Source organism: Methylomonas koyamae, from assembly GCF_006483455.1.
Classification (GTDB): domain Bacteria; phylum Pseudomonadota; class Gammaproteobacteria; order Methylococcales; family Methylomonadaceae; genus Methylomonas; species Methylomonas koyamae_B.
This window is the reverse complement of sequence record NZ_PPPU01000005.1, coordinates 57,672-113,687: the sequence shown is the minus strand read 5'-3', so window position 1 is coordinate 113,687 and position 56,016 is coordinate 57,672. Positions and strand designations below refer to the sequence as shown.

At 56.4% G+C, this 56,016-nt stretch carries 55 protein-coding genes (2 of these 55 running past the window's edge); 22 read left to right on the top strand and 33 right to left on the bottom strand.

The features are described 5' to 3' along the window. The 4 genes from C2U68_RS02245 to C2U68_RS02230 form a co-directional block, all read left to right on the top strand. Positions 1–57, top strand: partial view of an ArsC family reductase gene (locus C2U68_RS02245; RefSeq protein ID WP_140910882.1) — the end only. 282 nt of this gene lie to the left of the window's left edge; only the last 57 of its 339 coding nucleotides appear in the window; its start codon lies beyond the left edge, outside the window; the stop codon is at positions 55–57. After that, positions 57–1,184, top strand: coding sequence for a succinyl-diaminopimelate desuccinylase (dapE, locus tag C2U68_RS02240; protein ID WP_140910881.1), 1,128 nt, complete (start codon positions 57–59; stop codon positions 1,182–1,184). The genes C2U68_RS02245 and dapE overlap by 1 nt, the downstream gene beginning before the upstream one ends. 270 nt (positions 1,185–1,454) lie before the next feature. After that, positions 1,455–3,827 (top strand): CHASE domain-containing protein, encoded by a 2,373-nt coding sequence (locus C2U68_RS02235; RefSeq protein ID WP_140910880.1) that lies wholly within the window; start codon positions 1,455–1,457, stop codon positions 3,825–3,827. A 17-nt stretch (positions 3,828–3,844) separates the two neighbouring features. Then, entirely contained in the window at positions 3,845–4,576 is a 732-nt protein-coding gene (locus tag C2U68_RS02230) for a TIGR00266 family protein (RefSeq protein ID WP_140910879.1), read from the top strand. A 6-nt stretch (positions 4,577–4,582) separates the two neighbouring features. Here the strand turns inward: C2U68_RS02230 and radC are convergent, their stop codons facing one another. Further along, entirely contained in the window at positions 4,583–5,257 is a 675-nt protein-coding gene (radC, locus tag C2U68_RS02225) for a RadC family protein (RefSeq protein ID WP_140910878.1), read from the bottom strand. 81 nt (positions 5,258–5,338) lie between these two features. Here radC and coaBC point away from each other — a divergent pair, with 81 nt between their 5' ends. From coaBC to argB, 4 genes are read left to right on the top strand one after another with little or no spacing between them, the layout of a single operon-like run. Further along, positions 5,339–6,559, top strand: coding sequence for a bifunctional phosphopantothenoylcysteine decarboxylase/phosphopantothenate--cysteine ligase CoaBC (gene coaBC, locus C2U68_RS02220; protein WP_260839181.1), 1,221 nt, complete (start codon positions 5,339–5,341; stop codon positions 6,557–6,559). Then, positions 6,531–6,986: a dUTP diphosphatase gene (gene dut, locus C2U68_RS02215; RefSeq protein WP_140910877.1), complete on the top strand. Its 456-nt coding sequence runs from the start codon at positions 6,531–6,533 to the stop codon at positions 6,984–6,986. The genes coaBC and dut overlap by 29 nt, the downstream gene beginning before the upstream one ends. A 12-nt stretch (positions 6,987–6,998) precedes the next feature. After that, the gene (locus C2U68_RS02210; RefSeq protein ID WP_140910876.1) at positions 6,999–9,503 is read left to right on the top strand and encodes a phosphomannomutase/phosphoglucomutase; all 2,505 of its coding nucleotides are present in this window, start codon (positions 6,999–7,001) and stop codon (positions 9,501–9,503) included. Positions 9,504–9,515: 12 nt separating this feature from the next. Beyond that, positions 9,516–10,409 (top strand): acetylglutamate kinase, encoded by an 894-nt coding sequence (gene argB / locus C2U68_RS02205; RefSeq protein WP_140910875.1) that lies wholly within the window; start codon positions 9,516–9,518, stop codon positions 10,407–10,409. Here argB and C2U68_RS02200 read toward each other — a convergent pair. From C2U68_RS02200 to murJ, 4 genes are all read right to left on the bottom strand, one after another. Beyond that, the gene (locus tag C2U68_RS02200) at positions 10,392–11,399 is read right to left on the bottom strand and encodes a DUF4124 domain-containing protein (protein ID WP_260839180.1); all 1,008 of its coding nucleotides are present in this window, start codon (positions 11,397–11,399) and stop codon (positions 10,392–10,394) included. The genes argB and C2U68_RS02200 overlap by 18 nt on opposite strands. Before the next feature lie 18 nt (positions 11,400–11,417). Beyond that, positions 11,418–11,993, bottom strand: coding sequence for a YggT family protein (locus tag C2U68_RS02195; protein ID WP_140910874.1), 576 nt, complete (start codon positions 11,991–11,993; stop codon positions 11,418–11,420). Continuing rightward, the gene (gene proC, locus C2U68_RS02190; RefSeq protein WP_140910873.1) at positions 11,993–12,820 is read right to left on the bottom strand and encodes a pyrroline-5-carboxylate reductase; all 828 of its coding nucleotides are present in this window, start codon (positions 12,818–12,820) and stop codon (positions 11,993–11,995) included. Before proC ends, C2U68_RS02195 begins: the two co-directional genes overlap by 1 nt. 85 nt (positions 12,821–12,905) lie before the next feature. Further along, positions 12,906–14,453 (bottom strand): murein biosynthesis integral membrane protein MurJ, encoded by a 1,548-nt coding sequence (gene murJ, locus C2U68_RS02185; protein ID WP_140910872.1) that lies wholly within the window; start codon positions 14,451–14,453, stop codon positions 12,906–12,908. Positions 14,454–14,553: 100 nt separating this feature from the next. Here murJ and rpsT point away from each other — a divergent pair, with 100 nt between their 5' ends. After that, a complete protein-coding gene (gene rpsT, locus C2U68_RS02180; protein ID WP_140910871.1) occupies positions 14,554–14,817 on the top strand; it encodes a 30S ribosomal protein S20 in 264 nt (87 codons plus the stop codon). 230 nt (positions 14,818–15,047) lie between these two features. Next, complete coding sequence (locus tag C2U68_RS02175; protein WP_140910870.1) at positions 15,048–16,064, top strand: Gfo/Idh/MocA family protein; 1,017 nt, start codon at positions 15,048–15,050, stop codon at positions 16,062–16,064. Positions 16,065–16,111: 47 nt separating this feature from the next. On the opposite strand, the gene clpB is transcribed toward C2U68_RS02175, so the two are convergent. After that, positions 16,112–18,685, bottom strand: coding sequence for an ATP-dependent chaperone ClpB (gene clpB / locus C2U68_RS02170; protein WP_140910869.1), 2,574 nt, complete (start codon positions 18,683–18,685; stop codon positions 16,112–16,114). Positions 18,686–18,960: 275 nt separating this feature from the next. On the opposite strand from clpB, the gene C2U68_RS02165 reads away from it, so the two are divergent. The 3 genes from C2U68_RS02165 (at position 18,961) to C2U68_RS02155 (ending at position 20,589) form a co-directional block, all read left to right on the top strand. After that, positions 18,961–19,164, top strand: coding sequence for a cold-shock protein (locus C2U68_RS02165; RefSeq protein WP_140910868.1), 204 nt, complete (start codon positions 18,961–18,963; stop codon positions 19,162–19,164). A 137-nt stretch (positions 19,165–19,301) separates the two neighbouring features. Next, positions 19,302–20,225, top strand: a complete 924-nt coding sequence (locus C2U68_RS02160; protein WP_140910867.1) for a hypothetical protein — start codon at positions 19,302–19,304, stop codon at positions 20,223–20,225. A gap of 109 nt (positions 20,226–20,334) precedes the next feature. Further along, positions 20,335–20,589: a hypothetical protein gene (locus C2U68_RS02155; RefSeq protein WP_140910866.1), complete on the top strand. Its 255-nt coding sequence runs from the start codon at positions 20,335–20,337 to the stop codon at positions 20,587–20,589. Here C2U68_RS02155 and C2U68_RS02150 read toward each other — a convergent pair. The 7 genes from C2U68_RS02150 to C2U68_RS02120 are packed head-to-tail and all read right to left on the bottom strand — an operon-like array spanning position 20,586 to position 27,266. Continuing rightward, positions 20,586–21,437 (bottom strand): radical SAM protein, encoded by an 852-nt coding sequence (locus C2U68_RS02150; RefSeq protein ID WP_140910865.1) that lies wholly within the window; start codon positions 21,435–21,437, stop codon positions 20,586–20,588. The two genes, C2U68_RS02155 and C2U68_RS02150, sit on opposite strands and share 4 nt — an antisense overlap. 52 nt (positions 21,438–21,489) lie before the next feature. Further along, on the bottom strand, positions 21,490–22,305 hold the full coding sequence (locus C2U68_RS02145) for a formylmethanofuran dehydrogenase subunit C (RefSeq protein WP_140910864.1): 816 nt from the start codon (positions 22,303–22,305) through the stop codon (positions 21,490–21,492). Next, the gene (gene fhcD / locus C2U68_RS02140; protein ID WP_140910863.1) at positions 22,302–23,198 is read right to left on the bottom strand and encodes a formylmethanofuran--tetrahydromethanopterin N-formyltransferase; all 897 of its coding nucleotides are present in this window, start codon (positions 23,196–23,198) and stop codon (positions 22,302–22,304) included. The genes C2U68_RS02145 and fhcD overlap by 4 nt, the downstream gene beginning before the upstream one ends. Before the next feature lie 49 nt (positions 23,199–23,247). Continuing rightward, positions 23,248–23,913 carry a methyltransferase gene (locus C2U68_RS02135; protein ID WP_140910862.1) on the bottom strand — a complete coding sequence of 222 codons (666 nt, stop codon included), beginning with the start codon at positions 23,911–23,913 and terminating at the stop codon, positions 23,248–23,250. 31 nt (positions 23,914–23,944) lie between these two features. Continuing rightward, positions 23,945–25,609: a formylmethanofuran dehydrogenase subunit A gene (locus tag C2U68_RS02130; RefSeq protein WP_140910861.1), complete on the bottom strand. Its 1,665-nt coding sequence runs from the start codon at positions 25,607–25,609 to the stop codon at positions 23,945–23,947. Positions 25,610–25,618: 9 nt separating this feature from the next. Further along, complete coding sequence (locus C2U68_RS02125) at positions 25,619–26,878, bottom strand: formylmethanofuran dehydrogenase subunit B (RefSeq protein WP_140910860.1); 1,260 nt, start codon at positions 26,876–26,878, stop codon at positions 25,619–25,621. A 10-nt stretch (positions 26,879–26,888) separates the two neighbouring features. Then, the gene (locus C2U68_RS02120) at positions 26,889–27,266 is read right to left on the bottom strand and encodes a 4a-hydroxytetrahydrobiopterin dehydratase (RefSeq protein ID WP_140910859.1); all 378 of its coding nucleotides are present in this window, start codon (positions 27,264–27,266) and stop codon (positions 26,889–26,891) included. A 434-nt stretch (positions 27,267–27,700) separates the two neighbouring features. Between C2U68_RS02120 and C2U68_RS02115 the strand changes: the two genes are divergently transcribed. Further along, the gene (locus tag C2U68_RS02115) at positions 27,701–27,907 is read left to right on the top strand and encodes a hypothetical protein (RefSeq protein ID WP_140910858.1); all 207 of its coding nucleotides are present in this window, start codon (positions 27,701–27,703) and stop codon (positions 27,905–27,907) included. Positions 27,908–28,018: 111 nt separating this feature from the next. On the opposite strand, the gene C2U68_RS02110 is transcribed toward C2U68_RS02115, so the two are convergent. Beyond that, on the bottom strand, positions 28,019–28,210 hold the full coding sequence (locus C2U68_RS02110; RefSeq protein ID WP_186289472.1) for a hypothetical protein: 192 nt from the start codon (positions 28,208–28,210) through the stop codon (positions 28,019–28,021). 426 nt (positions 28,211–28,636) lie between these two features. On the opposite strand from C2U68_RS02110, the gene C2U68_RS02105 reads away from it, so the two are divergent. Continuing rightward, positions 28,637–28,945 (top strand): VOC family protein, encoded by a 309-nt coding sequence (locus C2U68_RS02105; protein ID WP_140910856.1) that lies wholly within the window; start codon positions 28,637–28,639, stop codon positions 28,943–28,945. Here the strand turns inward: C2U68_RS02105 and C2U68_RS02100 are convergent. The 4 genes from C2U68_RS02100 to C2U68_RS02085 form a co-directional block, all read right to left on the bottom strand. Continuing rightward, positions 28,942–29,451: a J domain-containing protein gene (locus tag C2U68_RS02100; RefSeq protein ID WP_140910855.1), complete on the bottom strand. Its 510-nt coding sequence runs from the start codon at positions 29,449–29,451 to the stop codon at positions 28,942–28,944. The two genes, C2U68_RS02105 and C2U68_RS02100, sit on opposite strands and share 4 nt — an antisense overlap. Before the next feature lie 130 nt (positions 29,452–29,581). Further along, positions 29,582–30,265: a Fe2+-dependent dioxygenase gene (locus C2U68_RS02095; protein WP_140910854.1), complete on the bottom strand. Its 684-nt coding sequence runs from the start codon at positions 30,263–30,265 to the stop codon at positions 29,582–29,584. A gap of 3 nt (positions 30,266–30,268) precedes the next feature. Then, on the bottom strand, positions 30,269–30,979 hold the full coding sequence (locus C2U68_RS02090; RefSeq protein WP_140910853.1) for a PepSY-associated TM helix domain-containing protein: 711 nt from the start codon (positions 30,977–30,979) through the stop codon (positions 30,269–30,271). A gap of 65 nt (positions 30,980–31,044) precedes the next feature. After that, on the bottom strand, positions 31,045–33,249 hold the full coding sequence (locus tag C2U68_RS02085) for a TonB-dependent receptor (RefSeq protein WP_140910852.1): 2,205 nt from the start codon (positions 33,247–33,249) through the stop codon (positions 31,045–31,047). A 466-nt stretch (positions 33,250–33,715) separates the two neighbouring features. On the opposite strand from C2U68_RS02085, the gene C2U68_RS02080 reads away from it, so the two are divergent. From C2U68_RS02080 to C2U68_RS21375, 7 genes are all read left to right on the top strand, one after another. Continuing rightward, positions 33,716–33,949: a hypothetical protein gene (locus tag C2U68_RS02080; RefSeq protein ID WP_140910851.1), complete on the top strand. Its 234-nt coding sequence runs from the start codon at positions 33,716–33,718 to the stop codon at positions 33,947–33,949. Further along, positions 33,946–34,194 carry a hypothetical protein gene (locus C2U68_RS02075; protein WP_140910850.1) on the top strand — a complete coding sequence of 83 codons (249 nt, stop codon included), beginning with the start codon at positions 33,946–33,948 and terminating at the stop codon, positions 34,192–34,194. The genes C2U68_RS02080 and C2U68_RS02075 overlap by 4 nt, the downstream gene beginning before the upstream one ends. A gap of 12 nt (positions 34,195–34,206) precedes the next feature. Further along, positions 34,207–34,500: a hypothetical protein gene (locus C2U68_RS02070; RefSeq protein WP_140910849.1), complete on the top strand. Its 294-nt coding sequence runs from the start codon at positions 34,207–34,209 to the stop codon at positions 34,498–34,500. A gap of 291 nt (positions 34,501–34,791) precedes the next feature. Further along, positions 34,792–35,286 (top strand): cupin domain-containing protein, encoded by a 495-nt coding sequence (locus C2U68_RS02065; protein ID WP_140910848.1) that lies wholly within the window; start codon positions 34,792–34,794, stop codon positions 35,284–35,286. Next, the gene (locus C2U68_RS02060; protein ID WP_140910847.1) at positions 35,283–35,855 is read left to right on the top strand and encodes a phosphoglycerate mutase family protein; all 573 of its coding nucleotides are present in this window, start codon (positions 35,283–35,285) and stop codon (positions 35,853–35,855) included. The genes C2U68_RS02065 and C2U68_RS02060 overlap by 4 nt, the downstream gene beginning before the upstream one ends. A 458-nt stretch (positions 35,856–36,313) precedes the next feature. Continuing rightward, positions 36,314–36,874, top strand: coding sequence for a hypothetical protein (locus tag C2U68_RS02055; RefSeq protein WP_140910846.1), 561 nt, complete (start codon positions 36,314–36,316; stop codon positions 36,872–36,874). 31 nt (positions 36,875–36,905) lie between these two features. Beyond that, positions 36,906–38,885, top strand: a complete 1,980-nt coding sequence (locus C2U68_RS21375) for a patatin-like phospholipase family protein (RefSeq protein WP_140910845.1) — start codon at positions 36,906–36,908, stop codon at positions 38,883–38,885. 345 nt (positions 38,886–39,230) lie between these two features. Here the strand turns inward: C2U68_RS21375 and C2U68_RS02045 are convergent, their stop codons facing one another. From C2U68_RS02045 to C2U68_RS01975, 15 genes are all read right to left on the bottom strand, one after another. Continuing rightward, positions 39,231–40,043 carry a heme ABC transporter ATP-binding protein gene (locus tag C2U68_RS02045; protein ID WP_409563841.1) on the bottom strand — a complete coding sequence of 271 codons (813 nt, stop codon included), beginning with the start codon at positions 40,041–40,043 and terminating at the stop codon, positions 39,231–39,233. A gap of 4 nt (positions 40,044–40,047) precedes the next feature. Continuing rightward, positions 40,048–41,142 carry a FecCD family ABC transporter permease gene (locus tag C2U68_RS02040; RefSeq protein ID WP_140910843.1) on the bottom strand — a complete coding sequence of 365 codons (1,095 nt, stop codon included), beginning with the start codon at positions 41,140–41,142 and terminating at the stop codon, positions 40,048–40,050. Continuing rightward, positions 41,139–42,038, bottom strand: a complete 900-nt coding sequence (locus tag C2U68_RS02035) for a hemin ABC transporter substrate-binding protein (protein WP_260839179.1) — start codon at positions 42,036–42,038, stop codon at positions 41,139–41,141. The genes C2U68_RS02040 and C2U68_RS02035 overlap by 4 nt, the downstream gene beginning before the upstream one ends. Before the next feature lie 17 nt (positions 42,039–42,055). Then, a complete protein-coding gene (locus tag C2U68_RS02030) occupies positions 42,056–42,592 on the bottom strand; it encodes a HugZ family protein (protein ID WP_140910841.1) in 537 nt (178 codons plus the stop codon). Between the two features lie 33 nt (positions 42,593–42,625). Then, complete coding sequence (locus C2U68_RS02025; protein WP_140910840.1) at positions 42,626–43,642, bottom strand: ChuX/HutX family heme-like substrate-binding protein; 1,017 nt, start codon at positions 43,640–43,642, stop codon at positions 42,626–42,628. A gap of 91 nt (positions 43,643–43,733) precedes the next feature. Further along, positions 43,734–44,465 carry a VPLPA-CTERM sorting domain-containing protein gene (locus C2U68_RS02020; protein ID WP_140910839.1) on the bottom strand — a complete coding sequence of 244 codons (732 nt, stop codon included), beginning with the start codon at positions 44,463–44,465 and terminating at the stop codon, positions 43,734–43,736. Between the two features lie 140 nt (positions 44,466–44,605). Beyond that, positions 44,606–44,851 (bottom strand): hypothetical protein, encoded by a 246-nt coding sequence (locus C2U68_RS02015; protein WP_140910838.1) that lies wholly within the window; start codon positions 44,849–44,851, stop codon positions 44,606–44,608. A 14-nt stretch (positions 44,852–44,865) separates the two neighbouring features. Further along, entirely contained in the window at positions 44,866–47,310 is a 2,445-nt protein-coding gene (locus C2U68_RS02010; protein WP_140910837.1) for a TonB-dependent hemoglobin/transferrin/lactoferrin family receptor, read from the bottom strand. Positions 47,311–47,704: 394 nt separating this feature from the next. Continuing rightward, positions 47,705–48,130, bottom strand: coding sequence for an ExbD/TolR family protein (locus C2U68_RS02005; RefSeq protein ID WP_140910836.1), 426 nt, complete (start codon positions 48,128–48,130; stop codon positions 47,705–47,707). Beyond that, positions 48,130–48,873 carry a MotA/TolQ/ExbB proton channel family protein gene (locus C2U68_RS02000; RefSeq protein WP_140910835.1) on the bottom strand — a complete coding sequence of 248 codons (744 nt, stop codon included), beginning with the start codon at positions 48,871–48,873 and terminating at the stop codon, positions 48,130–48,132. The genes C2U68_RS02005 and C2U68_RS02000 overlap by 1 nt, the downstream gene beginning before the upstream one ends. A 4-nt stretch (positions 48,874–48,877) precedes the next feature. Next, positions 48,878–49,657 carry an energy transducer TonB gene (locus tag C2U68_RS01995; RefSeq protein ID WP_140910834.1) on the bottom strand — a complete coding sequence of 260 codons (780 nt, stop codon included), beginning with the start codon at positions 49,655–49,657 and terminating at the stop codon, positions 48,878–48,880. 76 nt (positions 49,658–49,733) lie between these two features. Then, positions 49,734–49,910, bottom strand: coding sequence for a hemin uptake protein HemP (gene hemP / locus C2U68_RS01990; protein ID WP_140910833.1), 177 nt, complete (start codon positions 49,908–49,910; stop codon positions 49,734–49,736). A gap of 8 nt (positions 49,911–49,918) precedes the next feature. Continuing rightward, positions 49,919–50,197, bottom strand: coding sequence for a hypothetical protein (locus C2U68_RS01985; protein WP_140910832.1), 279 nt, complete (start codon positions 50,195–50,197; stop codon positions 49,919–49,921). 337 nt (positions 50,198–50,534) lie between these two features. Beyond that, positions 50,535–53,276, bottom strand: coding sequence for an EAL domain-containing protein (locus C2U68_RS01980; RefSeq protein ID WP_140910831.1), 2,742 nt, complete (start codon positions 53,274–53,276; stop codon positions 50,535–50,537). Beyond that, positions 53,273–56,016, bottom strand: partial view of a PAS domain S-box protein gene (locus tag C2U68_RS01975; RefSeq protein ID WP_260839178.1) — the 3' portion only. The gene runs 193 nt beyond the window's last position; the window shows 2,744 of its 2,937 coding nt (coding positions 194–2,937); its start codon lies off the right edge, out of view — the gene reads right to left on this strand; its stop codon occupies positions 53,273–53,275. The genes C2U68_RS01980 and C2U68_RS01975 overlap by 4 nt, the downstream gene beginning before the upstream one ends.

The following is a 56,016-nucleotide window of genomic DNA, read 5'->3' as shown; positions in this document are numbered from 1 at the left end:
GACGACGGCCGACAACTACTGGTCGGTTTCAATCCCGAGCAATATCCCAGCGCATAATGACAGAAACGCTTTCCCTGCTGGAGCAACTGATTCGGCGCGAATCGGTGACTCCCAACGACGCCGGTTGCCAGGATTTGCTGGCCGAACGTCTCAGTAAACTTGGCTTCAACGACGAACGCCTGAATTTTGCCGATACCCAAAACCAGTGGCTGCGTCGCGGCAGCGAGCCGCCATTGTTTGTGTTTTTGGGGCATACCGACGTGGTACCGACCGGGCCGTTGGCGGCCTGGGATTCGCCGCCGTTCGAACCGACTATCCGCGACGGCAAGCTTTACGGTCGTGGTGCGGCCGATATGAAAGGCGGCATTGCCGCATTCGTCACCGCGGTTGAGCGCTTTATCGGCCAATATCCGCAGCACAAGGGTTCGATAGCGATCATGATGACCAGCGACGAGGAAGGCGCTGCCACGCACGGCGTCGTCAAAGTGGTCGAGGCGCTGGAGCAACGCGGCGAAAAGATCGACTGGTGCCTGGTCGGCGAACCTTCCAGCGATAAAGCTATCGGCGACGTGATCCGCGTCGGCCGCCGCGGTTCGCTCTGTGCCAAACTCACCGTATTCGGCATCCAGGGCCATGTGGCATATCCGGAATTGGCGGAAAATCCGATCCATACCTTCGCGCCGGCTTTGAAAGAACTGACCGAAGAAGTCTGGGATCACGGCAACGCGTTTTTTCCACCCACCCGGTTGCAGGTCTCCAACATCAACGCCGGCACCGGCGCCGAGAATATCATTCCGGGCCAAGCCGAAGTGCAGTTTAATCTGCGGTTTTGCACCGAGCTGGACGAAGCGACCATCAAAGCCCGTACCCAGGCTATTCTGGATAAACACGGCTTCAAATACGACTTGCAATGGCGGCTGTCGGGCAATCCGTTTTTGACGGCGCGCGGCGAATTGATCGACGCCACCCACGCGGCGATCGAAACCGTGTGCGGCTTTCAAACTCAGGACGACACCGGCGGCGGTACCTCGGACGGGCGTTTCATCGCACCCACCGGTGCCCAGGTCATCGAGCTGGGGCCGTTAAATGCCAGCATTCATAAAGTCAACGAGCATATCGGCCTGGACGATTTGGAAACGTTGAGCCGGATATACCAGCAGATTTTGGTCAATCTGCTGGTCTAGCCGGGCCTGCGCCGACTGGTCGGCACAACGAAAGAACGTTGTGCCGGACCTAGCCATGCTTCGAAAATCATATACTCTTAAATCCTGAAAATTTGCCGAAAATTCATTGGTGCCAAGCCGATACCGCGGCGTTTGTTTGATCGCAAAACGGGTCGTTGATTTGGTTACCGTCCGTCTGCCATGATGGTCGAAGCGCTGCGTGCGCTGGTGATTCGAGACAAGTCCTAGAAAACCACCCAATAAGCAGCTGATAAGGCGTGGGGGTATGCCATGGTAAGCTCAGTCGGGAAGCTTTCGACGTTGCGTTACCGGCACTATATGCCGGTGCTGTTGGTGCTATCGGTTTCGGCAGCGTTTTTATTTTTTGCGTGGCAAGCTCTCGAACGGCATTATCAACAACGACTTCGCGAATATTTCGAATTCGAAGTCGAGCGCATCACCTCGAATATCAGCGAACGCATGGCATTGCATGCGCTAACACTGCGGAGTGCGGCCGGCGTCTTTGCCGCCAGCAAGGAAGTGAGCCGCGCCGACTGGCGGGCTTTCGTCGAAATGTTGGGCTTGGACCAAAACCATCCCGGCGTGCAAGGCGTCGGTTACGCACAGTGGATTCCGGCGAATGAGTTGCAAAGTCATATTTTGCAGATTCGCAGCCAGGGATTTCCGGATTACGTCGTTGCTCCGGCGACTCCGCGGCCTCATTACAGCAGTATCGTTTACCTGGAGCCGTTCTACGGGCGCAATTTGCGGGCCTTCGGCTTCGACATGTTTTCCGAGCCGGTACGGCGCGAGGCGATGGAACGGGCGCGGGATAGCGGAGACTTGGCTTACTCCGGTAAGGTCACCTTGGTGCAGGATTCCAAAGCCAATCCTCAGGCCGGAATGTTGGCGTTTTTTCCGGTTTACCGTCATGGGAGCATTCCGCAAACGCCGGAACAACGCCGAATTGCCATCCAGGGTTGGGTCTATATACCTTACCGGATGAATGATTTGCTTCGGGCGATACTCGGAAAGCAATTGTCGGCGTTGCGGCTGGAAATTTTCGATTCCGACCGTGCCGACGCGGAAAGTTTGTTGTACGACAGTAGCGATACCCTCGATTTTCAGCAGCAAAGTCTCGGATTTGGCCATTTGCGTCTGGAGCGGCGGCTGGAGCTGGCGGGGAGGCATTGGACTTTGCGCTTCACCGAATTGGCCGGCTTCAGTAAAGCGAGTAAATTGGAACCGCCTTGGGGCGAATTTCTGGCCGCCGCGTTTATCAGTTTTCTGCCGGTATTTTTCTGCGCGGCCTATATCAAGGCCCGCCGCAGCAGTCTGATCGCGTTACATCTCACCGAATCCTTGAAACAAAGCGAACGTCGCTTCCGCAGTCTGTTCGAGAACTCGCCGGTGGCCTATATGGCATTGGACCGGCACGGTTGCCTGCTGGATGCGAATCCGCAATTGTGCGCATTGTTGGATTACCCGGGCGACGAGTTGATAGGGAAAAAATTGCCGGATTTTTTAGTTGACGACGCCGATGCCGGGGCCGATTTCGGCCTGAAACTGCAAATGTTGAACCATTACGGCGTGTTGGAGTGTGAACTGATGCTGCGCAGAAAATCCGGCGGTGCCATCACGGTGATATTGGACGGCCGCCTGCAAAGCCGTAAATCAGGGCCGGCGATCATTCACTGTATTTTGACCAATATTACCGAGCGTAAGCGCGCCGAGGGCAAATTACAGTTGGCGGCACGCGTGTTTGCCGATGCGCACGAAGGGATCACCATCACCGATGCCGACGGGATTATCATCGACGCCAACCCGACCTTTTGTGCGATAACCGGGTATCCGCGCGACGAAGTGATCGGCCGCAACCACAACTTCCTCAAATCCGGCAAACACGATGCCGAATTTTATAAAAACCTGTGGCAAACCCTGCAAACCGAGGGCTGTTGGCAGGGCGAGATATGGAACCGCAAGAAAAACGGGGAATTGTATGTGGAACTGTTGACGATCTCGGCGATGCGCAACCAGAAAGGTGAGGCGGTCAATTACGTCGGTTTGTTCTCCGATATTACCCAGTCGAAGTTGCATCAACAGGCATTGGAGGAGATGGCACATCACGACCCGTTGACACACTTGCCTAACCGAACCTTGTTTACCGACCGTTTTCAGCAGGCCATGGCACGCTGCAAGCGAGACAATTCCTTGCTGGGCGTGGTGTACATGGATTTGGACGGCTTCAAGCAAATTAACGATAATCTGGGCCACGAGGCCGGCGATCAGTTGTTGGTGGAAGTCGCGGCGCGGTTGCGGGCCGGCTTGCGCGAAGAGGATACCGTGTGCCGTTTGGGTGGCGACGAGTTTGCAGTGTTGATGTGCGGCGTCGAATCGAAGCAGCAGTGCATACAGGCGCTGGAGCGGATTCACCAGAACGTTGCCCGCAGCTACCCGATTGCCGGGCAGCAGGTACAAGTAGGGGTTAGTAGCGGCGTGACCATTTATCCTTACGATCCCAGCAATCCGGATTATTTGTTGCGGCATGCCGATGAAGCCATGTATATCGCCAAGCAACAGGGCCGCAATCGTTTCGAGTTTTATCAGGCCGGCTGCAATGGGGAGTCGGTGCAGCCCGATCAGGCGTTTTCCAATCAGAGTTGATTTTTTGCGGAGAGTTTATGAATTGCCACGAAGTTGATTACCGGATTGTCGGCCACGATATTCAGATGGTCGAAATCGAATTGGATCCGAACGAAACCGTTGTTGCCGAAGCCGGCGCGATGACCTATCTGGAACAGGATATCGAATTCGAAACCAAAATGGGCGACGGTTCCGGCGGCGTCATGGATAAGCTGTTCGGTATCGGCAAGCGCTTGTTGACTGGCGAATCGGTTTTTCTGACTCATTTCAGCAACCGCGGCGGCCAAAAACGGCAAGTGGCTTTTGCCGCACCGTTTCCGGGCACCATCATTGCGTTAAATATGGCTGAGTTGGGGCAGGAAGTGATCTGCCAGAAATCGGCATTTTTGGCGGCGGCGTTCGGTACCCAGGTCGACATCGCCTTCAACAAACGATTGGGCAGCGGTTTTTTTGGCGGCGAAGGTTTTATTTTGCAGCGCCTGCGCGGCGACGGGATGGCCTTCATCCACGCCGGCGGTACGGTGGTGCGTAAAGAATTGCGTAACGAAACCCTGCGGTTGGATACCGGTTGTCTGGTCGCTTTCAGCGGCAACATCGATTACAACATCGCCTTGAGCGGCGGCCTGAAAAGCATGCTGTTCGGTGGTGAGGGTTTGTTTCTGGCAACCTTGAAAGGCACGGGATCGGTTTGGATTCAAAGCATGCCGTTTTCGCGGTTGGCGGAACGGGTGTTAAGCCAGTATCGACCGCTAGGTCAGGATAGCCAATAAAGCCGGTTACAGCAGGCCGTGTTCGGCGAACGAGAACGGCGGACCGTCGCCGACGATGAAATGGTCCAACACCCGGATATCGAACAAACCCAGGGCTTGTTTCAGTTTCTCGGTAATCTGCCGGTCGGCCTGGCTGGGTTCGTTGATCCCCGAAGGATGGTTATGAGCGAATATCACCGCCGCAGCATGGTGAAACAACGCCCGCTTGGCGACTTCGCGCGGATAGACGCTGGCGCCGTCTATCGTGCCGCGGAACAATTCCTCCCATTGGATCACCCGATGCTGGTTGTCGAGAAATAGGCAAGCGAAAATTTCGTAACTGTGGCCGCGTAGTTGCGCGCTCAGGTAAGCGCGGGTGATATCCGGGCTGGTCAGCGCGTTGCCGCGTTGCAGAATTTCGGCAAAATGGCGGCGGGCCATTTCCAGCACCGCTTGCAGTTGCGCATACTTGGCGTCGCCCAGGCCGTGGCTCTGGCAAAATCGCTGCTGGTCGGCGCCTAGCAGCGCGCGCAACGAACCGTATTCGCTGAGTAGTTCCCGTGCCATATCCACCGCCGATTTACCGGCCGTGCCGGTACGCAAGAAAATCGCCAGCAATTCGGCATCTGTCAAGGCGCCGGCGCCGCGCTGCAACAGTTTTTCCCGCGGGCGTTCGTCGGCTGGCCAATTTTTAATGCTCATCAACTCGCTCCGGCCGTTAAGAAACGGTTTTAAGCGTAGAAGAATCGGACCGACTTTGCCATAATTCCTTAATTAGCCATTTTGGGGCGTGTTATTAACAAGCGAATTTTACTGGGAGTTTGCGGCGGTATCGCGGCCTATAAAGCGGCGGAATTGCTGCGCCTGCTGCGCAAGCAAGGCTGTGAGGTCAGGGTGGTGATGACCGCCGCCGCCGCCCGGTTCGTGGCTCCGCTGACTTTTCAGGCCCTGAGCGGACATAGCGTGCACAGCGAATTGCTCGATCCGGAGCAGGAACAGGCGATGAGCCATATCCATCTGGCGCGCTGGGCCGATCTGCTCCTGATTGCACCGGCAACTGCGGATACATTGGCCAAAATGGCGCACGGATTGGCCGACGATTTGTTGTCGACTTTGTATCTGGCCGCCGAATGTCCGGTTTACGTGGCGCCGGCCATGAATCAGGCGATGTGGGGCAAGCCGGTTACCCAAGAAAATATCGCTCGTTTGCAACAGCACGGAGTGACGATGATTGGCCCGGCCGCGGGCGAGCAAGCCTGCGGCGAGCAGGGATACGGGCGCATGGTCGAGCCGGCCGAAATCGTCCAAAGCGTATTGATTCAGTCCACTAGCGGTTTACTTGCCGGCCTGAAACTGGTGGTCAGCGCCGGTCCGACCCGCGAGCCGTTGGACCCGGTGCGGTTTATCAGTAACCGTAGTTCCGGCAAGATGGGTTATGCGTTGACCAAAGCCGCTGTCGCCGCCGGCGCCGATGTGACTTTGGTTAGCGGTCCGGTACATCTGCCAGCGCCGGCCGGCGCCAAATTCATTCAGGTCGAGACTGCATTGCAGATGTACCAAGCCGTGCTGAACGCTTGCGCTGATGTAGACCTTTATATCGGTGCGGCGGCAGTGGCTGATTATCGAGCCAAACAGGTCGCCGGGCGCAAACTGAAGAAAGGTGAAGCCGAAGGCAGCGTGATTGAGTTGGAAAAGAATCCGGATATCGTCGCCGCGGTTGCACGACTACTGCCCAGACCTTGGGTCGTCGGTTTTGCCGCCGAAACCGACGACCTTGAGAACTACGCGCTGGGCAAGCTGCACAGTAAAAATCTGGACATGATTGCCGCTAACTGGGTAGGGCGGGCCGAAGGCGGCTTCGATTCCGAGCGCAACGCCTTGCAGGTGTTCTGGCGGGATGGCCGAAAAACGCTGGAGATGGCCGACAAAACCAGTCTGGCGGTGCAGTTGTTGCAATTGATTGCCGAGAAAATGCATGAGAAAAATCCAATTAAAAATCCTTGATTCACGCTTGGGCGAGCAGATCCCGTTGCCGGCTTACGCCACGCCGGGTTCGGCCGGGCTGGATTTGCGCGCCTGTCTGGAACAGGCGTTGACGTTGCAGCCCGGCCAGACTGCATTGATTCCGACCGGTCTGGCGATCCATATCGACGATCCGCATTTGGCGGCAATGCTGCTGCCTCGATCCGGCTTGGGCCACAAACATGGCATCGTGTTGGGTAACCTGGTCGGTTTGATCGATTCGGATTACCAGGGCCAGGTGTTCGTGTCCTGTTGGAATCGCGGCGCTGAGCCGTTCACCGTCGAAGTGGGAGAACGCATCGCCCAAATGGTGTTCGTACCGGTTGCGCAAGTGGAATTCGAATGCGTTGCCGAATTCGATGCCAGCCATCGCGGTAGCGGCGGTTTCGGACATAGCGGTCGGCATTGATCGAGGGCAACCATGGGGCGCATATTCAGCATCGTCGCCGGCATTGCCGTCTTTATGGTCTTATTGGCCGGCGGCGGCGCATATTGGTTCTCGGCGGCCAAAGTTGCAGAGACGCAACAAGCCAGCGTTACAGCCGTAGCGAACGGCATGGCCGTCAGTTTGTCGACCCAAATCGACACCTTGCAACACGTTGTCGATGGCCTGGCACTAGCGCCGGACGTAATTGCCGTGTTCAGCCCCGAGACGCAGGATGCTGCAAACCGCATTAGCGTGGCAGCCAGATTGCAGAGCGTGATCCCGAACGCATTGAAAGTGCGTTTGCTGCCGGCGAATGTCAGCGAACCGGATTTGACTCAAGCACCGAACATGGGGTTTGCCGACTTGGAAATGGTCAGGGCGACGCTCGCCGCCAAACAAAAGCCGTCGGTGCAAGGCGAGGGCGAACACCGGCACCTGGCGATAACCAGCTTGGTCATTAAAGATCAGCAGCCGATCGGCGTGATACTGGTCAGTTTGAAACCTGATGCATTGCAATTGTTAATCGGCAAAACCAGTTTCAGCGGCGGTTTTGTCGAAGTTCGCCAAGACAGTGCCGTATTGGCCACTGCCGGCAATTCCGCTGCAAAACTTGACGATCCCCAGACCCTGCCGTTGCTTAACAGTCGCTGGCAACTGGATTTGTGGACAGGTGAAGCTACCGAGCCTGCCGATGTGGTGCTGTTTCTGTGCATTATCCTGATCCCGGCGTTGTTGGTGAGTCTGGCGTTTTTTATCGGTTACCGAAAGTTGGCCGACTATTTGCGGCACGACCAGAGCAGTATATTGAAGGCTGCCAAGGATATGATGACCGGCAAAAGTGCGGGGCATTACCCGGTGCAACTGGACGAGATGCGTCCGATCGTGTCCACCTTGGCCCAATTCAAACGCATTCTGGAACATGAAAAGCAACCCGAGAAGCCGGTCGAAGTCGACGAGGACTTCGATTTTTTCGAGGAATCGTTCGATATGGATTTTGTCGAGCCCTCAAAGTCTGCCGCGGCTGCGGACCAGTACGCCAGCGTGCCGATAGCGTTGTCCTCGGCGCCGGTTAGTCTGCCCGAGCTGACGCCTGCGGCCGAGGTAAAGCCTGCCAAGCCCGCGGTCAAGAGCGGCGATATTTTTAAAGCTTACGACATTCGCGGCGTAGTCGGTCGCGACCTGACGGCAGAAACGGTGCGGGCGATCGGCTTGGTGCTGGCGAACGAGGCTCGGCAACAGCAGGTCAGGACCATCGTGTTGGGCCGAGACGGCCGTTTGACCAGTCCCGAGTTAGCGGATGCCATGGCTCAAGGTTTGACAGCCGGCGGCTGCGATGTGCTCGACATCGGTTTGGTGCCGACGCCGCTGTTGTACTTTGTCGCTCACCACAGCGAAGGCGCTAGCGGCGTGATGGTGACCGGCAGCCATAATCCGAAAGAATACAACGGCCTCAAACTGGTTTTGAACGGCGAGACCTTATCCGGCGAAAAGTTGCAACAATTGAAACAGCGTCTGGAAGCAGGCGACTACAGCCAGACCGAGCCCGGCTCGATTCAACGCAACAGCCTGTTCGGCAACGAATATATCGGCATGATTACGGAAGATCTGCATCTGGTGCGACCGATGAAGGTCGTCGTCGATTGCGGGAACGGTGCGGCCGGACGGTTGGCGCCGATGTTGCTGAAAACCCTGGGTTGCGAAGTGGTCGAGCTGTTTTGCGAGATCGACGGCAATTTTCCCAATCACCATCCGGACCCCAGCAAGCCGGAAAACCTGAGCGACTTGATGTCTGCCGTCAAACATTACGCGGCCGATATCGGCCTGGCTTTCGACGGCGACGGCGACCGTTTGGGCGTGGTGGATTCGACCGGTAAAATTATCTGGCCGGACCGGCAAATGATGTTGTTTGCCCGCGATGTGCTGACGCATAAGCCTGGATCGGAGATCATTTACGACGTGAAATGCTCCCGGCATTTGCACGATCAGATTGTTAAACGCGGAGGTCGGCCCTTGATGTGGAAAAGCGGCCATTCGCTGATGAAAGCCAAGCTGAAAGAAACTGCGGCGGCCCTGGCCGGAGAAATGAGCGGCCATATATTTTTCAACGATCGGTGGTTCGGTTTCGACGATGCGCTGTATGCCTGCGCCCGGCTGGTCGAGATCCTTTCCAACGATATGCGAAGTAGCGGCGAGTTGTTTGCCGAGCTGCCCGACAGTATCAACACCCCGGAACTGCACGTGCCGGTGGCGGAAGGCGAAGGAGCCGGTTTGATGGAACGCTTGTTCGCTCAAGCCGAGTTCAAGGGCGGGAAAATCGTCAATATCGACGGTATGCGCGTCGAGTTTGCCGATGGCTGGGGCTTGGTCCGCGCCTCGAATACCACGCCGGTGTTGACCGTCCGGTTCGAAGCCGACACCCAGGAAGCGATGCAGCAAATTCAGGCGCAGTTCAGGCAACTGCTGCTGAAAGTGAATCCCGACCTTCATTTGCCATTTTAATTGTTAGAGACCATGAAAGAAAAAACCGCACACCAGATTGCCCACGTCCTGATCGAAGCCCTGCCGTACATTCAAAAATTCAAAGGCCGGACGGTCGTGATCAAATTCGGCGGTAATGCCATGGTCGACGATGCGTTGAAGCACAGCTTCGCGCGTGACATCGTGTTAATGAAGCTGGTGGGTATTAACCCTATCGTCGTACACGGTGGCGGCCCGCAGATCGGGAGCCTGCTGGGGCGGCTTGGCAAGACCTCAGAGTTTGTCGACGGTATGCGCGTGACCGACAGTGAAACCATGGACGTGGTGGAAATGGTTTTAGGTGGCTTGGTCAACAAAGAGATCGTCAATTTGATCAATCTGCAAGGCGGTAAGGCGGTAGGTTTGACCGGAAAGGACGGCAACTTCATTCACGCCCGCAAAATCAATATCACCAAAGCCGGCGCTTCGCTGGACGATGCGCCGGAAATCATTGATTTAGGCCATGTCGGCGAGGTCAGCAGCATTGATCCGGCGGTGGTGGAAATGCTGGGCAACAGCGATTTTATTCCGGTGATAGCGCCGATCGGTGTTGGCAAGGACGGTCATTCCTACAATATCAACGCCGATCTGGTGGCGGGCAAGGTTGCCGAGGTGTTGAAAGCCGAAAAGCTGATGCTGCTGACCAATACCCCGGGCATTTTGGATAAACAGGGCAACTTGCTGACCGGATTGACCTTGACCGACATCGACAACTTAATCGCTGACGGTACGATATCGGGCGGCATGATTCCGAAAACCCGCTGTGCGACTGATGCGTTGAAAGGCGGTGTCACCAGCGTCCATATCATTGACGGCAGGGTTGACCATGCCGTGTTACTGGAGTTGTTTACCGACCAGGGCGTCGGCACCTTACTGCTGCGCCGCTAATTGGGACTGGATAAACGGGGCGAACGCTTCGCGAATGGCTTGGGCTTTGGCGCTGGCGCACAGTTCCAAACCGAGGCTGGATTGGCGGCAGCGTATGTCGAGAAATATCTGGCGGACGTCGTTCCTTTCCAGTAGAGACGCCGACAGGCTCAGATCGGTATCGGTTTGCGGTGCCGCCCGCATGATCAGTTTTTCGCTTTCCACGTCTTGGCCGGTAGTGGAGTTGCTGGCGACAAATTCGCCGGCGATTTTCCAGGCCTTTTCGCATTGAACCGCATCTTCGCAGACGAACAAGCCTAGTTCGTTACTGGCGTTGCTGGCGGCTAGAGAGGATTTGTCGGTTTTCCCGGTTTTTTGCGATTGGGTCAAAAACTGAAAGCGGGCAACATCGGCTTTGAACTCTTTTTCGCTGTTTTGCCGTTCCAATTGGTGGCGTTGCAGATCTTGTTTGGCCGCGTCTATTTGTTGTTTGCTGGCGGCAATGTCGCCGAGTAGTTTGTCGGGCAATTTGCTGCCGCTACGTTCTAGATTGGCGGCCTGTTGTTGCTGTTGCCGTAATTGCGATTCCAGTAAATCGATGTTGCCCTCGATCACCTTACGCGCCGCATCGATCGCGGCTAATTTGTTGGCGATCGCTTTTTCCAAATCGTCGACGCTGCGGAAGGTGCTGAGTAAGACTTTATCGTTGGCCGCTTGTTTCGTGATGATCTTCTCCTGCTCCTTGCGCAGTTCGTCCAGGCGTTTTTGCTGGGTGAGTTGCTCTGCGGTTTTGGCTTTTTCTACCACATCCGTCACCCGTGCCTTTTCGTTTAGGGTTTCCCGTTTGTGCTGGACCTGATCGGGCGGAACTTGGTCGGAAAAATAAACGTTACCGCTGTCGTCGACCCAACGATACATTTTTTTGGCAAAGGCCGGATCGGCAGCCAACATCGGCATGACCAGAGCGAGCGCTAGCAGGATGCGTTTGGCGGTGTTGTTCGGTGTGCCCATATTTTTCGGCGATCCGACCTAGCCCAAGATCGTGGCCAGCTGATGTAATGGCGGTAATATCATCATTTTTGCCAGTTGCAACAACACCAGTGCTGCCAAAGGCGACAAGTCAATGCCGCCTAAATCGGGCAATACTCTGCGGCAAACGTTCAGCAGCGGTTCGGTCAAACTGTACAAGATCGATGAGGCGCTGCTGTAACTGCCCGCTGCGAACCAGCTCAGGATCGCTGCGGCAAAAATGGCGTAGACAAAAATGTCCAACAGCATTTTTACTAGGTCGGTAAACGACAGCAACAGCAAAGCGACTACGCTGATCGATAAACTCTTCAGTGCCAGAATCGAAAAATTGGCGATCATTTGCAGTACCAGAGCCAGAACCAGCGAGGAACTGTCGATACGGCCGATCGCCGGGATAAAGCGCCGCATGATCCTTAACGGCGGATGGGTGATTTTGACCAGAAACTGCGAAATCGGATTGTAAAAATCGGCTTGGGTCCATTGCAGCAAAAACCGCAAAGCGACCGCCAGGATGTAGAGCGAGAACAGGGTGTCGATCAAAAACACCAAGGGATCTGTCATGTAGTTACTGCCCATCAGTCGGCTCCGAGTTGTTTTGACATTTCAATCGAGCGGTCCCTGGCGGCATGCAGGGCTTTCGATACCAAATCGACGAAGCCGTGTTGCAGAAAGGTCTCGACGGCTCGCTGCGTTGTACCGCCTGGCGATGTTACTCGGGCCCGCAGTTGTGCCGGAGATTCGGCGGATTCCAGGGCGATTTTCGCCGCGCCCAACGCAGTTTGCTGAATTAATAAACGCGCGGAATGTTCGTCCAGACCCAGTTCCAAAGCGGCCTGCTCCATCGCTTCCATTAACAGAAAAAAATAGGCCGGGCCGCTGCCGGAGACGGCAGTAACGGCGTCGAGTTTGGCCTCGTCCCCGAACCATAACGTCAAGCCGACGGCGCGCAGGATGTTCTCGGCCAGGTCTTTCTGTTCCTCGTTGACTTGCGGATTGGCGTGCAATGCCGTGGCACCGGTTTGAACCAAAGCCGGGGTGTTGGGCATGCAACGGACGATGGCGGTGTTTGCGCCCAGCCATAGCGCCAAGCTTTGTTGACCGATGCCGGCGGCGATCGACACTACCAGAACGTTCTTTTGTTTCAGTTGCGGTGCGATTTGCAAGCAGACGTCTCGCAGAATCTGCGGTTTGACCGCCAGAACCACGACGTCGGCTTCGTTGGCGATATTAGCGTTATCGGCGGAAATATTGACGTGCAATTGATCGGCGTGGGACTTCAGGATGTCGGGAGCGGCATCGGATACCCAGATTTGCTGGGGCGAGTGGCCACTGGCTATCAGGCCGCGCATCAAGCTGGTTGCCATGTTGCCGCCGCCGATAAAGCCGATTGTTTTAGTGTTCATAGCTTACTGAAAAATAAATTGTATCGTGATGGAAACCGCTGTTGGCAGCGCATTCTACATGACAATGGTGGCGGCGGATTAAATCTCAAGCCGTGACCGATTCTCGGAATCCGATATGCCGCGGGCGGAAACCGGATAGTAGCAGAGCGCTGCCGTAAACGATTATTGCCAAGCCGATTGTTGCCGCCAAGTTCAGGCCGCGTTGAGCGGCGTTCCAATTCAGCCATAAGCCGGCATCGACAAAATAGTACAAAAATGCCGACATGGCTGCATTGGCCGCCACAATCCGTCCAATATAACCGTACCAACCGGCGCAAGGTTGGTAAATGCGCGTCGTAACCAGGTTGCGTAACAATAGCAGTGCGTTGAGATAGGCGGATAAGGTGGTCGCCAAGGCGACTCCGGCATGAGCCAAAGGCCAGACCAAAATCAAGTTGAAGGCCACATTGGCAAGCATCGAATACCCCCCGAATCTTGTCGGTGTGCGGGTGTCGTGGCGGGAGGTAAAGCCGGGGGCCAGCACTTTAATTAGCATAAAAGCCAACAAGCCCAGGGAATACGCGATCAGGCTGCGGCCAGCCATCTTGACGTCGCCACTGTCGAATTCGTTGTATTGGAACAAGGTGGAAAGTAAAGGTTCGGCCAGAAATGCCAATCCCAAAGTGGCCGGCATGCCAATTAGTAGTGTCAGTTTCAAGCCCCAATCCAATGCCTTGGAAAATCCAAGCTGGTCCGACGTGGCATGATGTGCCGACAGATGCGGCAAAATCACGGTAGCGACGGCAATGCCGAGGATTCCAAGCGGGAATTCGACCAGGCGGTCTGAGTAATACAGCCAGGACACGCTGCCCGGAGCCAGAAAAGAAGCTACCAAAGTGCCAAACAGCAAGTTGACCTGCACCACCGAGACGCCGAAAATAGCCGACGGCATCCGCGTCAGCATGCGTCTTACGTCCGGGTCGCGGTAGGCCCAGCGTGGCCGCGGTAGTAGGCCGAGGCGTAATAACGGCGGAATTTGAAATGCCAACTGGATGGCGCCGGCGGCGAGTACGCCCCAGGCCAGCGCGACAATCGGTTGGTCCATTAGCGGTGCCAGCCAGATTGCGGCAGCGATCATCGCGAGGTTCAAGATCACCGGTGTCAAAGCCGGAACCGCAAATCGGCCTTGGGCATTCAATATTGCGCCGGCAAAAGCGACCAATGTGACGAAAAACAGGTAAGGAAATGTGATGCGCAGCATTTGTACGGTCAACTCGTATTGGCTGCCTTCCCACAAAAATCCCGGCGCAAACACCAGGATTAACAAGGGGGCTGCAACGACTCCGGCTAGCGCGACCAGAGCCAGTAGGGCTGCCAAGGTGCCTGAGCTGCGGTCTATGAACTGGCGTAATGCTTCTCTAGTACCTTTTTGATGGTGATCGGACAGCAGCGGTACGAAGGCTTGAGCGAAAGCGCCTTCGGCAAATAAACGGCGTAAAAAATTGGGAATCCGGAACGCGACGAAGAAAGCATCGGTGGCAGCATTAACCCCGAAAATATTGGCGAACAGCATGTCTCTGGCGAAGCCCATCAACCGCGAAATCAATGTCATACTGCCGACAATGGCGGTTGATTTGAAAAGCTGTTTACTCACGAATCTTCCCGTCTATTCAGACGCAGCTAAAAATTTGACAATCATAGCATTCAAAAAGATAATATGCGGTTCCAAATTCACTGAAACAAATTGATAGACTATGGCGAATTCACCACAAGCTAGAAAAAGAGCGCGTCAGGCAGAGAAAAGCCGTATTCGCAATGCCGGACAGCGCAGCAACTTACGCACTTTCATCAAAAAAGTGATCGCCGCTGTTAGAGCAGGCGATAAAGAGCAAGCGCAAGCCGCGTTCAAAGTGGCTGTCCCTGTTATCGATTCAGCCGTCAACAAAGGCTTGATCCACAAAAATAAAGCCGCCCGCGGTAAAAGCAGATTGAATAACAGACTGCGCGCCATGGCTTAATTTTGGTTTAGGCATAATCGATTGCAAAAGGCCCGGATGGAAACGTCCGGGCCTTTTTTGTGCCTGGCGTTTTTTCAGTTGCCGAGTGATGTTTTAGTCGCCGCACTTGGCGCCACGTTTTCGGACAATCGTTTGCTTGCCGCGGAAGACTTTTTTCCAGCCGCGTTTGCGGCTGTTAAACAAGCTGCTAATCTGTTACTGCTTAAGAATATCAGTAAAAGGTAATCGCCATGAATAACCAAGATCAAGCCAAGCTGCGCTGGGGAATACTCGGGGCGGCGCGTATCAACGAGCGCCTGCTGCCGGCTATAGTCGAGGCTCAGAATTCCGAATTGGTCGGGATAGCCAGCCGGCGGCCGGGAGCCGCCGCGCAAACTTTGGCCCAATACGCTCCTTGCCATCCCAATATTCAAAGTTACGACAATTTGGACAGCCTGCTCAACGACGACGACGTGCAAGCCATATATTTGCCGATGGCCAACCACGAACACGCGGAATGGACCCTACGAGCCATCGAGCACCGCAAACACGTACTCTGCGAAAAACCGATGGCTTTGACCGTGGCCGACATCGATGCCATCGAAACCGCTGCCCGCCGCTATCGGGTGACGGTCATGGAAGGGTTTATGTACCGTTTCCATCCGCAGCATGCTCGGGTATTGGAATTGATCGGCTCCGGCTTGATCGGCGAGGTGCGTTCGGTACGAGCTAGCTATTCGTTCATGATGCGGCCGGCGCGGATGTACCGGTTGGCGGAGGATGTTTCGCGCGGCGGCGGTGCGATGTGGGATATCGGCTGTTATGCGATCCATTCGTTGCGGATGTTTTTTCAGCAGGCGCCGCGCACGGTTACTGCTTTATCCAAGTATGTCGAAAGCGGTGCCGACATTACCACCAGCGGGGTGCTGGATTTTGGAGACGGCAAATTTGGCCACTTCGATTTCAGTTTCGAGCGGGCGCGACGTTGCGAATACGAGATCATCGGCACCCGGGGCGGCATAAAATGCCACGTCGTCTGGCAATTGCCGGGCGATATTCCGATTATTTCCTGGTGGACCGAGGACGGCCGCTTCGCCGAAGAACGGATGCCGGCAGCGAACCATTTTCGTTTGGAGATCGAACATTTCAGCGATTGCGTGCTAAACGGCAAGCCGCCGCAATTGTCGTTCGACGATGCCCGCGACAATTGCCGGACGATTGTCGCTGCGTTGCAAGCGGCCGCCGAAGGGCGGACGGTAAAAATTTAGCGGAACCCGCGTCGGCCCGGACTTGAATCCGGGCCGGCGCGGCGGGCTTATTTGCTGAAGGTCAGGCCGTCGTTGGCAACATCGATTTTTATCGTATTGCCCGGCAAGAAACGGCCGGCCAATATTTCGTTAGCCAACGGATTTTCCAATTGGCGTTGTATCGCCCGTTTCAATGGCCGTGCACCGTAGACCGGATCGAAGCCGGCCTCGCCGAGTAGATCCAAGGCCGGTTCGCTGACGGCCAAGCCGATCTCCTTCTCTTGCAGACGACGGCGCAGCAAATCGATCTGGATTTTGCAGATTGCCCGAATCTGGTCTTGTTCCAGCGGATGGAACACCACGGCCTCGTCGACCCGGTTGATGAATTCCGGCCGGAAATGCTGGCCGACGATGTCCATTACCGCGTCTTTCATTTCGGCATAGTTGTCTTCGCCCGCCAGTTCCTGAATCACGCTGGAGCCCAGGTTGGACGTCATCACCACCACCGTGTTCTTGAAATCCACGGTGCGGCCCTGGCCGTCGGTCAGTCGGCCGTCGTCCAACACTTGCAGCAAGACATTGAACACGTCGTTGTGGGCTTTTTCGATCTCGTCGAGCAGGATCACAGAGTAGGGCTTACGGCGCACGGCTTCGGTCAGGTAACCGCCTTCTTCGTAGCCGACGTAACCCGGCGGTGCACCGATCAAACGCGCGACCGAATGTTTCTCCATGAATTCCGACATATCGATGCGGACCATGGCTTCTTCGGTGTCAAACATGAATTCGGCCAAGGCCTTGCACAACTCGGTTTTACCGACGCCGGTCGGCCCCAAAAACAGGAACGAACCGTTCGGCCGGTTCGGGTCGGAAAGCCCGGCGCGGGAGCGGCGGATCGCATTGCTGACGGCTTTCAAGGCTTCCGTTTGGCCAATCACGCGTTTGCCCAATTCTTCTTCCATCCGCAACAGTTTTTCCCGCTCGCCTTCCATCATTTTCGAGACCGGGATGCCGGTCCATTTCGATACGACTTCGGCGATTTCCTCATCCGTGACTTTGCTGCGCAATAATTTGGCTTCCTGCATTTCGGCTTGCGATGCCAAGTCCAGCTCCTTCTCCAGTTTCGGAATCTCGCCGTATTGCAGCTCCGACATCCGGGTGTAATCCTGATTGCGGCGGGCAGCTTCCAACTCCAGGCGAGCGTGTTCCAGCCGCTCTTTGATGGTGGCCGTGCCTTGCAGCGCCGCCTTTTCAGCTTTCCAGATTTCGTCGAGATCGGAATATTCTTTCTCCAGCTCGGCAATGTCTTCCTGCAAGGTTTCCAGGCGCTTTTTCGAGGCTGGGTCGCTTTCGTTTTTCATCGCCTCGCGTTCGATTTTCAGCTGAATCAGGCGGCGGTCGAGTTTATCCATCGCTTCCGGTTTGGAATCCATTTCCATCCGAATCCGGCTGGCGGCTTCGTCGATCAGATCGATGGCCTTGTCCGGCAATTGCCGGTCGGAGATATAACGGTGCGACAGCATCGCCGCGGCGACGATGGCCGGGTCGGTAATGTCGACGCTGTGGTGGATTTCGTAACGTTCCTTTAAGCCGCGCAGGATGGCGATGGTGTCTTCGACGCTGGGCTCGTCGACCAAGACTTTTTGAAAACGGCGTTCCAATGCGGCGTCCTTTTCGATGTATTGGCGGTATTCGTCCAGCGTCGTCGCACCCACGCAATGCAGCTCGCCGCGCGCCAGGGCAGGCTTGAGCATATTGCCGGCGTCCATCGCGCCTTCGGCTTTGCCGGCGCCGACCATGGTATGCAACTCGTCGATGAACAGAATCACCTGGCCTTCCAGCTTGGCGATGTCGTTCAAGACCGCTTTCAGGCGCTCCTCGAACTCGCCGCGGAATTTGGCGCCAGCGATCAGCGCGGCCATGTCCAGCGACAACAATTGCTTGCCCTTGATGCCTTCCGGCACCTCGCCGTTGACGATGCGTTGGGCCAGGCCTTCGACGATCGCAGTTTTACCGACGCCGGGCTCGCCGATCAACACCGGATTGTTCTTGGTGCGGCGTTGCAAGACTTGTATCGTGCGGCGGATTTCGTCGTCGCGGCCGATCACCGGATCCAGCTTGCCTTGCTCGGCCCGCTCGGTCAGATTGATCGTGTATTTTTTTAAAGCCTGGCGCTGGTCTTCGGCATTGGCATCGTTGACGTTCTGACCGCCGCGCATGTTGTCGATGGCTTTTTCGACGGCCGATGCGGTGACGCCGGCCTTTTTCAGCAGGTTCTGCAAGGTTCCGTTGGTGTCCAGCGCCGCCAACAGGAACAGTTCGCTGGAGATGTAGGCGTCTTTGCGTTTTTGCGCCAATTTGTCGGTCAAATTCAGCGTCCGCGACAATTCATTGGAAATTTGCACATCGCCGCCGGCGCCTGAAACGCTGGCCAAACGGTCGATCTCTTTCAACAGATCGTTGCGCAAGGCGTTGACCTGAACCCCGACCTGCTGCAACAAAGGTTTGATACTGCCGCCTTCCTGGTCGATCAAGGCCTGCATGACATGCAACGGCTCAATGAATTGGTGGTCTTTGCCGAGCGCCAGACTTTGCGCGTCGCCGAGAGCCTGTTGAAATTTACTGGTTAATTTATCCATTCGCATGCAGCGTACCTCGTTAGGAAAATAAGTTTGGTTGCGACCGACATGGGGCGGCCTGAATCGGTTTTCAAGCGTCGAGGCTTGGGCTGGACAAAATTTCCGCTTAGTCTTCAGGGGAATGCCCGAATATCGCCGGTAGCTTAGACCATTGATTCAAAGTACAATGCCCGCGCTCAGATAATAGATGTTTGCGGCTTATCGCCACTGCTTCAGGCAGCAACGGTTGCCATTAATGTCGGTCTGCGTAACCAATAGTTTTATTTTGTAGGAGTTTTAAGATGGCAACAGGCACTGTAAAGTGGTTTAACAACACCAAAGGTTTTGGATTTATCGAGCCTTCCGAAGGAAAAGAAGATGTGTTCGTACATCATTCCGTGATTTTGGGAGAAGGTTTTAAAACCTTGTCGCCTGGCCAATCGGTCCAGTTCGATATCGAATCCGGCCCCAAAGGCTTGACCGCCACCAATGTGTCGCCCAGATAAACCTTAACGGTTACGGAAACAAAAGGCTCTTGATTGTTCAAGGGCCTTTTTTATGCGCGAAACAAAGCCGTTTCGCTAGGGGACGGCCCGTCCAGCAAGCTATAATGCAGACTCCTTTTCTAAACTGGGATTAGAGTATGGCACGCGAATTTTCATCGTTAAAACAATTGGATATCCCGGTTAAAGTGCTGTTCACCGGTTATTTGACAACGGTGGCGGTCGGTTATCTGGTGGCGTTGATTCAGATCCTGTTTACCCACGGGATGGCCGACGGTAAATTCGGCCTGTCGATAGACGACATCGTGTACAGCTACTACGGGAACCGCTCCGGCACGGTGTTGGAGACCAAACTGAATGGTTCGATGAAGGAAAACGCCTCGGAACAGGAGCGGTTTCAAATCATTCAATGGGTGCGCGACGGCGCCGACCAGGACGAATACGAAGAGTCCGGCGTGGCCAAGATCATTCAGGAACGCTGCGTGATGTGCCACAACAAGGAATCGTCGCTGCCGGATTTCACCGATTTCAAGGTTCTGAAGGAGTTGACCAAAGAGGACGAAGGCGCCACCTTCGGCTCGTTGACTCGGGTGTCGCATATCCATTTGTTCGGCATCAGTTTCATATTCATGTTTGTCGGCTTGATTTTCAGTTTTGCCGAAACCAGTACCGTCAAATACAAGTCGATCGCGATCGGCATGCCATATGTTTTCCTGCTAGTGGATATTTTGTCGTGGTGGTTGACCAAATTGCATCCGATATTTGCTTGGCTGGTGGTATTGGCCGGCGGCGGCATGGCGGTATCGTTTGCGTTTATGTGGACGGTGTCGGTGGCGGAAATGTGGCTATTCGACAAAGTGTTTCTGGATGGGCAGGGCCAACCCAGGCCGCAGTGGAGTACCATCGTCGAAACCAAATTCGAGGAGTTAGGCGGCATTGATGCTTACCGCAAATTGGCCGCTTGGGCCAAGCGGACGGGCTCGTCTGGCTGCGCGCTCTGCCAAAGCAAGTTGGCGCCTTACCTGCAAGGTTGGTGTGCAAAAATCTTTAAAAAAGACAAATAGTTAACGAGTGTGATTGCGTCTGCAAAATGCTGACAAAAATTAAAGTTATGGGCTGTCGGCCGCTACGCTAAGCGGTATGATGCAAACCTGTTTTGCAGGAGGTGTAACCATGATTACCAACGCTCTGAATAGTGCCACCAGCCTGATCTCGCAAGCTCAGCAAAAGGCCAGTACCGCTGCGCAAACTATCGCAAGTCTGCCGGTTCAGGAGCAGGAGGTCGGTGGTTCCAAAGATGTCGGCTCGGCAGAGATGTTCAAGCCGGTGTTGAGTTTGAAAGAAGCCGAATTGGAAACTTCGGCCGGCGTCAAAATCATCAAGGCCCACGAAAAAATGCTGGGTTCGATATTAGATATTCGCGCTTAATAACTGACGCTGACGTCATAGCCCAGGGCGCTGACGTCGGCTGCCAAAGCATCCATGCTAGCTGTGGATGCTTTGGCCAATTCCGCCGCTTCCGCTTGTAGAGACGGTCGTGCCAAGCTGTAAAGCATGACCTGCTCGATCTTTATATCCATCTGCCGCAATTGTTTTAACAAACTCAAATAAGCTTGTTTCTCTTGGTCTGACCACGCAAATCGATAGCTGAAAACGCAGGTCTGTAATTTGGTTCGGCAAAGTTTTGCGGCGATTCGCAAGTGCTCCAACAGTTTCTGCTGGCTTTGCCCGGTCTGATTGATCAGCTTGCGGCCCGACTCGGTCGCGCTATCCAGCTTGAACCAAAGCTCGCCGTTGTAACGCGCCAAGGTTCTCAGTCCTTGTTGGACCGCGGATTGATGAATCAAACTGCCGTTACTGATCAGTACATAACGACTTTCCGGAAACAGGCCGGCTTGACTGGCGATCCCGCCTATGAGGTCGGCGGCGCGGTCGAAATTCTTCAAACTGGTGGGTTCGCCGTTACCGGAGATGGCGATGTCCTTAATCACGCGCTGCGGTTCCGGGATATTGAAGCGCTGATAAAAGTCGCCGTTTAAGACCTGATTCAGGAACTCTCGCAGCTCTTGCTCCAACAACGCAAAATCCAATTCCGGCGCATTACCGCGCTGCAGGCCGGGGACTTGGCAGTAGACGCAATGCCAGTTGCAGGCGTTGTTGGGATTGAAATTAATCCCAATCGACAGGCCGCCGGCGCGGCGGGAAATTACCGGATAAACGTAGCGCAGGCCGGCAATGTTCCGGTCGTGGTCGTTGGTGCTGAGAGTTTTCGGCATTCAAAATAGCTACTGCCGACCGGGCGGGAGCCGGCCGGCATTGACTGGCCGCTTAAAGTTTGACCAGAATTTCCCCGCGCCCGGCTTCGGCCATATCGCCGCCGAAGCGGCGCACCCGATTGAAGGCAATAGCTTTGTCGGCGAAGCGGGAGTTCAGCGATTTGAACGACGCGAACAGCATCGGCAGGAAGGCCAGCGTATGCGAGCCGCAATCGTTGAACGTGGCAGGCAATTGCGGTTGGTTCCACAATAGCAAAGTGCCGCGCCGCATGGCATAACCGGCGTAACGGCCAACTTGGCCCATCACGGCAATGGTTCCGGCGACCATGCGGGAGCCGCAATAGTCGCCGGCATTACCTTCGATCAAAATTTGGCCGCGGCGCAGGTGGTCGCCGCAACGCTGGCCGACGTTACCTTTGACCAGGATCGTGCCGCCTTTCATGCCTTGCTTGTTGCCAGGCAGCGCACCGCCGAGGAAATCTCCGGCATCGCCTTCGATTTGAATCAGACCGTTCTTCATTTCGCAGCCGGCATAAAGGCCTACATCGCCGATCACGTTGATCGTGCCGCCCTTCATCTGCATGCCCAAATAGGCGCCGGCTTCACCCTGTACGCTGATGCTGCCGTTTGCCAATTCTTTGCCGATGAAATCCAGCTTGCCGATGCTACCGACGATACTGATGTCGTCGGCATTGCTACCGGTAATATGAAACAATTGAGCGACCCGCAGCTTTTGCTTGCCGCATTGCAGTTCGATCGCTGCAATTTGGTCCAGACTCAGGCCGGCCAGTTTGTGGCAGACCAGCGGCGACATGTCGATGCGCTGCGCCGGCGGCGTTTCGATCAAAGTAAATGTCAACGAGGTCATGCCATGATCTCCTGCAAGTGAAAGTGGAATGGGCCGAGTTTGCCGCCGTAGTTACCGGCGCTGATGCGCTTGATGCCGTTGGCCGCACCCAGATCGCAAACCGCCTGAATGCCGACCCGCATCGCCTTGTCGATGTCTTCCTTGCTCAAACCGTCGATGACGATTTCCATCACCGATTCGATTTCCGGCGACAGATCGGTTTTGGTCACGCCTTTCAGCGTCGGGCAAAACGCATCGTTGGTCGAGGCGCTCAAGGCTTTGTATTTGGAGCCTACCTTCGATCCGGAGCGAACCACGCCGCCGGGGAAGGGCATGATCACGTTGGGGATTTTTTTCATCGCTTCGATCGCCGCTTCGCAGGCCGTCAGGGCTTGCGGTTGTGATTCTGCCAATACCAGAAAGTTACCGCCGCCGACCGCGTCAACCATGCCGGTCGTCGCTTCGGTCAGAAATTCGCCGTCCATTACCGGCACCCGCCAGTAACGTTTGCCACCGATTTTTTTTGCAATCTGAAAGCCGTCGCCAAAGAAGCGCAGGTTTTTACCCAGCGGAATCGGCTTGCCGCCTTCGATGCCGGCGAATAGTGCAGACGTCGGCGAAGTCAGCACGCACTGGCCGGCTCGGGTTTCCAATTGTTTGGCCAAGCCTTTGCCGCCCATCGCATAAATCATGATCGCGACGCCGGGGCGGCCGTCCGGGGTTTCGTCCGGACTCAACACCCGTTCGATGCCGGCTTCGCAGCCGCAGGCAATGACCGAGGTGGCGAAGCCGGTCATGGCCTGTGCGGAAATCATCGCCCATTTTTCGTTCTGGGCGGTGATGATGGCGCGCGTCGCTTTCATCGGGAAGGCTTCGGCGAAAGTTTTATCTATGGTGACGCCGTTAATTATCATCGTGGTTACTCATAGTCCGGAGTTCTGTATATCGATTTGCCGCGGTGGTTTAATCGAATTGGTTTTGATTGATTTGGTAGATCACGTGCCGCCCCGCGTGGTTATAAGTTTCGGCAACGGTGTTTACGTTAAAGCCATACTCGGGCGCGACGTGTTTCGGATCGTGTTCGGCGCCGACAAAATCGGAAAAGGGAATAAATATCTGCGCGTCCGGCTCCAGATAATCCGGCACTTCGCGAAAAAAGCGGCGCAGTATTTGTTGACCGCCGTCCTCGTTCAAGCCGAATGTACCGTTGGAGGGGTAATAATTGAAATTGAAAACAATCATGCCGAAACGTTTGGCCGGAACCGAGGCGAATAAATCGCTATGGATGAAGGCGCTCGGCGCTATATCCGGATTCTGCAAGCCGTTGTGGCGGGCGCAGGCAACAGCATCGGGATTGAAGTCGACACCGATAACCTCTTCGCAGCCGATTTTTTTCAATATGAACGCGAAATAGCCGCTACCGCAGCCCATATCCAGCCCGTTCTTCGCCGGATTTTGCTGCAGCATGAAGTCGCCGAAAAACGAACTGGTCAAGCCGAAATCCGACGGAAACACGTTTTTGGCAATTGTCAGCTTGATGCCGTCTTGTTCAACCGAATACGGTTGGCGCGCCAGATAGTCTGCCAATTCCGCTTCTCGGTCGGCGATAGTCACTGTAGTATCGGTCATCTGATTCCTTACTGCCTGGTATGTATTGAGGCTATACGCCGTCGCGCAACGGATGCGCCGTCAAACTGCCGCGGCCGTCTTCGCTGATTTCGTCGTCGCTGATTTTAAAGTTGCCGAGTTTCATGGTCAGGTATTTATCGAAATACGGTTTCAGTTCGTTTTCGATAGACAGGTCGTAGTCGGGTCTGACGATGTGGGTGGTACCCCAGGTGACTTTGACGACTTCGCCGTCTTTCACCACCAGTTCGCCGTCTTTGAATACGTAATCCGGTTTCGAGAACATGGTCTCCCGATTGTCGTTTTCGGTATAGACGGTAATGTCGGCGAAGTTGCCGGGGCTGAGCGCACCGCGATCTTTCAGGCCGATGATCCGAGCGGCGCCGGCGCGGGTCATGATGGCAATTTCGTTCAAGCTGTATTCGCGCTCGATCGATGCCAACGTGGTCATCTTTTGTGCTTCCGGATGAATAGTCGCCAGCATGTCATTGCGGAAACTACGGTCCATCAGCAAACGGATCAAATGCGGATAGCTGGTGAACGGCGCGCCGTTGGGGTGGTCTGTGGTCAGGAAGATCCGCCACGGGTCTTCGACCAGCAGGAAGATTTCCAGGCCAATCGCCCATTGCAAGGCGTTGACGAAGTTCTGGTCCTTATACTTGAACGGCACCACGCCACAGCCGGCATCGCATTCGATGTCCATACACACCCACTTGTTCGGACTGGCGAACTTGTGGTTGGCGTGTTGGCGCATGTTGTCGCCGGAGGCAGTGACGGTCTGGCCGAACAAGATTTGGCCGACGTCGGCGGTGATATTTTTATTCTTGTTGATCGCCTCGGCGATTTGCGCCGCGCCGGAGGAGAATTTGAAGTCGCCTTCGGTGCCGTAGCTGTGGAACTGAATATGAGTCAGATGCATGGGCAGGCCGTCGATACCTTCGATGGTGTTCAAGGTGGTATCGACGTTGCCGGGGACGCCCAGGTTGCAGCCGTGCACGTGCAGGGGATGAGTCACGCCCAGTTCATTGACCGCGCGGGCCAGGTTTTGCAGCACTTGCCGCGGAGTGACGCCGTAATGAGCGTTTTGCTCGTCCAGCTCCAGCTTGCGTTGGTTGAATTTGAAGGCGTTGATGCCGCCGGCGTTAACCACTTTGACCCCGATGGCTTTGGCGGCGTTCAGCGTCCAGGCCACGTAATCGTTGACGGCTTTCTGGTCTTTTTTGGCGGTCAGCATGCGTAGCAAAAAGTCGTCACTGCCCAGCATGACGTAGCCGCCTTTATCGATGATGGGCGTGTCGCCCATTTCCATGTGGGCCTGACGGGCGTTGATCGGCAATACCGCCGGTTCGAAGCAGGCGGTGTAGCCCATTTCGGCGTAACGGTAACCGGTGACGAAACTTGAAGGCATCGCATGACCGGTGCCGGAACGGGTCAAATGAGTGCGGTGCACCGGATCGGCTCGGTGATCTTCCGGCAGCAGGGTACGGGCGATGTTGCCCTTGCCGCCGCCGATGTGGGTGTGCATGTCGATGGCGCCCGACATGACGACTTTGCCGCGCAAGTCGTATTCCCGATCTACCGGACGGCCGTCCTTGGGCGCTTCGACGATACGGCCGTCCTGAATGTAAATATCCTGTTGCTGACCGGCAATGCCGCTGGCCGGGTCATAAATGGTGCCACCTGTGAGTTTTATCAGCATGTCGGTATCCTAAAGTGCTTGTTCAATGGCATTCAGCACCTCGGCGGTGCTAGGCAGACCGGAATCGCGCAATTTTTTCAAGCGCAAGGCCACTACACTATCCATCCGATAAACATGACCGGCGTGATCGATCCCCGGCGTACCGACCGGAATGAATACGTCGGGCTCGGGTTCGAGTTGCATGCCGGAACGGCCGACAACGATGGTCGGCAAGCCTGTTCGTGGTGGCGTCGCCGTTGCGTTATAGGCCTGCACCCATACCAAGGCATCGGCTTCGCCGTTGGCAATCATGGCCTGACTATCGAACAGAAACGGATCGTATTCCGGATAGCCTCTGGCGAAATTGACTCGTGCTGGATAACCGGTGGTCCAGCCGCAAACCTGATTGGCGGTGTAATCGCCTTCCTTGCCGCCCAGCGGCAGGCCGGAGCAACGGGTGGCCTGCATATTGATGTCTTTGACGATATTGCAGATCGTTTGAACAGTTAACTCAGCGTGTTCGAATGCCAGTTTACCTGCGCTCCACAATACGACGCCATAACGTGCCTGGCGTAATCTGTCGGCTACTTTTTGCAGTGCCGAAACTGCAATATTGCCGACGGTTTCAACCTGTAATGGTTGATTCCTGACCAGAGCAGACAGCACCGCCACCACGTCAGGTAGGTCGGCGTCGTCGCAGGCCAGCACGGTTGGTGTTTTGCCAGCAGGCGAAACAGCGGCTTTGCCCGCGGGTGTCTTGCCAAGATAAATCACGTCACGTTGATCAGTGCTTTCTAGGAACATCGCGTGTTCGTTCCATAAAAAGCGTTCGAAAAAGCGCGGTGCAAAGACTTCGGGATCGGTACCGATGATCAACAGCAAATCACAGCGATTCTTGACCTCGGCCAAAGTGGTGTTCATCCAGCCTGAATCCTGCATCGCCAGCAAATTGCGGCGAGCCGCGTTGAAGTTGATGTTATCGACCACCGCGCCAGCCTTGTCCGCCAGCGCCAGCAAGGCGCGCATGCCGTTGACGTCGGTCGCGCAGCCGCCGATGACTGGTTGCCGGGTGTCGCGCAGCAATTCGGCTGCTTTGGCGACGGCAGCCTCCAGGCTGGCAGTTTGGCCGGCGATGCGCGGCGCGGTATCGCTAATCGGCTGTTCGAAGGCGGGGGTGTTGACCGCGCAACCGTTGGCGGTTACTGTCACGGCCAAGCCTTCCACCTTGATACTCAGATCGTCGGTGCCGATGCCGCAAAACGGGCTGGGTACCTCGGTGATTTCAGTCATCGTGCTGTCCTCAGTCTTTTTTAATGTATTTGAAACGCGGATCGTCCGGCGTGCCCTCGAAAATGCCGTCGGATTCGGCGGCGGCGTCCCACAACACCACCTGCTCGATTTTTTTTGCCAGTGCGAAATCCATTTCGGTCACGCCTTTGGCGGCATGGGTGACCAGTTTGACGATCACGAATGCGTAGGAAACCGTTAAATCCGGATGGTGCCAGGCTTTCTCCGCCAGATGGCCGACGGTATTGACGACCATCAACGTGGCTTTCCAGCCGCTGGTTTTGAATTTGCGCCGAATCCAGCCGTTCTCGTAATACCAGTGCGGCAAGTCGCGACTCAATCGTTCGGCAATTTCGGCTTCGCTATAAACTTTGAGTGTATCGTGAGGCATTGCCTATCCTCCGGGTAGAATCAATTCAACATTCTATCGCACAGTTTGGCCTGGTGTCTTTATGGCGCGTGGCTTCAGAATAGACTATTTAGCCGTGTCGGTGTAAAGCGGCGAGTCGTTTTGTAGTTTCCAATGTTCAGGCGTGCTGCGATCCGGATTGGTATAGCGGTTTGGCTTGTAACGACACCAACCAACCCGGTTTTCGTTGGCACGGGGGGAAGCGAAATCTTTGCGGATCGCAGTCACAATTTGCAAAAGGGCGGATTGCAGGTTTTTCAGTTCCGGCCGCTTAATTGAGTACGCGATGCCGGTGCAATAACGACGATGTCGCTGTTGAACGGGGCGGCATTGAAAAACAGCGTGATCGTCGCCAAGTCCGGCATTGAACTCAAAAACCGCTGTCGCGGTTATTTCACGAAACGGGGGATACAGAAATGTCCACGATGACTTTCGAGGCTTTATTGCAAACCGTGGCCGAACAGGAAGGCCAGATCGCAGAATTGAAAAGCCAATTGATTTGGCTGCAAGCCTTGCTGGAAAACCAGCGCCGGTTACAGTTAGCGCAGGAATTAGTGCAGATGGTCAGTCAGTATCCGGGCAAATTAAATTGTCCGATGGTGGTTTCGACCGAGGTGCACTGATTTAAGCCAGCATGGCTTGGTTTGCTGATGGCTGGCAGGAGAGGCCGATGTTTGGAGCCGATGCGAGGCGCCAAGCAACCGAGCCGATCGTCCCAGTCCGGGACGCAGGGCTCAGCCCTTTGATAGCCACTCGTTGCGCATTTCTTCCACCCGCCGCATCATCTCGTCGAGCGCTTTGACGGATTCTTTGTGGAGCGGGTGAGCGCGGTTATGGACCGGATGCTTGGTATCGTTGAGCAATTCCTCGATAAACCGCTCGTATTCCATCAGTTCGGCGGGTATGGAGTCTGGCTTTTCTTTCATCAGCATAACGACAAGTAGAATTGAAAGTATAAGAACATAAAAAAGCCCACATTGTAGTGGGCTCCGTCCGGTGTTTTTATGTTTTTTTGATGGACGCCTACCCGATGTAGCGGTAGGTTAAAGTGTTGCGCTGTTTTTCTTGTTATACCGCCGAAACGGTCGCTTACCTCCTCCCCCTTTTTAAAGATACGCCCTTGCAAGGCGTATTGACCTAAGTCAAGGTGGGCGCATTCTAGTGAAGAAAAATGCACTTGTCCAGAAAAACGCGACAATTTGTCGCATAATAAATTTAAGGGTTTTGTTCGGCGCTTAAATCCTGTTCGCAAGTCGCGGCCGCAGTTTGATTTGCTTCAATTTGCCGCCGAACTTTTGTGCGGTATAAATGGCCTGGCAACTGACTGGAAACAGGCCGCTGGAGGATAAAACATGGACACCATTCACCACATCGCGATTCAAGTCGACGATATTCAACAAAGCGTGGACTGGTACACCAGCCGTTACCAAGTGCGTGTGGCGTATCAGGACCAAACCTGGGCCTTGCTGCAATTTGCCAACGTAGCGCTGGCATTGGTGCTGCCAAACCAACACCCGCCGCATTTTGCCATCGTCTCCGAACATGCGGAGGACTACGGCCCATTGCAAACCCATCGCGACGGCACTGCATCGGTGTACATTCAAGACCCGGCCGGCAATCAGATCGAGATGATTCGGCTGGCAAAGATGGCCAACGATTAAACCCGGTCGTCTTCCTGCAACATCGCATAGGCGGCATTGATTCGTCGGGTTTCTTCTTCCGCCACTTGCCTGATTTTCGCGCCCAGGTTTTCGACCTTGTCCGGGTGGTATTCCGAAATTTTCTTCTTGTAAGCAGCGCGGATGTCCAGCGGAATCGCGTCCGGCTTCACTTCCAGAATTGCAAAGCATTCGTCCAAGGTTTTGACCGCGGTATCGTCGTCCGGCAGCTTGATTTCGGTGATATAGACGTTGTTATGCGCGTCGACGTCCAATTTGAATTGTGCCGCGCACTTGCGGCATTGGGCCTTGTTGCTCTTGACCGGTAGCGTGAATTTGATTTGCTGAGCGCAGGCCGGGCAGGAGATGACCCGGTCGTTGGGATTGGGCTTGGCTACGGCCGGTTTCGGCGATTTCTCCCGCTTCTGCTTGATCCGGCGCTTGATCAGCAAGTAGCCTAGGGCCATCGCGGCCGCGAATGCCGTTGCGGCGAAAATAAACGGGTTCATTGGCGGGATGTCTGCGAAGCTTCGAGCGCGGGTTGCGGATGTCGGCAAGTTTAGCCGATAGCGGCACAATACGTTGCACGGCTCGAAACCGAATCCGGGGCCGCCGCCGCTAGAAAGTCGGGACGCGCGCTTAAACCTCAGCCCACATTCGCAGCAGGTTGTGGTAGCAGCCGGTCAGATTGACCACCGGCTCGCTGTCGCCACCGGTGTTGCGTAACTGCAGGATGGCCATGTCCATTTCGAACAGCAGCCGGCGGCGTTCGGTTTCGCGCACCATGCTTTCCAGCCAGAAAAACGACGCCACCCTGGCGCCGCCCGTCACCGGCTCCACCCGGTGCAGACTGGAGCCGGGATACAGCACCATGTCGCCGGCGGCCAGCTTGACGGCATGCTGGCCGTAGGTGTCTTCGATCACCAGTTCGCCGCCGTCGTAACTGTCCGGATCGGCCAAAAAAATCGTCGCCGACAAATCGGTGCGTACCCGCTGGCCGGTGACCGGACAATGCCGAACCGCATTGTCGATATGGTTGCCGAAGGTGTTGTGTTCACCTTCGTAACGGTTGAATAGGGGCGGGAAGATGCGCTTCGGCAGCGCCGCAGACAGGAACAAGGCGTTGCGGTTCAGCGCGTCCAGCAAAATAGTGCGGGCCGCCGCGCTTTGGCCGGAGTGTTCCGGCAACTGCCAGTTGTTTTTGACTTGTGCCGACTGGCTGCCGGCCGTGATCCGGCCGTCGGCCCAAGTCGCATCGGCCAGAATCCCGCGGACTCGGCTGAGTTCGTCCGGGTTCAGCACCTGCGGAATTTCGATCAACATGGCTCAAGCTCCGATCGCATCGATGGCGAAATACAGCATCAGGCTCAACGAACCCAAGCCCAAACCGGCCGCGGCCAGCCGATTACCGTGCAATCGCGTCCACAATAACGTGCCGGTCAGACTGAGTAGAATCAGGCCGCCGGCCAGGGTATCGACCAGCAACACCCAGCCCACGCCCATCCCGACGCCCTTGTGCAGATTGTTCAGGGTTTGCAGCAGATTGGCGTCGCTTTGTTTAACCGTGACAAAAGCATTCCCTTCCCAGTAATCGGCCGACAACATATGTTGTGGGTTGCGCAGATTGATCTGCCACGAGGCCGGCTGTTGCACGGCCTGGTTATTCCAGGTCACGGTCCTGCCCGGTTCTTTTCGCGCTCTGGCGTGGCTGGTGTCGACGTTAAGCGTCTGGCCCAGCCAGGCCGCCAGCGCTTTCGGATCGGTCGGTTTCGGCTCGGGCAAGGCGATTTGGATTTCCTTGGGCTCCATCCGGCCGATCGGAATTTTCATCACCTCGCGGTGGTTCATCAAAATCCCGGTAAAACCGAACAGCAAACCCATCGCCGCGCCCCACAGCCCGAACCAGGCGTGGGTGCGGCGCAGCCATTTCAAAAAAGCGCCGCGCGAAAGATTTTTGGGCAGGAATAAATAGCCGCCGTTGGTTTTTTTCGGCGGGCGGTTGGCTGGCGTGGGTGCAGTGTCGGCGATGCTATTCATGGCAATCATGGGTAAGAGCAAAATTAGTCAGCGGGATACGTCGATTCGGACATTTTCCGCAGCGGTTAATATTTAAAACTGACGGTCAACTGGCCGGATACCGGTGTCCCTGGCAGCGCCGAGTTTTGTTGGCCGGACTCGTAATACACCGTGTCGGTCAGGTTGAACACGTTCAGTTGCACATCGTAATGTTTCTGGTGGTAAGCCACCACCGCATCCAAGCGGGCGTAGCCGGGCAAAACCGCTTCGTTGACGTTATCGGCGTAACGGTGGCTGGCGTAAAACACGCCGCCGCCGATTTCCCAGTTGTCGGTCAGGTGGTAAGTGGTCCAGGCCACGCCGCTATCCTCGGGTACGTTGACCGGCGTCATGCCCAGGAACGACTTGACCGCGCCGCTGACCGATCCGTTCGCGGTAGAGGTTGACTTGGTGATTTCGGCATCCAGGTGGGCATAGGTGATCGACGCATCCCAATTCGGCATGATTTGTCCGGCCAAACCCAGCTCGAAGCCGTCGGTGCGTTGCTCGCCGGCCAGAATTTGTAAGTTAGGGTCGGCAGGCGACGTGGTGCGGGCATTGGTTTTTTCCAGACGGAATACCGCAGCAGTGGCCGACAGTTGGCCGTCGAACAAGTCCCACTTGGCGCCGATTTCATAGTTGTTATTTTGTTCGGGCGGCAGGTTGGCGTTGTTGGCCGACAAACTCAAGCTTTCCGCCGACGGATTGAAGGACTTGCCGTAGCTGAAGTAGTAAGACTGCTCCTTGCTGGGTTGCCAGATGATGCCGCCGCGCGGGCTCCATTGCGACACGCTGGTATCGAAATTGCCGGTGCTGATCCGGTCGATCTGCTGAGCTTCGAACACGTCGTAACGGGTGCCGCCGAGGATTTTCCATTCCGGTGTAATTTCAAATTGGTCCATCAAATAGCCGGCATAGGTTTGGGCCCGGGTCAGCCGGTTGGTTGCCAGAAAGCCGCTGAAATCGTAAGCCAAGCCGCTGGTGCTGGCCGTGATACGCGGATCGAACACCGATATCCGGGTCAAGCCGGTCGAGTTTTTGGATTTGAAATCGTACTCCTCCCAACCGAACTCGCTGCCGAACATCAAGGTATTGACGTGGCCGAACAACGGTTTCTTGTAAACGAAGTCGGTCTGGTTATAGATATTTTCCTGCGTATTCAACCTTAGCGCCTGGCTACGGTTGATGGTGCCGGCGTTGGCGCCGCTGGTGGGTACGCAGATGCCTGTATTCGGACAGGAGAATAAGTGAGTCAGGTATTTACGTTCGTAGTCGCCGTAACGCACGGTGTTTTTCACCGAAAAGTCCTGATTAAATCTGTGCGTTAAAGCCACGGTGGCGACGTTGACATCGGTGTCCATCATCCGGTTGTCGTAATAACCGTAGAAGGTATTGATAGGCACGTCGGCCGGTCGGCCTTTATACATCGGTACGCCGTAGTCGAATACGCCGTCCTCCTGTTGGTGCAACAAATTCAAGGTCAAGTCGGTGTCGGCGCTGATATCCCATTTGAACGACGGCGCAATGCCCCAACGGTTGGTGTAGTTGTAGTCGCGGAACGAATCGGCATCTTGGTACAACACATTCAAGCGCGCGCCCAGGTCCTGGTATTTGGTCTCGGCGTCGATGGTGGTGCGTTTGAAGTCGTACAGGCCATAGGTGAAGCTGCCGGTGACTCCGGTTTTGCCGGTGGGTTTCTTGAACACTTGGTTGATCACGCCGCCGGTGGCGCCGCGGCCGAACAGAATCGACGACGCACCTTTCAACACTTCGGCGCGTTCGATGAAGAACGTATCGCGGGCGTATTGGCCGTTGTCCTTGACGCCGTCCAGATATTGGTCGGAATTGGCGGAAAAGCCCCTCAGCGTGATCGAATCGCCGGTGCGGCCGCCTTCGCCGGCGGCGATAGTCAGGCCGCTAACGTTACGCAACGCATCGCGCAGGTTGAATGCGTTTTGCGATTCGATCAGCTCTTCCTTGACCACGCTGATCGATTGCGGGATATCGCGAATCGCCATTTCGGTTTTACTGCCGGTTGTAGACGTGTCGGCCTTGAAACGGTTGACCGGCTTATCACGGTTGGCTTTGACTTTAACGTCGTCGAGCACCAGTTCCTGGTCCTTGTCGGCAACGGTGTTGGCTGTAGGTTCGGCTAGGGCCATGCCGCTCAGGGCGGCGCCGAGCGGCAGAAGGGCGCCCAGCCGCCATTTGGCGTTGCCGGATTTGCTACGGAGTGGTTTGGTGTCGGACATACGTTCCCCTAAGTTGGCATAAATTCGGTTGGCTGCCTGGCGAGGAACGCTGGGTGGCTATAAAGGCGTTGCAATGCTGGTCTCGCGCACTAATTCGGGCGGGAGCGCAATGCTCTGAGAACGGTGCTGCACGGAGCGTAATTGAAATCGTTCTCAAATAATAACGATTCTCATTTTATGTGTTTCGATTTGCTTGTCAATTGTTGCTGAGTCGCAACGGCTTGGCCCAGACCCCAAATTTCCATTTCAGATACGCCGGCACCAGAGTCCGCTCGGAGTGCAAAATCTGCCGCCAAAATCAGAGATTACCTGAAGCTTGGCCGCTATCGCTTCGTTCGCACCTGGGCCTGATTTGGCATTGTTGCGCGCTTTGAAAAAAATAATTTCGCGGAGAGAAGGAAAAGTGCTTTACGACTTAAATGAGAATAATTATCATTTAATTTAAATTCACTGCCTGTTAGCAATCGTGAAACGACTATTTTCATTTTGGGACAAAACGGATTGCGTCAATCTGGCGATTGCGCCGGACGTACTTGCAACGCTGGTCGAAACAGGCCAACTGCACGCCACCGATTTTCGTTGTCTGGATCTGGGGTCCAAGCAAATTGTCTGGAAGATGTTTTTATCGCTGGCCGCTGCAAAACTGGGTGGTCGGCAAGCTTTGGCGGATTTTTCTCTTAAATTAAGGAGCGAGCGATGAGCAAGAAACCCTGCAACCATGAATACCTGGCGGCCACCGAATTCGGTAAAGTCCAGATTTGCCGCGAATGCGGCGTCGTCCACTTCCACGTGCAGAATTTGACGATGCGGTTTGAAGTGGCCGATTTTCTCGGGCTGGCGGACACGTTGGCCGATGCGGCAATCCAAGCCAGAACCGGCGGCGATAAGGACAAGGCCAGCCGCGCCGGCTTTACCGTGATCAAGCCCAGCCAGCGTTTGAATTGACCGGGCGAAGCGATGCGCTACCACCCGCAGGCGCTTGTCATCGCCATTTTATCGGCAACGATAGGCTGCAACTTCGTCGTTAAGATCCTGTTTCCGGAAGCCGGCGCCAAAATCGCCGAGGCATTGCAAAGCGATACAGCGCCAGTGCTTGGTGTCGCCGCGGTACTGGTGCTGATCGCCCTGGGACTTTTTGTTAAGTCCAACAGGAGCACCATCGATCGGGTATTGACCGGCCGCGCCGAACCGGCGGAAGTATGGCGCGTGTTTTTCAAACCCAGTGTTGCCCGCCGCCGCGATCCGAAATAACGGATGCTATTCGTGGTTGGCCGCTGCTGCCCGAATGGCAGCAACCCCTGCAAATCGTCCTGCAACAGCGCCGTCTCAATCGCGCAAACCCTCGCGCTGCTTTCTTGCAGCGGGTAGATCGCCAATAGAGCGCATAGACCGAGTCCAACACCAAGCAATCCCCGCCTCGAACCCACCCATAACGGCGCGAACAAGCCGCAGTATAGTTACAACTGCCGCCAGACCGATTTTACCTGCGCCCGGTTTGTCGGCTAATCTGTCGCCTTGCCGCTCGTTTCCGGAGTTATCCATATGACCGAACTACCGTTCCCCGTCGCCGTTGCCGCCGAGCAAGTGCCGCCGCGGCCGCGAAAATCCTTGTATCCCCAAGCCATTCTCGATCTACATGGCACCCGCTTGGCGGGGCGGGAAAAGACGCCGCTCGGCGACGCGTTCGGGCTGCAAAACTTCGGCGTTAACCTGACCAAACTGGAACCCGGCGCGATTTCCGCCCTGCGCCACGCCCACGCCAAGCAGGACGAATTTATTTACATACTGCAAGGCACGCCGACGCTGTATACCGACGAGGGCGCGACACCGCTGGCGCCGGGCATGTGCGCCGGCTTCCAGGCCGGCAGCGGCAACGCCCATCGCTTGGTCAACGAATCGGCGGACGACGTGCTCTATCTGGAAATCGGCGACCGCACGCCGGGCGACCGGGTCGAATATCCGGACGACGACTTGCGAGCAGTCGGCACGGCCGGCGGTTGGCAGTTTACCCATAACAACGGCGAGCCGTATCCATGACGGCGCCACCACCCGTACGCATCGTTTTGCTGCGGCACGGCCGGCCGAGCGTAGCGCTGACCGGCGTTTTGCGGGCGACCGATCTGGCGCGCTTGGCCGATGCTTACCGCGCCGCCGGCATCGTCGATGCGCCGCCGCCGGCAACCAGTGCAGCGCTAAAAGACATTGGCATGGCCTTATGCAGCGATCTGCCGCGTTCCCGGCAATCGGCCCAGGCACTGGGATTCGGCGAAAATCCGGTCGCCGATGCCCTGTTCGGCGAAGCCCAATTGCCGCACTTTCGCCATGGCCGGATTCGCCTGCCGGCGGCCGTGTGGCTGACCGTGTTGCGCCTGCTATGGCTGGCCGGCTTTTCCCGCAACGGCGAATCCTACGCCGCAGCCAAACGCCGTGCCCGCTCGGCCGCGCAGCGATTGATCGATTATGCCCATATTCACGGCAGCGTAGCGTTGGTGGGACACGGCGTGATGAATCATTTGATCGGCCGCGAACTGCGCGCCCAGGGCTGGCGCTGCAGCCTGCGCCCCGGCAAGGACTATTGGGCTTACACCGTTTATGAGGCGAAATGACGCATGGAGCTAAAGGATGTGGCGGGTGGCGAGGTGTTTCAATCGAGGTAGCTCGCGAACGATACGTCTCTCGTTGCGCGGTACATCCGATAAGTGCATCTTACGGCTGCCGAGGGCAGTGATCGGTCAAGAGCCGTCATTGCATCAACCCAAAACTATTCATGTGAATGTCAATTTTCAGACCATAAACGGCCACTAAACAATGACTAATACATTTATCGTTTATTCCACGCCAAAACTACCATTTAGATGATTAGGCATTTATAATCTGTGTCGAAATTTTTTTTGTGAAAAAATTTACAGAATTTACCTTCCAAGTGGGTAATTCGTTAAAATGATGGGTAAGTTGTATTTGCTTCTATTGTAGCTGGTAATCGAAAGATTTTTGGATATTTATCATGGCTTAACCGGAAACAAAACACTTATTTAAAATTATTAAAAAAATTTAAGGATAATATATGAGGTCGATTGTTTTTGGATTTCTTCTTCTAATTTTAATGTTTATTTGTGGATGTAGTTATCTTCAGCCTCATCCAGATACTTGTGATCACTCTCATCCTTCCTGCTCTCGCGAGCTTAATAATGAAGAGCCATTTGTTTTAGATACAATAAACTCTGAAAAGCATATAGATATTTGTGCATGTAAGCCATTAAATAATAGCCATATTACTGTAGAAAAGGATCAAGAGTACCAATTTCAAATTATAGAACTTGGTGAGGGCTGGAAAGATGGTTCAATCGCATCCAGCTTAGATGATCCTGAGGGCGGTTGGACTAATCCATTCATGAAAATTATTGGCTGGTTTGGATCAGCATATAAGAGATCTAGTGAGGCGCCTTGGTATGCTTTGGTTGGATCAGTAAATAATGACGAATATACTTTTCCTGTTTTTAACGAAGATGGTAACATTACGAAAATTGAACAAAGCGGAAAACTATACTTTTTCGCTAACGATATGACGGGGCGCTACTTTAATAATAAGGGAGCTATAAAATTATTAATTACCCGTAAAAACTAAATCATAATTATTGATCGGAAATATTTAGCCCATGACATCCACTCAAATAAGAATTGCCTTGACTTTAGTTTTCTTAAGTCTTTCGGGATGTGGTTCTTCAGCTAAGCAAGCATTATTAATGCTGGATGAAGTAAAAGATTGTTCAGCAACTGATAAACATTGTTGGCGCAACATAACTTCAATCGAGAAAGAATATTACCAAACTAGATCCCAGTCAGGTAAATTAGACAGTATTCCAGAGCTTGGAGTAGCTCTTTCTGGTGGGGGGCAGCGCGCAGCATCTGTTGGAATTGGTTTTCTAGAGGCGCTAAATAGGGGAGGTTTACTGGATAAAGTCGATGTGATGTCTACTGTCTCTGGAGGTAGTTATGCAGCATATTGGTTTTATAGCAAGCATTATTGGTCCGAGAAATATCTACAGCAGAAGGAGGATAATAATCCGAACTGGGATAACCCTTTAGGAAATCTATTTTTTAGGCGCTATGGATATAAGACGAATGAACGTGATTACTTTTGTAAAGATGTTAAATTAGCTAATTTGGATAGGAATGATATTGACAAAAACGGATCAGTATATTGTCGATTCGAAGATGAGCAGGATACATATAACGAATTTCCATTCTTTCATCATCTGGATACCCATGGCCGCCTAGTAACTTGGTCCCAGGATAATGAATGGTTATTTTTTCCTGAGCTTATCGCAAAGGGCTTAGCTATTTTACCTGTTGCACCAATCAGTTGGTTAGCAAATGGCGTTTTTGATATGAAGATTAATATGAACTTAGCGGAGTTCTACTATCGAAAAGGTATCGAAAGGGATTATGGATTATATCCAATTCCTGGTAAACCACTAAAAAGCTATGCGAATGCAGACAATCTCCCAGTGGCTCGTTCTGGTGGCGAAGACCCAAAGAAATTAGCTGATCTTTACGCCATAATGAAAAGCAAGCATTTACCATTTTGGATCATGAATACTACGGCGGTTTACGACCCTAGCATGTTGAGCTTTAAATGGTTTAGGGATTCTGATTTATTTGGTACACAGCATCAATTGCAACAAACCGTTTATGAATTTACACCAGCATACCAAGGCTCGCCTTGGTGGAGTTATTGTAAAGAACGTGACAACCAAAGTTGTCCTGGATTTGAAGAAATCAAATTATCGCGCCAAGTGGCAATTTCTGGCGCGGCGGTTGATAGTGTTGGTACGTTATCAAATTTAGCCCTTAGCTTTTTGAATTTAGGTTTAGGGCAATATGTTAATAATCCAAGAGTACCTGATAATGATAGATATTTACATCGACTGTTACCAGCGCCACTAGCTTGGCTACATAACGGCGGTTACGATACAAATGCACCGTTTTTGTATCTATCTGATGGCGCTCATTCGGATGATAATCTTGGATTATATTCTTTAATAAGAAGGGGCACGAAAGAAATTATTGTTTTAGATGCCGAACAGGAAAGTCCAAGCGAATACAATGGGCACTACGCTGTTTTTTCTAGTCTATCGAAGACCAGCCAACATTTATGGAGTGAGCATAATATCTTAATTGATATTCCTGAGTTGAAAATGGGACTATTTGATTATCTGGATGCACCAGTCTCGGTTTTTCAAGGGTGGATTTGTAACGCCAAGAATGTAGGAGAACATTGTAATCGTAATGATGAGAAAACCCAGAAATTGTGGTACGTAAAATTGTCGGTGAATAAAAAAAATCTTAATACAGCTTCAACGCAACAGTTGGTCGACAAGGGGTGCTCAAATTCTGGAAGGCCCTCCCAAGGCTATGGCTATTCTTGCGTTACGTTGAATTATGGTCCAGATCATTTTCCAACTCAAACTGCTGGCCTATTGGATATTTTCAGTAACAAAGATTTTCCCCACGATAGCACCGGAGATATATTTTTTGAACCTGATCAAGCTAGCGCGTATATTTCTCTTGGTAGCGATTTAGGTGAGCAACTCAAAGCGATTATGAATAGAGAACCTTCTACAAACCATGAATAAGAAAACTACAGAAACTTACATTAACATTTTCAGACTTTATTTGTAATTGCTTCTAGTTGTAACGAGTACAAATAACAGTGCCGAGATTTATAAACTATTTGTCTGTTTCCGAGTATAGAGCTGTCGTTGGTATTGTTTTGATGCCTACGGCTGCTTTGGGTCGTTCGCGTCACGGTCTTCGTTATCTGCTCCACCTCCAATCCACCGCCCCCACGCCCGTTAGCCGTTGGTCTCTCACAAAAAGTCGCCGCCATCCCTGGCGGCTTTTGTTAACGTATTCCTCCGAACACGCTAAAACGGGTATTCCTCGGCTCAAGTGAGCGCCAGCCGCATGGACCGACGCTCTCATTGCGCCGGCATGCCGGGCGCGGCTTGCCGTTGCGGTATTACTAACAGCGCCTGCGGGTGTTGCGGGTGGCTGGCGATGCTGACCGGGTAGTCGAACACTTGCCGGATCGACGTGCTGTTCAAGGTTTGTGCCGGGGTGCCGATGGCGGCCAAGCGGCCTTGGCGCAGCAGGGCGATGCGGTCGGCGTAGAGCGCGGCCAGGTTCAGGTCGTGTAACACCGCCAATACCCCGGCCTGTTGCCGGTCGGCAAAACGGCGGGCGATGGCTAACACGGCGTGTTGGTGGGCCAGATCCAGCGCCGAGGTCGGCTCGTCCAGCAGCAAGTAGCGCTGCAGCGGGTGTTGCGGCTCCCAGATTTGCGCCAGCACTCGCGCCAATTGCACCCGTTGCCGCTCGCCGCCGGACAGCGTGGTGTAGATGCGCTCGGCCAGATGGCCGGTGTCGGTCAGCGCCAAAGCTTGTTCGGCGATGGCTAGATTTCGCGCGGCGCTGTGGGTTTTACGTTGCGGGCTGCGGCCCATCAAAACCACGTCACGCACGCTAAACCTAAAGGCCAGACCGGAACTTTGCGGCAACACCCCGCGCAAGCGCGCCGCTTGCTTGGGCGGCCAGTCGGCCAGCGGCCGGCCGTTCATCAGCACTTGGCCGGCGCTTGGCGCCAGTTCGCCGCTCAAGGCCCGCAGCAGGCTGGATTTGCCGGCGCCGTTGGGGCCGGCCACGGCTAGCACTTCGCCGGGACGCAGTTCCAGCGTCACGCCGGCCAGCAAGGTTTTCGGGCCGGCGCGCAAGTTCAGATCGATTGCTTGCAGCATGTCAACGCCCCATCAGTTTTTGCCGAAACAGCAGCCACAGAAAAAACGGACTGCCGAGCAGGCCGGTGACGATGCCGATCGGAATCTCGGCCGGCGCCGCCAAGCTGCGGGCCAGATAGTCGGCGCAGATCAGCAACAAGGCGCCGAGCAAGCCGGAAGCCGGCAACAACCAGCGGTGATCCGGACCCAGCGCCAGCCGCAACAAATGCGGCACCACCAGGCCGACGAAACCGATCACGCCGGACAAGGCCACCGCGGTGCCGACGCCGAGCGCGACCAAGGCCACCACCCCGGTCTTGATCCGTTCCACCGGAAATCCGAGATGGCCGGCTTCGGCCTCGCCGAGCAGCAATGCGTTCAGCGCGTCGGCCAGCCACGGTAACAGCAGCAGATTCGCCAGTAAAAACGGCGCACCCAACATGACGCCGTCCCAGCCGGCGCCGTTCAGGCTGCCCAGGCTCCAGAAAGTCAAGCTGCGCAATTGGTCGTCGTCGGCCAGATAAACCAGCAGGCCGGTGGCGGAGCCGGCCAGGGCGTTGATGGCGATGCCGGATAATAGCAGTGAGGCCACGTCCAGCCGGTCGCCGCTGTCGGCCAGCCGGTAGACCAGCCAACTGACGGCAAAGCCGCCGGTGATGGCCGCGACCGGCAATAAATAGGCGCCGAATGCGCCGGCCAGCGCGCCGAACCAGCTGTCGCGCAGCACGATCACCGCCACCGCGGCCAGCGCCGCGCCGCTGGAGATGCCGATCAAGCCCGGATCGGCCAGCGGGTTGCGGAATAAGCCCTGCATCGCCGCGCCGGATGCGGCCAAGGCGGCGCCGACCAGCAGGCCAAGCACCAGACGCGGCGCGCGGATCGCCAACAGCACCGCTTGTTGTTCGGCGGCGAAGGGCCAGGGCAGGGCGATACCGAAGCGGTCGGCAACAATCGCGGCGGCCTGGCCGGCCGAGATCGCCACCGCGCCGCTACCCAGCGCAGCCAAGGCCGCCAAACCCAATAGTAGCGCCAGCAGCCAACACAGGCCGGCCCGGCTCAAGGCCGGTTTCAGCCACTGGCTCGGTCTTGCGGCCTCGGTTGCGGAACAGGCAGTCATCGATTGGCTCCCGCGTCGGCGGCAACCGCCGGCTCGCCGTGCAGTTGCATCGCCAGATCCAGGATGGCCTGACCGCTGTGCAAACCAAAGCCGAGCAAGGCCAAGGTATCGACAACCCGGATGTTGCGGTTCCGTCCGGCCGGAGTTTGAGCAATGCCGGGTTGTCGGTAGAACGCGTCCAGGCCGCCGATGGCATTGGCTGCGACGTCGGTCAACAAAATCACCTCCGGCGCGGCAGCGATCATCGCCTCGGTACTGATAGGTTTGTTACCTTGCAATTCAGCGGCGGCATTGCGGGCGCCGGCCAGTTCCAACACCGCATCGGCGGCGGTGCCGCGGCCCGACGCCAGCGGTGCGCCGTGGGCGACCGCCATCAAAAACAAGGCCTTGGGTTGCTCGCTGTGTTGCGCACGCCACTGCGCCAGCCGCGCGAAGTCCGCTTGCACTTGCCCGGCCAGTTCCCGGCCGCGTTCGGGCCGTTCCAGCAAGCCGGCAATCGTATCGATTTTGGCGGCGATGCCGGCGGCGGAATAATCCTCGGCCAGGGTTTCGATCCGCAGCCCGGCTGCGTGCAATTGCGCCAACACCGCCGGTGGCCCGGCGTGGGCGCTGGCCAGCAGCAAGTCGGGGCGTAGCGACAGCACGCCTTCGGCGGACAGCGTGCGCATGTAGCCGACTTGCGGTAGCGCTCTGGCGGCGTCCGGGGTCAGGCTGGTGTTGTCGACGCCGACCAGACGCGCCTCGCCGCCCAGGGCGTAGACAATCTCGGTCAACGCGCCGCCGACCGAAACGATGCGGGCCGGTGCGGCGGCCGATACCGGCGTGGCGGCCGCCAGCCAGACCAGCGCGGCGAGTGCGCTTCGGCCGGCAAGTCTTAGCGATAGGCTGAGTTTCATCTGCAAATCCCTGCCGCTTATGCCGGCGCTTCAACCGGTGCGCGGGACTTGTGACCGACATCGTTCATGTGGCGGATTTGGCTCAGATCGTCGCCTTCTATCGCAAATGCCTTGGCAAAGCCTTGCACAAAGCTGCCGCGCTGCGGCTGGATGCGGAACAAATGGAAGTCCTGCATGCTCTGCAACTGACGGATGAAGGCGCCGAATTTTTCTTCAAACAGACTCATCAGGTCGTCGAAGGCAGCACTGTCGCGCTCAATTTCGCCGGCCTTGCAGTGGTAGGTGACGCGCTGGCGGGCGAACAGATGCGTGGCCTTGTCCTCGTCCTCAAGGAACAGCAAGCAGACCTTGCCGTTGGCGAGCAGGTTACGGGTGTGGGCCGACAACTCGCTGACGTAGATGTAGTAGTCGCCGTCGTGTTGCAGATAGGCGGCATAACTGGCTTCGGGCTCGCCGTCGGCGCTGACGGTGGCCAGCAAGACCGAGGAAAAGCTTTGCGCCAACGCGTTGTAGCTTTGGCGGATTTGGTCGAGGTCTATCGTTTTTGGATTCATGGTCTTATCCTGTGCCCGGAGACGACCGGGCCGTTAATTGAAAATACGATTGCCGGGCAGGGCGTCGATGAATTCCTGCCACAACAGACTCTCACCGTCGACGGGGTCGTAAGCGCCGAAAACGGTCGCCGCGGTGTAGCCGAGGCGGTCGCGTAACAGCAAACCGCGCAGCGTGTGCCGGCCGTGGCCGAGCTGGATGATGGCGGTCTCGGCCACGCCTTTTTCGTTCAGATGCAAATTGAAGCCCTGATCCAGCACGTTGAACCAAGGCTCGGTAATCCGCAGGTTCTGCACCGGGCCGGTGTGCAACTGCAGCGTGCCGGGGCTGGGGACCAGGATTTGCAGCGGCATCGCCAGCCGCGCCAATTGCTGCAGCAGTTCCCGGAATTGTTGCCCGGAGATGAAGCCGACTGTTTGCAGCCTGCCGGCCAGCGGCCGGCTCAGACGTTGCCATAACTCCGGCAGGCGCTCGGTTGTCGCCCAGTCGATATCGGCGGGTCTGGAAATATTCAGGGGCTCCACCGTCGGCGCTTGGTCGGCGGCGGCGAAGGTGGCGACCAAGCGCCGGTAACGCCCGGCATCGGACTGTTCGGTCAGGTAGATCTTGTGCACGGCCTCGCCTTCGGCGTCGAAAAACTGCAGGCTCTGCCGCGGACCGATCCGGCTTTGCTCGGTCACCGCGTAGCCGGAATGCCAGCGGCCGGTCAGCAGACACAGTTCTAGGTTATGCCCGGACACCAACAGCAGATCGCCGCACAAACGCAGCCGCTCGTACCGGCCGGTTTTTTCGTGTACGGCAACGTCGTTGCGGGTCAAGGCCATCACCGGTCCGAGCCCGCCGACGGCATCGATCAGAGCCGGCCAGTCCGGACGCAGCCGGACGGCGTTGTCGCCGCAGCCGGTCGCGACCAGTTCGGCCTCGCTGACGCCAAGGCTGCTGGCTGCGTCGCGCGGCCGCAGATGGGGGTGGTCGGCCAACAGGTCGCGCCAGGCCAGTTTCAATTCGTAGGCGGCGCTGGCGTTTTGGGTAGCGGTCGTATTCAGCATCATGTTTAACTCCGGTTGCTAAAATGCGATGCCGCTGTGGCGGGCATCGCGGTAGTCGGGCTTGGCGCCGACGGCGCCAAGCGCAAACGGCGGCCTAGGCCGCCAAGCCTTTTTTACGATTGACGCCCAGTACGGCCATCAGTCCGGCGCCGAACATCCACACTGCGGCCGGCAGCGGTACCCCGGAAATTGGGCCGGTATTCGGGCCGATGTCGATTGCGATCTGGGCCAGGCTCATGCTGTGTTCGGCGCTGTTGAAGTCGAATGCGTAACTGGCCGCCGCGGTTGGCAGATCCCAGATCGCCAGATACTGGACCAGATCGACAGGGCCGAAAGAACTGGCATAGTTGGCCTCGAAATAGGTCGTGTCGACATAGGTCGGCGCAGCGCCGTTCAGCAAAATGCTGTCGTAATCCATTGGTACGCCCCAGGTTTCGAATTGCAGGGCTACGCGTAGCGGGCCTGACGCCGTGCTGCCGCTTAACGACGCCGTGAAGTCTTCAATGACACTGAAGCTGTAGAGATTGCCCGACCCGGCGGCGAAGGTACCGGCATTCCAGGCGATATTGGCGTTGCTGGTGCCGGCGCTGCCGACATCGGGTGCGGCGGTGCGAGTGCCGGGATAGGTACTGTCAATAAAGGTATCCCATTCGGCGTAGAGCGTGCCGGCATCGCCGCGAGTCCAGCCGCCCCAAGTCGCTTCGGTGGGGGTGTCGAAACCGTAGCCGGCGGCGTAGGGATTCGGACCGTTGGTGATATCCGCGAAGGCCGCGCCGGACAGCGATAACAGGCCGGAGATCAAAGTCAGTTGATGAGTCGTTTTCATAATGCTTTCCTATGCTTGATTGAATTAGCGTTGCTCTTCGCCGTGAAGACGCCGCGCTGGTTTTGCCAAAAATTGTTTCCGCCGCTTCGGCCCCGTGCCGGCGATCCGCGTCTGTGGTTGCGGTGGCGGAAATTTAAAAATCAATCCGGTTTTCCGGGCTCCGCAGCGGATTTCGCCGAGCGATTTACGCTGGCCGTATCCCGTGCTTGAAAGTCCACGACGTAGCGATACTGTTTGCCGCAGTAAATGATGACTTCCTTCTGGCCGCGTTTTAGCAGGCGCATTTCTACCCGCAAGTCGCCGTAACCGTCGTGATCCAGCAGATCGCCGAACAGGGTTTCCAGTTTGCGTTGGGCCGCCTGTTTGGCCCTGGCTGTTGTGCTCATCGGTTTGTCCTCGATCAAAATGCCAGTTTCATGGAGACGCCGAGGTTGCGGCCCGGCCGGGAATAGCGGTCGGCCCAATAACGGGCGTCGGCGAAATTGCCCAAGGTGGTATGCGGGTCGCCGGCGCGGGTGTTGATGTCTTCCCAGTCGATATATTTTTTGTCCAGCAAATTGAACACCCCGACGTTGAAAGACAGATGCTGGCTAACGTTGTAGTAGGCATTGAAGTCCAGTACGCCATAGCCGTTGGGTAGAAACAGGGCGTCGCTGGGTGCGGTCTGACCTCGCTTGGCGCTGACCAGGGTCAGATTCAGTTCGCTGCCCCAATCGCCGTCGGGTTGGTCGTAGCGCAGGCCGACGACCGCTTTCATCGGGCTGATTTGTCGCAGGGCATCGTCGTTTTGTTGTTGGGTACGCAGATTCTTGCCCTGGGTGTAAGCGCCGCTGAACAACAGGCTGCTGCCAATCAATGCCGGGTGCAGCCAGTCCAGAAACCACTGGCTTTTCAACTCGACGCCTTGAATCCGGATCGGGTCGGGGCTGTTGATGTTCTGATAGGTGGTGAAGCCCAGCGGCGGACAAACTGCGCTGGCTGGGTTGCAAATCACCGCGTTATAAATGAAGTTTTGGTAATCGTTACGGTAGACGCTGACATCAAACCGGCCGGCCGCACCTTGGCCGCGCAGGCCAACCTCGGCGCCGACGCTGGTCTCGGCCTGAATGTTGAAATTAGGCAGATTGCTGTAGCCGCCGGTGACATTGGTAAAGCCCAGGTTGCTCTCGCTGAAGTTCGGGCCGCGAAAGCCGTGGCTGTATTGGCCATGCACGGTGAACACCTGGTTGAGGTGCAACAGGGCGCCGAACCGGGGTAAAAAGGCCGAGGCGTCGATGATGCTGGGAATGACCGGATCGGCACCTTCCGCGACCGCGGCATCGGAGGCTTTCTGGAACAGATAATCCACTTTTGGCAATAAGCGGAAGTATTCCCAGCGGCCGCCCGGTATCAGCTCGATGCGTTTGTCGAAAAGCTCGATCGTGTCTTCCAGGTAAGCACCGGCCTTGGTGACGGTGGACAGCGGAAAATCCCGCACCGGAAATTCGTCGGGTGTGACCGTTTTGCTGATCCGGCCTTGGGGGCAAGTGGCGGTCGGTAATCCGCTGACCGGATGGAATGAGCCGCTGATGCAGGCATAGCTGCCGTCGCGTAGCTGGGCGATGCTGTTTTGGCTGATTTGGCCGCCGTATTGCAGATGGTGGTGTGTGTCCGCCCAATCGAAGCTTTTGCCCAGTTTCAACTCACCGCCGAAATCGTCATTGGCGAAATCGAAAATCCGTTCGGTGAGAGTATTGCCGTCGGTTCTCGCGGTGCGGTCTTGCAGGGTGATTTGGCCGGTGGCGGACTTTTGGGTGTAAAACTTCCACAGGGCGTCATCGAACAACGCGGTGTGCAGATGCTTCAGGGTGTGGTCCAGCGTTAATCGCCAGCGGGATTGCGTATCCGTGGTCAGCATGCTGTTGACCGTGCGCAGACTGATGTCGGGACCGCGCATATACAACGCATCCACATCGGAACGGCTGTGCAGCCATTCGCCGCTCAGGCGCAAGATGTTGTCATCATCGAACCGGTACAGCAGTTTGGTCAGCAGGTTGTAATTGCCGTTGTCCTGCGGACTGGGCGTGGTACGAGTACTGCCCAGGGTTTCGACAGTGCCCTTGTTGTCGGTTTCGTTGCTGGCCATGTGCGTGAATAGCGCCATGCTCTCCCAGCCGCCCAGCGCCCCGGCGAAGGTGGCGGTTTGGGTAAAGCCGTTATCGGTGGTGTTGTAGTTCAGTTTCAGGCCGGTGTAATAGTCCTTGCCAAACACGTTCAAGTAGTCGCGCGGGTCTTTGGTGACGAAATTGACCGTGCCGCCCATGGCGTCGCCGCCGTAAGCGGCCGGGCCGGCGCCGCGCACGATTTCCACCGCCTTCAGTGCATCCATGTCCACCGCGTTGCGAGTGGCGTTGGAGAACGAGCCGATGCTGAAAGCTTCCGGCAGCCGCACGCCGTCGATCTGCATCAACACCCGGTTGCCGCCCAGGCCGCGGATCGTAAAACCGCTGGCGCCGAAGCGCTGCGGATCGTTACCGACGTTGACGCCGGGTTCGTAGCGGATCAAATCCTTGATATTGCGGATCATGCGTTGCTCGATGGTTTTGGCGTCTATCGTCGATTGGGTGCCGGGCGGGGTGGCGGCCGATTTTTCGGTTTGAGCTTTGACCGTGACGGTTTCCAGCTCGAGTTCTTCGGGCGCCTCGACGACTTCGGCTTCGACGGGCTCGGCCGCCAACGGCGTAGCGGCCAGCAGCCATAGCAGCGTGCACAGTGCGGCGCGGCTGCAAGTCTCGGCAGATTCGGCGCAGGCCGCACAGGGGCAGCGGCCGAGGGTTGTCGATGAGTAATTCAGTTTGGTTGCCATGGCATACAGTGGTTACTGCTGGCTGCCTGGCGCGACGGCTAGGGGGCTGGCGGGTTGTTTCGGTTGGTACTGCTTGCCGGCTATTCGGTGCCGGCTGTTAATTTATCCGTGTAGGGTGACATCCTTGTCGGCCGACGGGTCCTTGTCGGTGTCCTGCGCCGCGCAGCCAGGCGCCGGGCAGATCGGCGCAACGGCTGGCGGCATCGTTGCTACCAGTGCTCGGTTGTCCACCGCCGGCCGGTTTGCAGCGGCACGAAAGCGGTCGGCATGTGTCTTTGCCGGCTTTGGGATATCTGACGTAACGGCGTTTTACTGTTCATACCATGACAACGCGGCGTCCCTACCTCGCCTACGCCAGACATCCCAAAACCGGCAAAGGTCGGAATTTTGCGTACTATTTTTTCTCCGGCTCCGAGACGAAACCGATCTTGCTGACGCCGGCATTCGCCGCGTCGGCCAGGGTTTCGGCGATAAAGTGGTAAGCCACGTTGCGGTCGGCGCGGATATGCACTTCCGGGGCGTCGGCTTGCTGGCCCAGCGGCTGCAAGCGTTGTTGCAATTGCTCGCGGCTGACGGCGTCTCGGTTCCAGAACAATTGGCCGTCGGCATTTATCGCCAGATTCACCGGCTCGACCGGCGTCGGCGGTTGCACCTGGCTGCTGGCCTTGGGCAGGTCGATTTTGACGCTGTGGGTCATCATCGGTGCGGTGATCATGAAGATCACCAACAGCACCAGCATCACGTCGATCAGCGGCACCATGTTGATTTCGGCCATCGAATGGCCGCCGGCTTTGTTTTGGTCGAAGTTGCCGAAGGCCATTATTCCGCTCCCACGCTAACCAGCGTCAGTTTTTGGGCGGGATTGGCCGGCGCGGCGCCGGATGCGATGGCCGAACCAGTGGTCAGAAACGCGAACAGGTCGTGGGCGAAGGCGTCGAGTTGCGCCAGCAATACCCGGTTGGAGCGGACGCAATCGTTGTAGGCCAGCACGGCCGGAATCGCCACGGCCAAGCCCAGGCCGGTCATGATCAGCGCTTCGCCGACCGGGCCGGCGATTTGTTCCAGCGAACCCTGGCCGCTTTCGCCGATGCCGATCAAGGCGTGGTAAACACCCCAGACCGTGCCGAACAGGCCGACGAACGGTGCGGTGCTGGCGATCGAGGCCAGTACGGTCAGGCCCCATTCCAGCTTGGCGGTTTCCTCGTCTATGACTCGGCGCATGGCTCGGGTCAGAAATTCGCTGGCGGAACCGGCTTCCTGCAGGCGTTGTTTGCCGTGCTTGGCGTGGTGGCGGCTGGCGCTGATCGCGTGGTAAGCCAGATGCGAAAACGGTTCGTCGTCGCGGTGTTGATGCAGCGAGTGCGCGACTTCGTCCAGCGAGGCGGCATTCCAGAATTGGTTCAGGAAATGTTTGCTGTTTCGCCGCGCCTGCAAGCCGTGCCAGGCTTTGACGGCGATGAAATACCAACTGGTGACCGACATCAACAGCAGTAGCCCGAACAGGGTTTGGCCGACGGCGTCGCTTTGCGACAAAAAATGACTGATATTTTGGTTGAACGACATGGCTTTATCCCTCAAGGCTGAATGAAATCGGTACTACCACCCAAGCGGCGACGGCTTGTTCGGCGCGTTTGGCCGGCACGAAACGCCATTTTTTGACGGTTTCCTGCGCGGCGGCGTCCAGGCGTTCGTGGCCGCTGGTTTTGCGTAACGTGACTTGATCGACGTTGCCTTCGACGTTGACCAAGACCCGCAAATAGACCTTGCCTTGTTCGCCCAATTGGCGCGAGATCGGCGGGTAGGCCGGCGGCGGGTTGTTCAGGTAGTCGGCGTTCAGATTGGGCAGGGTCAATGGCGCCTGATTGTTGTCGGTTTCGCTGGTTTTGGCCGCGGCCGGTGCGGCTTCTGCTGTCGAAACGGCGGCAGGTGCCGGCGGTGCGGGTGCGGGCAGCGGATCGGCCGGCAGGCTGATCGGCGAGGCGGTTTCGCTGGGCGTGGCCAGTATCGGTTTCGGTTTGGCAACCTGAGGCAAGGGTTTGGCTTTGGGTTTGACCGCTTCCGGTTTCGCTTGGGCGGCTGCCGGCGGCGGAGTCGGAGTAGGCGCTTTGGCGGCCGGCGCGGCGATCCAGTTCACCATGATGGCCTGCGGCGGCGTGATTTTGGGTTCGGGCTGGCTGTCCGGAATCAGGCATAGACCGGCAATGTGCAAGGCAAGGACCAAGCTCAGACCGAGCCAATGGCCGGATGCTGAAGGCTGCGGCGGCGAACCGGCATGGCGGAACGTGGGTTGCCGTTGCGGACTGGTTGCTACGGCGATGGCTTGTAGAAAACACAGATTGACGGTCATATAGCCTCGACTATTGCGTGGGTTGGTTACGCTTGGCTGGCTACCGTCCGGTTGGCTGGCTATGCGGTACTACGGTTTATTTGGTCAAAATCAATTTGCCGTTGCTGGTGATGCGTAAGCGATATTCTTCGCCTTGGTGCTCGATAATCACTTCGCTCTGGGCGGCGAACAACTCGCGGGTACTGAGGCGCGGGCGGTTGGCGACGGTGGCGGAGATTCGAACGTCTTTGTTTTTAGGGTTAAGCTCATTCATAACAAGGTTCAGTGGTAAACGGCGGTTTGCCGCTGTTGCTGCTTATGGTCTATCAATTGTTGGGTCACTCCTTGCCAGTGCGTCAGTAGTTGTTGGTATAGCTCGCGGCTTTCTGACCGCGTTTGCGATTGCGGATGAGATAACAAATGACCGAGCTGGCTGACGATTTGCTGCGACAGTTTCGGGCAGTGCCGGCCGCTGATGAACTGAGTCATCAACAGGCAGGTGGTCGCATGCAAACGGGTCAATTCCGCTTGTGATCCGGCCGTGGTTTCGGCTTCGTCCATAGAGACCTCGTTGTCAGGGGGGCTAACCCGGCGGCCGCTTTACTGTTAGCGAGGACACCGGATTAACGGGCTTAAAAAACCGCATTCTCCAAACGAGACCGAAGATGCGGAGATGCCACCGCGAGAGAAGCAATAGCATTTGATACAAATGATAATGATTCGCAATTATAAGTCAAGCAAAAATATATTCCCGCGCGAACGCTCGAGCCGGACGGGGCCGAATGCAAGCGTCAGCGGATGAAAATTCGGGATGGATGCGGAGAGATTGAGGTCTGCGCGCCGGCCGGACCAAAGCCGTAGAACGCCAGGAACTAGGACGCCCAGCGGCAAGACCCCGCTAGGGGCGGCTATCCAAGAGGCGTAGGTCGAGGTTTGTCGGTTGGTCGCTGGCTTCCTGTAACCGGGCCTGGAATTGTTCCAGCGGCAGCGGCCGGCCGAACAGAAAGCCCTGGTAGAAATGGCAGCCGTGGGCTTTCAGAAAGGCGAGCTGTTCTTCGGTTTCGACGCCTTCGGCCAAGCACTCTATACCCAAATTGTCGGCCATGCCGATGATGGTTTGGACGATGACCGCGTCGTTTTGGCTCACGCCCAGATTGTGCACGAAGGAACGGTCGATTTTTAACTGATCGAACGGCAGCTTGGTCAGGTAATACAGCGACGAATAGCCGGTGCCGAAATCGTCCATCGAAAAACTGACGCCGCTTTCCCTGAGTTGCTGCATTTTGACGATGGTATCGTCGATATCGGCCAACACCAGGCTTTCGGTCAGTTCCAGTTTCAGGCGGCTGGGACAGAGTCCGTGACGCGCAATCGTCCGGCGGACCTGGGCGACGAAATCGGCCTGGCGAAATTGCGGCGCGCTGACGTTGACCGCCAGTTGCAGGCCGTCGAATCCGGCTCGGCCCTCCCAATTTTTCAACTGGGCGCAGGCGCTATCCACCACCCAATTGCCGATTGGCACAATCAGCCCGGTTTCCTCGGCCAGCGGGATGAATTCCGCCGGCCCGACCAGACCGCGTTGCGGATGTTGCCAACGGATCAAGACTTCGGCGCCGACAATGTTGCCGTCCTGGTCGACTTGCGGCTGAAAATAGAGCAGGAAACCGTTTTCTTCCAGTGCCCGGCGTAAGTCGTTTTCCAGCGCGGCTTTGGTCTCCAGCGCTTGTTGCATTGCCGGGTCGTAAAACTGCATGCTGTTGCGGCCGCTGCGTTTTGCCTGATACAGCGCGGTATCGATGCATTTCAGCAGCTCTTCTACCGTGGTATCCGGATCGCGAAACAAGCCGACGCCCATGCTGGCCGAGCAATGGTGCTCGTAGCCTTGCAGCGGGTAGGGGCGGCTGATCGCGGTCAGGATTTTGCTGCCTATCATTTTGGTTTGGGCCGAAGCCTGCCCCGGATCGGCGTTAAGGCCGTTCAAAATCACGACGAACTCGTCGCCTCCCAGCCTGGCTACGGTGTCGCCTTCGCGTACGCTGTCTTCCAGACGGCGAGCCACTTCGACCAGCAACAAGTCGCCGTGGTTATGGCCTTTGGTGTCGTTCAGCGTCTTGAAATTGTCCAGATCGATGAAGAGCGCCGCACCGTGGCTGGCGGCGCGGGCGTTGGCGACGATGGCCTGATGCAGGCGGTCGTAAAGCAGGCGGCGGTTGGGCAGGCCAGTCAGCGGGTCGTAAAATGCCAGCCGCTCTATTTCGGCTTCGGCTTGTTGCTGGGCCCTGCGGCGGCTGAAGTTGTCCAACGCAATATCAATGTCGGTAGCCATTTCCAGCAACAGGCCGCGGGCGTCGGCGTCGAAAGCGTCCACTTCGTCGGCATACAACACGAACACGCCGGCGCCCTGGTGCAAGGGCAGAGCGGCAGACGCTTTCCAATTGGCTTTTAGCGCTTGGGCTCGCCATGGCAGCGTTAACGGATCGTTTTGAAAGTCCTGACACCAATAAGGCCGTTGTTCGCGGATCGCAACGCTGGTGGGACTGCGGCCGAAGGTGCTGCCGGCGGTCAAGGCCATGTCGATGGTTTGCAGTTCGTCGGCGCCCTCGCCGAAACTGGCGCATGGGCGAAGCGCGCTCCGGTCGGCAGTCAGCAGGCCGACCCATGCCATCTTCATGCCGCCGAATTCCACCGCAGCCTGACAAACGCTGAGGAAAAGGTCCGCCTCGTCGGCGGACTGGACGATGGCTTTATTGCACCGGCTCAATGCGGCGTAGAGTTGCATGTGGCGCTGGATTTTGGCCTGGGCCGCCCGGCGTTCGCTAATGTCGCGGGCGATACCCAGCACGCCGATCAACTTGCCGTTTCGGTCCAGTACCGGAGTTTTCAGGGTTTCGAACAGGCCGCGGTAGCCGTTGTCGGCAAATTCCAGCCATTCCTCGTTGGCGCATACCTTGCCGGCCCGCACTGCTTTTTGGTCGTTGTCGCGGAAAAAGTCGGCCAGTTCGGCGGAGACGAAGTCGCGGTCGGTTTTGCCGACGATCTCGGCTTCGCCGGCACCGTACAGGCGTTCGAATTGGAGGTTACAGGTCAAATACACCCCGTTCGGATCTTTCAGCCAGACCAGATCGGGAATGGTATCCAGCAGGGTGTGCAATTGGGTGTGGGCTGAAATGTAATCGTCCAGCGTGGTTCTGAGTTTTTGCTCGCTCTGGTAAAGTTGGCTGCTGCGTTCCGCCACCGCCTCTTCCAGCCGGTTGCGCAGGCGTTCGATTTCCAGATGGGTCCGCACCCGCGCCAGCAGTTCTTCGCGCTGATAAGGCTTGGACACATAGTCCACCGCCCCCAAATGGAAGCCTTGTACTTTTTCTTCGGTTTCCGAGAGCGTACTGACGAAGATGACCGGCACTTGCCGCGTGGCCGGGTGCGCTTTCAGCCGACGGCAGACTTCGAAGCCGTCGATGCCGGGCATCATGATGTCCAACATCACCAGATCCGGTGGGTTGTCGAACGCCGATTCCAGTGCCAATTCGCCGTCGATGGCGGAGCGGACCACGTAGCCTTCCGCCCGCAGCAGTTCCGACAACAGCTTCAGCGATGCCGGGGTGTCGTCGACGACAAGAATTCTGGATTGACGGCTGGTCATGTCGAATCGCCTCGATTGGCTCGCAATGCTTTCAATATCGCTGGATAGTTATAGTTTTCGGCCTGCAGCGCCAGTGCTGCGGCCAGTTGCTCATCATGCGCCCGGACTTGGCCGATGGCGTCGGCGATACGTTGGTTTTCCAGGCTTTTCAAGGCATTTTCCAGATCGTAGCGCACCGCAGCCGGCAGCTTGCGCAGGCTCTCCGTGCTGAAGGCCGGCGTCTCGGTGGCCGGCGCATTGGCACAGCGGTAACGTACCCCCAATTGCCGGGCCAGGCAATCGTAGATTTCGGCCGGATGGTAGGGCTTGCCGATAAATTCGTCCATGCCCGCTGCCAAAATTTCGTCGCGCTGTTCGGCAAATGCCGACGCCGACACACCGATGATTTTTACCGCATTGCCGCCCGGTAAGGCCCGAATGGTTTGGGTGGCTTCCAGACCGTCCATCACCGGCATTTGCCGATCCATCCAGATCAGGTGCGGTTTCCAACTTTGGAACAGTTCCACCCCGTCCCGGCCGTTTTCGGCCAATTTGACCTTGAAACCGACGGCTTCCAAGATCCAGGAAAGCAGCAGTTGATTGTCGGTCTGGTCTTCGACGATCAGAATCCGGTACTCAGGTTGGTCCGGTGCCAGCCCCAACACTTCGCGTTCGTCTGCCGCGGCCTGCTGAGGGGCGCCTTTGGCCGGTTCCGATATGCGTAGCGGCAGTTCGACTCGGAACAGCGATCCCTGGCCCTCGACGCTTTCCAGCCCGATACTGCCGTTCATCAATTGTACGAATTGGCGGGTGATGCTCAGGCCCAGACCGGTGCCTTTGCTCGCGGCGGTTTGGCCGATCTGGACGAAGGGTTCGAAGATGCGTTGCCGGTCTTGCTCGGCGATACCGATGCCGGTGTCTTCTACCTCTATCAGCAGGTGCGCAGTGGCGTTAAGTTTGCTGCGCAGGCGAACGGTGACGCCGCCCTTGAACGTGAATTTCAAAGCATTGCCGACCAGATTGATCAAGACTTGGCGTAAGCGGGATTGGTCGCCGACGATGAACTGCGGAAACGCCGATGCCCGATCGAGCGCCAGGCTGAGCCCTTTTTCGGTGGCGCGCGCGCGCATCATGTTCAGCACGTCGTCGACCATCGCCTGCAGGTCGAAAGTCGCTTCCGCCAACGGTACTTGGCCGGATTCGATTTTGGCCATTTCCAACACTTGGTTGATCAGGCTGAGGAGATGTTCGCCGCTACGATTGATGATGTCCAGATTGCGCAGATCGCGCTCCGCCAGTTGTGCGCTTTTACGCATCAGGCTGGAGAATCCCAGAATCGCGTTCAACGGTGTGCGCAGTTCGTGGCTCATATTAGCCAGGAATGCGCTCTTGGCTTTATTCGCAGTTTCCGCCGCGTCTCGCGCCATTTGCAGTTCTTCGGTACGGTGCTGCACGGTTTCTTCCAAGCGGTCGCGGTAATGGCGCAGTTCTTCTTCGGCTCGCTTGCGCTGGCTGATGTCGCGGCAGATCGCCAAATTGTAAGTTTTGCCGTCGAACTCGAAAGCGTTGCCGGTGATTTCCACCGGAAACACGCGGCCTTGACGGGTGCAATGCATGGATTCGAACTGAATTTGCCGGTGTTCCAACAACTGCGGCCAGAATTCTCGCCACATTTCCGGCGTCCAAGTCGGGTCGATGTCGTACACGCTCATACCCCCTGTCAATTCGGCGACACTGTAACCCAGGGTATGGGCTCCGCTTTGATTGACGTACAAAAACCGCGGGTCGTTTTCGCCCATCAGCAGGATGGTTTCCCTGACTTTGTCCAGTGCGAAGCTCAGCAATTGCAAACGCTGTTGCGCCTGTTTGCGTTCGGACAGATCATAAAACAAGCCGACGAAACCGCCGATACGGCCGCTTTCGTCGCGCAGTGCCGTCACCGAAAGATTGACCGGCAAGCGGCTGCCATCGCTGCGGATAAACGTCCATTGGCGTTCTTCAGGCGAATGATATTGCGCCAGGGCAGTGAACACGCCGAAGTCCGGCGTTATGGTTTGGCCGAATTGCGCCGAGAGCTCGCCAGCGCAGAGTGCGATCTCTTCGCTATCGTGCCACAACGCCGGTGTTGCCCGCCCGACCACCTCTGCGGCCGGGTAGCCCAACAACCGTTCCGCGGCCGGGTTAAAACTGGTGACGATGCCGTCGCAGTTGGTGGATACGATACCGTGGGCGGCGTTGTCCAGAATAGTGCGTTGAAACAGGTTGAGCTGGTGCAAGGCGTCGTCGCGTTGTTGAATCGCCGCCATCATGGCGTTGAAATTGCGGCCGAGCCGGGCCAGTTCGTCGTTGCCGTCGGCCGGCACCCGTTGCCGGTAATCGGCTTCGGCTCGCACCCGCTCGGTGGCTTCGGTTAACGCCGCGATCGGCCTTACCACCGTGCGGCGCAAAACCATCAACTGGCTCCAGGTAACTCCCATCAGGATCAAGACCCCGGCGCCGAATAACCACAGGGTCTGACGCGTTTCGCGGTTCAATTGTTTCAGATTCATGCTCAGGCGCAGACGGGCGCCGCTGGGGAGGGTTTGCACCCAGTCGGCATGAGCCGAAGCCAGATAAATGCCGTCGCGGTTGTCGAGGCCGGCGAAATTGGTTTCAGCCTGATTGCCGAGCTGAGCCAGCAGTCGGCCGTCGCTGAGGACGATGTGTGCCCCCAGCAATTGCGGATTGTGTTTCAGCGTATCCAGAATTTCCTGGGCGCGTT

Excerpts from the sequence above, each read along its gene's own strand:
- dapE (WP_140910881.1), top strand. The coding sequence starts at position 57 with ATGACAGAAACGCTTTCCCTGCTGGAGCAACTGATTCGGCGCGAATCG.
- C2U68_RS02235 (WP_140910880.1), top strand. The coding sequence starts at position 1,455 with ATGGTAAGCTCAGTCGGGAAGCTTTCGACGTTGCGTTACCGGCACTAT.
- C2U68_RS02230 (WP_140910879.1), top strand. The coding sequence starts at position 3,845 with ATGAATTGCCACGAAGTTGATTACCGGATTGTCGGCCACGATATTCAG.
- radC (WP_140910878.1), bottom strand. The coding sequence starts at position 5,257 with ATGAGCATTAAAAATTGGCCAGCCGACGAACGCCCGCGGGAAAAACTG.
- dut (WP_140910877.1), top strand. The coding sequence starts at position 6,531 with ATGAGAAAAATCCAATTAAAAATCCTTGATTCACGCTTGGGCGAGCAG.
- C2U68_RS02210 (WP_140910876.1), top strand. The coding sequence starts at position 6,999 with ATGGGGCGCATATTCAGCATCGTCGCCGGCATTGCCGTCTTTATGGTC.
- argB (WP_140910875.1), top strand. The coding sequence starts at position 9,516 with ATGAAAGAAAAAACCGCACACCAGATTGCCCACGTCCTGATCGAAGCC.
- C2U68_RS02200 (WP_260839180.1), bottom strand. The coding sequence starts at position 11,399 with ATGGGCACACCGAACAACACCGCCAAACGCATCCTGCTAGCGCTCGCT.
- C2U68_RS02195 (WP_140910874.1), bottom strand. The coding sequence starts at position 11,993 with ATGGGCAGTAACTACATGACAGATCCCTTGGTGTTTTTGATCGACACC.
- proC (WP_140910873.1), bottom strand. The coding sequence starts at position 12,820 with ATGAACACTAAAACAATCGGCTTTATCGGCGGCGGCAACATGGCAACC.
- rpsT (WP_140910871.1), top strand. The coding sequence starts at position 14,554 with ATGGCGAATTCACCACAAGCTAGAAAAAGAGCGCGTCAGGCAGAGAAA.
- C2U68_RS02175 (WP_140910870.1), top strand. The coding sequence starts at position 15,048 with ATGAATAACCAAGATCAAGCCAAGCTGCGCTGGGGAATACTCGGGGCG.
- clpB (WP_140910869.1), bottom strand. The coding sequence starts at position 18,685 with ATGCGAATGGATAAATTAACCAGTAAATTTCAACAGGCTCTCGGCGAC.
- C2U68_RS02165 (WP_140910868.1), top strand. The coding sequence starts at position 18,961 with ATGGCAACAGGCACTGTAAAGTGGTTTAACAACACCAAAGGTTTTGGA.
- C2U68_RS02160 (WP_140910867.1), top strand. The coding sequence starts at position 19,302 with ATGGCACGCGAATTTTCATCGTTAAAACAATTGGATATCCCGGTTAAA.
- C2U68_RS02155 (WP_140910866.1), top strand. The coding sequence starts at position 20,335 with ATGATTACCAACGCTCTGAATAGTGCCACCAGCCTGATCTCGCAAGCT.
- C2U68_RS02150 (WP_140910865.1), bottom strand. The coding sequence starts at position 21,437 with ATGCCGAAAACTCTCAGCACCAACGACCACGACCGGAACATTGCCGGC.
- C2U68_RS02145 (WP_140910864.1), bottom strand. The coding sequence starts at position 22,305 with ATGACCTCGTTGACATTTACTTTGATCGAAACGCCGCCGGCGCAGCGC.
- fhcD (WP_140910863.1), bottom strand. The coding sequence starts at position 23,198 with ATGATAATTAACGGCGTCACCATAGATAAAACTTTCGCCGAAGCCTTC.
- C2U68_RS02135 (WP_140910862.1), bottom strand. The coding sequence starts at position 23,913 with ATGACCGATACTACAGTGACTATCGCCGACCGAGAAGCGGAATTGGCA.
- C2U68_RS02130 (WP_140910861.1), bottom strand. The coding sequence starts at position 25,609 with ATGCTGATAAAACTCACAGGTGGCACCATTTATGACCCGGCCAGCGGC.
- C2U68_RS02125 (WP_140910860.1), bottom strand. The coding sequence starts at position 26,878 with ATGACTGAAATCACCGAGGTACCCAGCCCGTTTTGCGGCATCGGCACC.
- C2U68_RS02120 (WP_140910859.1), bottom strand. The coding sequence starts at position 27,266 with ATGCCTCACGATACACTCAAAGTTTATAGCGAAGCCGAAATTGCCGAA.
- C2U68_RS02115 (WP_140910858.1), top strand. The coding sequence starts at position 27,701 with ATGTCCACGATGACTTTCGAGGCTTTATTGCAAACCGTGGCCGAACAG.
- C2U68_RS02110 (WP_186289472.1), bottom strand. The coding sequence starts at position 28,210 with ATGAAAGAAAAGCCAGACTCCATACCCGCCGAACTGATGGAATACGAG.
- C2U68_RS02105 (WP_140910856.1), top strand. The coding sequence starts at position 28,637 with ATGGACACCATTCACCACATCGCGATTCAAGTCGACGATATTCAACAA.
- C2U68_RS02100 (WP_140910855.1), bottom strand. The coding sequence starts at position 29,451 with ATGAACCCGTTTATTTTCGCCGCAACGGCATTCGCGGCCGCGATGGCC.
- C2U68_RS02095 (WP_140910854.1), bottom strand. The coding sequence starts at position 30,265 with ATGTTGATCGAAATTCCGCAGGTGCTGAACCCGGACGAACTCAGCCGA.
- C2U68_RS02090 (WP_140910853.1), bottom strand. The coding sequence starts at position 30,979 with ATGAATAGCATCGCCGACACTGCACCCACGCCAGCCAACCGCCCGCCG.
- C2U68_RS02085 (WP_140910852.1), bottom strand. The coding sequence starts at position 33,249 with ATGTCCGACACCAAACCACTCCGTAGCAAATCCGGCAACGCCAAATGG.
- C2U68_RS02075 (WP_140910850.1), top strand. The coding sequence starts at position 33,946 with ATGAGCAAGAAACCCTGCAACCATGAATACCTGGCGGCCACCGAATTC.
- C2U68_RS02070 (WP_140910849.1), top strand. The coding sequence starts at position 34,207 with ATGCGCTACCACCCGCAGGCGCTTGTCATCGCCATTTTATCGGCAACG.
- C2U68_RS02065 (WP_140910848.1), top strand. The coding sequence starts at position 34,792 with ATGACCGAACTACCGTTCCCCGTCGCCGTTGCCGCCGAGCAAGTGCCG.
- C2U68_RS02060 (WP_140910847.1), top strand. The coding sequence starts at position 35,283 with ATGACGGCGCCACCACCCGTACGCATCGTTTTGCTGCGGCACGGCCGG.
- C2U68_RS02055 (WP_140910846.1), top strand. The coding sequence starts at position 36,314 with ATGAGGTCGATTGTTTTTGGATTTCTTCTTCTAATTTTAATGTTTATT.
- C2U68_RS21375 (WP_140910845.1), top strand. The coding sequence starts at position 36,906 with ATGACATCCACTCAAATAAGAATTGCCTTGACTTTAGTTTTCTTAAGT.
- C2U68_RS02040 (WP_140910843.1), bottom strand. The coding sequence starts at position 41,142 with ATGACTGCCTGTTCCGCAACCGAGGCCGCAAGACCGAGCCAGTGGCTG.
- C2U68_RS02035 (WP_260839179.1), bottom strand. The coding sequence starts at position 42,038 with ATGAAACTCAGCCTATCGCTAAGACTTGCCGGCCGAAGCGCACTCGCC.
- C2U68_RS02030 (WP_140910841.1), bottom strand. The coding sequence starts at position 42,592 with ATGAATCCAAAAACGATAGACCTCGACCAAATCCGCCAAAGCTACAAC.
- C2U68_RS02025 (WP_140910840.1), bottom strand. The coding sequence starts at position 43,642 with ATGATGCTGAATACGACCGCTACCCAAAACGCCAGCGCCGCCTACGAA.
- C2U68_RS02020 (WP_140910839.1), bottom strand. The coding sequence starts at position 44,465 with ATGAAAACGACTCATCAACTGACTTTGATCTCCGGCCTGTTATCGCTG.
- C2U68_RS02015 (WP_140910838.1), bottom strand. The coding sequence starts at position 44,851 with ATGAGCACAACAGCCAGGGCCAAACAGGCGGCCCAACGCAAACTGGAA.
- C2U68_RS02010 (WP_140910837.1), bottom strand. The coding sequence starts at position 47,310 with ATGGCAACCAAACTGAATTACTCATCGACAACCCTCGGCCGCTGCCCC.
- C2U68_RS02005 (WP_140910836.1), bottom strand. The coding sequence starts at position 48,130 with ATGGCCTTCGGCAACTTCGACCAAAACAAAGCCGGCGGCCATTCGATG.
- C2U68_RS02000 (WP_140910835.1), bottom strand. The coding sequence starts at position 48,873 with ATGTCGTTCAACCAAAATATCAGTCATTTTTTGTCGCAAAGCGACGCC.
- C2U68_RS01995 (WP_140910834.1), bottom strand. The coding sequence starts at position 49,657 with ATGACCGTCAATCTGTGTTTTCTACAAGCCATCGCCGTAGCAACCAGT.
- hemP (WP_140910833.1), bottom strand. The coding sequence starts at position 49,910 with ATGAATGAGCTTAACCCTAAAAACAAAGACGTTCGAATCTCCGCCACC.
- C2U68_RS01985 (WP_140910832.1), bottom strand. The coding sequence starts at position 50,197 with ATGGACGAAGCCGAAACCACGGCCGGATCACAAGCGGAATTGACCCGT.
- C2U68_RS01980 (WP_140910831.1), bottom strand. The coding sequence starts at position 53,276 with ATGACCAGCCGTCAATCCAGAATTCTTGTCGTCGACGACACCCCGGCA.